The sequence below is a fragment of the Formosa agariphila KMM 3901 genome (assembly GCF_000723205.1).
Taxonomy (GTDB): domain Bacteria; phylum Bacteroidota; class Bacteroidia; order Flavobacteriales; family Flavobacteriaceae; genus Formosa; species Formosa agariphila.
This window is the reverse complement of the sequence record NZ_HG315671.1, coordinates 841,351-899,021: the sequence shown is the minus strand read 5'-3', so window position 1 is coordinate 899,021 and position 57,671 is coordinate 841,351. Positions and strand designations below refer to the sequence as shown.

The 57,671-nt window shown below is 32.5% G+C and carries 51 protein-coding genes and 1 rRNA gene (1 of these 52 running past the window's edge); 25 read left to right on the top strand and 27 right to left on the bottom strand.

What is annotated here, in order from left to right; genetic code table 11:
* The 5 genes from BN863_RS03905 to BN863_RS03885 all read left to right on the top strand — a co-directional run.
* On the top strand, positions 1-595 hold the 3' portion of the coding sequence (locus tag BN863_RS03905) for a DUF368 domain-containing protein (protein ID WP_038527744.1). The gene continues 413 nt to the left of window position 1, outside the view; the window shows 595 of its 1,008 coding nt (coding positions 414-1,008); the start codon falls outside the window, past its left edge; the stop codon is at positions 593-595.
* On the top strand, positions 595-1,611 hold the full coding sequence (locus BN863_RS03900) for a DUF368 domain-containing protein (RefSeq protein ID WP_038527742.1): 1,017 nt from the start codon (positions 595-597) through the stop codon (positions 1,609-1,611). The genes BN863_RS03905 and BN863_RS03900 overlap by 1 nt, the downstream gene beginning before the upstream one ends.
* Complete coding sequence (locus BN863_RS03895; RefSeq protein ID WP_038527740.1) at positions 1,608-2,345, top strand: shikimate dehydrogenase family protein; 738 nt, start codon at positions 1,608-1,610, stop codon at positions 2,343-2,345. The genes BN863_RS03900 and BN863_RS03895 overlap by 4 nt, the downstream gene beginning before the upstream one ends.
* A 101-nt stretch (positions 2,346-2,446) precedes the next feature.
* A complete protein-coding gene (locus tag BN863_RS03890; RefSeq protein ID WP_038527738.1) occupies positions 2,447-4,366 on the top strand; it encodes a DUF349 domain-containing protein in 1,920 nt (639 codons plus the stop codon).
* Positions 4,367-4,577: 211 nt separating this feature from the next.
* Complete coding sequence (locus BN863_RS03885; RefSeq protein ID WP_038527737.1) at positions 4,578-5,846, top strand: NAD(P)/FAD-dependent oxidoreductase; 1,269 nt, start codon at positions 4,578-4,580, stop codon at positions 5,844-5,846.
* Positions 5,847-6,090: 244 nt separating this feature from the next.
* On the opposite strand, the gene mazG is transcribed toward BN863_RS03885, so the two are convergent.
* The 5 genes from mazG to ruvX all read right to left on the bottom strand — a co-directional run bounded on the left by mazG (position 6,091) and on the right by ruvX (position 8,981).
* Entirely contained in the window at positions 6,091-6,864 is a 774-nt protein-coding gene (gene mazG, locus BN863_RS03880) for a nucleoside triphosphate pyrophosphohydrolase (RefSeq protein WP_038527735.1), read from the bottom strand.
* Positions 6,865-6,967: 103 nt separating this feature from the next.
* Positions 6,968-7,417 carry a DUF5606 family protein gene (locus tag BN863_RS03875; RefSeq protein WP_038527733.1) on the bottom strand — a complete coding sequence of 150 codons (450 nt, stop codon included), beginning with the start codon at positions 7,415-7,417 and terminating at the stop codon, positions 6,968-6,970.
* Between the two features lie 56 nt (positions 7,418-7,473).
* Positions 7,474-8,064 carry a peptide deformylase gene (gene def, locus BN863_RS03870; protein WP_038527731.1) on the bottom strand — a complete coding sequence of 197 codons (591 nt, stop codon included), beginning with the start codon at positions 8,062-8,064 and terminating at the stop codon, positions 7,474-7,476.
* Positions 8,065-8,175: 111 nt separating this feature from the next.
* Positions 8,176-8,448, bottom strand: a complete 273-nt coding sequence (locus BN863_RS03865; RefSeq protein ID WP_038527729.1) for a hypothetical protein — start codon at positions 8,446-8,448, stop codon at positions 8,176-8,178.
* Between the two features lie 122 nt (positions 8,449-8,570).
* A complete protein-coding gene (gene ruvX, locus BN863_RS03860) occupies positions 8,571-8,981 on the bottom strand; it encodes a Holliday junction resolvase RuvX (RefSeq protein ID WP_038527726.1) in 411 nt (136 codons plus the stop codon).
* 135 nt (positions 8,982-9,116) lie between these two features.
* On the opposite strand from ruvX, the gene BN863_RS03855 reads away from it, so the two are divergent.
* The 3 genes from BN863_RS03855 to BN863_RS03845 are packed head-to-tail and all read left to right on the top strand — an operon-like array spanning position 9,117 to position 11,762.
* Positions 9,117-9,932, top strand: a complete 816-nt coding sequence (locus BN863_RS03855) for a 2,3,4,5-tetrahydropyridine-2,6-dicarboxylate N-succinyltransferase (protein ID WP_038527724.1) — start codon at positions 9,117-9,119, stop codon at positions 9,930-9,932.
* Positions 9,933-10,997: a glycosyltransferase family 9 protein gene (locus BN863_RS03850; RefSeq protein WP_038527722.1), complete on the top strand. Its 1,065-nt coding sequence runs from the start codon at positions 9,933-9,935 to the stop codon at positions 10,995-10,997. It abuts the gene before it with no gap.
* A 9-nt stretch (positions 10,998-11,006) separates the two neighbouring features.
* Entirely contained in the window at positions 11,007-11,762 is a 756-nt protein-coding gene (locus tag BN863_RS03845) for a glycosyltransferase family 2 protein (protein WP_038527720.1), read from the top strand.
* A 4-nt stretch (positions 11,763-11,766) separates the two neighbouring features.
* Here BN863_RS03845 and BN863_RS03840 read toward each other — a convergent pair whose 3' ends face one another.
* Positions 11,767-12,531 (bottom strand): lipopolysaccharide kinase InaA family protein, encoded by a 765-nt coding sequence (locus BN863_RS03840; RefSeq protein ID WP_242404066.1) that lies wholly within the window; start codon positions 12,529-12,531, stop codon positions 11,767-11,769.
* 296 nt (positions 12,532-12,827) lie between these two features.
* Between BN863_RS03840 and BN863_RS03835 the strand changes: the two genes are divergently transcribed.
* The 6 genes from BN863_RS03835 (at position 12,828) to BN863_RS03810 (ending at position 18,703) form a co-directional block, all read left to right on the top strand.
* Positions 12,828-13,754, top strand: a complete 927-nt coding sequence (locus BN863_RS03835; RefSeq protein WP_038527718.1) for a glycosyltransferase family 2 protein — start codon at positions 12,828-12,830, stop codon at positions 13,752-13,754.
* The gene (locus BN863_RS03830; protein ID WP_038527717.1) at positions 13,755-14,867 is read left to right on the top strand and encodes a glycosyltransferase family 4 protein; all 1,113 of its coding nucleotides are present in this window, start codon (positions 13,755-13,757) and stop codon (positions 14,865-14,867) included.
* 9 nt (positions 14,868-14,876) lie between these two features.
* Positions 14,877-15,437: an L-threonylcarbamoyladenylate synthase gene (locus tag BN863_RS03825; RefSeq protein WP_038527715.1), complete on the top strand. Its 561-nt coding sequence runs from the start codon at positions 14,877-14,879 to the stop codon at positions 15,435-15,437.
* A gap of 74 nt (positions 15,438-15,511) precedes the next feature.
* Positions 15,512-16,930: a CCA tRNA nucleotidyltransferase gene (locus BN863_RS03820; protein ID WP_038527713.1), complete on the top strand. Its 1,419-nt coding sequence runs from the start codon at positions 15,512-15,514 to the stop codon at positions 16,928-16,930.
* A gap of 200 nt (positions 16,931-17,130) precedes the next feature.
* Positions 17,131-18,147, top strand: coding sequence for a COX15/CtaA family protein (locus BN863_RS03815; protein WP_038527711.1), 1,017 nt, complete (start codon positions 17,131-17,133; stop codon positions 18,145-18,147).
* A gap of 37 nt (positions 18,148-18,184) precedes the next feature.
* Positions 18,185-18,703: an IS1096 element passenger TnpR family protein gene (locus tag BN863_RS03810; protein ID WP_038527710.1), complete on the top strand. Its 519-nt coding sequence runs from the start codon at positions 18,185-18,187 to the stop codon at positions 18,701-18,703.
* Here BN863_RS03810 and BN863_RS03805 read toward each other — a convergent pair whose 3' ends face one another.
* Positions 18,704-19,765 (bottom strand): hypothetical protein, encoded by a 1,062-nt coding sequence (locus tag BN863_RS03805; RefSeq protein WP_038527708.1) that lies wholly within the window; start codon positions 19,763-19,765, stop codon positions 18,704-18,706.
* A gap of 96 nt (positions 19,766-19,861) precedes the next feature.
* Here BN863_RS03805 and BN863_RS03800 point away from each other — a divergent pair, with 96 nt between their 5' ends.
* The 4 genes from BN863_RS03800 (at position 19,862) to uvrB (ending at position 28,697) form a co-directional block, all read left to right on the top strand.
* Positions 19,862-20,758: an ABC transporter ATP-binding protein gene (locus tag BN863_RS03800; protein WP_038527706.1), complete on the top strand. Its 897-nt coding sequence runs from the start codon at positions 19,862-19,864 to the stop codon at positions 20,756-20,758.
* Positions 20,759-20,776: 18 nt separating this feature from the next.
* A complete protein-coding gene (locus BN863_RS03795) occupies positions 20,777-21,601 on the top strand; it encodes an ABC transporter permease (protein WP_038527704.1) in 825 nt (274 codons plus the stop codon).
* A gap of 559 nt (positions 21,602-22,160) precedes the next feature.
* Positions 22,161-26,639: a T9SS type B sorting domain-containing protein gene (locus BN863_RS03790; protein WP_084817457.1), complete on the top strand. Its 4,479-nt coding sequence runs from the start codon at positions 22,161-22,163 to the stop codon at positions 26,637-26,639.
* 54 nt (positions 26,640-26,693) lie between these two features.
* Positions 26,694-28,697 (top strand): excinuclease ABC subunit UvrB, encoded by a 2,004-nt coding sequence (gene uvrB, locus BN863_RS03785; protein WP_038527701.1) that lies wholly within the window; start codon positions 26,694-26,696, stop codon positions 28,695-28,697.
* Here uvrB and BN863_RS03780 read toward each other — a convergent pair whose 3' ends face one another.
* Positions 28,698-29,099, bottom strand: a complete 402-nt coding sequence (locus BN863_RS03780) for a hypothetical protein (protein ID WP_038527699.1) — start codon at positions 29,097-29,099, stop codon at positions 28,698-28,700.
* A 365-nt stretch (positions 29,100-29,464) separates the two neighbouring features.
* Here BN863_RS03780 and BN863_RS03775 point away from each other — a divergent pair, with 365 nt between their 5' ends.
* The gene (locus BN863_RS03775; RefSeq protein WP_038527697.1) at positions 29,465-29,812 is read left to right on the top strand and encodes a DUF1456 family protein; all 348 of its coding nucleotides are present in this window, start codon (positions 29,465-29,467) and stop codon (positions 29,810-29,812) included.
* A 38-nt stretch (positions 29,813-29,850) separates the two neighbouring features.
* Here BN863_RS03775 and sucC read toward each other — a convergent pair whose 3' ends face one another.
* Positions 29,851-31,041: an ADP-forming succinate--CoA ligase subunit beta gene (gene sucC, locus BN863_RS03770; protein ID WP_038527695.1), complete on the bottom strand. Its 1,191-nt coding sequence runs from the start codon at positions 31,039-31,041 to the stop codon at positions 29,851-29,853.
* 179 nt (positions 31,042-31,220) lie between these two features.
* On the opposite strand from sucC, the gene lysA reads away from it, so the two are divergent.
* Positions 31,221-32,426 (top strand): diaminopimelate decarboxylase, encoded by a 1,206-nt coding sequence (gene lysA, locus BN863_RS03765; RefSeq protein WP_038527693.1) that lies wholly within the window; start codon positions 31,221-31,223, stop codon positions 32,424-32,426.
* 128 nt (positions 32,427-32,554) lie between these two features.
* Here the strand turns inward: lysA and nadB are convergent, their stop codons facing one another.
* The 10 genes from nadB to BN863_RS03715 form a co-directional block, all read right to left on the bottom strand.
* The gene (gene nadB, locus BN863_RS03760; protein ID WP_038527691.1) at positions 32,555-34,135 is read right to left on the bottom strand and encodes an L-aspartate oxidase; all 1,581 of its coding nucleotides are present in this window, start codon (positions 34,133-34,135) and stop codon (positions 32,555-32,557) included.
* 2 nt (positions 34,136-34,137) lie between these two features.
* Positions 34,138-35,133, bottom strand: coding sequence for a quinolinate synthase NadA (nadA, locus tag BN863_RS03755; protein ID WP_084817584.1), 996 nt, complete (start codon positions 35,131-35,133; stop codon positions 34,138-34,140).
* A 501-nt stretch (positions 35,134-35,634) separates the two neighbouring features.
* Complete coding sequence (locus tag BN863_RS03750) at positions 35,635-36,180, bottom strand: hypothetical protein (RefSeq protein ID WP_038527689.1); 546 nt, start codon at positions 36,178-36,180, stop codon at positions 35,635-35,637.
* A 59-nt stretch (positions 36,181-36,239) separates the two neighbouring features.
* Complete coding sequence (locus BN863_RS03745) at positions 36,240-37,610, bottom strand: M28 family peptidase (protein ID WP_038527687.1); 1,371 nt, start codon at positions 37,608-37,610, stop codon at positions 36,240-36,242.
* A gap of 43 nt (positions 37,611-37,653) precedes the next feature.
* On the bottom strand, positions 37,654-38,532 hold the full coding sequence (locus tag BN863_RS03740; RefSeq protein WP_038527685.1) for a PPK2 family polyphosphate kinase: 879 nt from the start codon (positions 38,530-38,532) through the stop codon (positions 37,654-37,656).
* A gap of 237 nt (positions 38,533-38,769) precedes the next feature.
* Positions 38,770-39,933 (bottom strand): sigma-54-dependent transcriptional regulator, encoded by a 1,164-nt coding sequence (locus tag BN863_RS03735; RefSeq protein WP_038527683.1) that lies wholly within the window; start codon positions 39,931-39,933, stop codon positions 38,770-38,772.
* 132 nt (positions 39,934-40,065) lie between these two features.
* Complete coding sequence (locus tag BN863_RS03730) at positions 40,066-41,373, bottom strand: ABC transporter permease (protein WP_038527681.1); 1,308 nt, start codon at positions 41,371-41,373, stop codon at positions 40,066-40,068.
* A 2-nt stretch (positions 41,374-41,375) separates the two neighbouring features.
* A complete protein-coding gene (locus tag BN863_RS03725) occupies positions 41,376-42,305 on the bottom strand; it encodes an ABC transporter ATP-binding protein (RefSeq protein ID WP_038527679.1) in 930 nt (309 codons plus the stop codon).
* A gap of 300 nt (positions 42,306-42,605) precedes the next feature.
* A complete protein-coding gene (gene dnaJ / locus BN863_RS03720) occupies positions 42,606-43,733 on the bottom strand; it encodes a molecular chaperone DnaJ (RefSeq protein WP_038527677.1) in 1,128 nt (375 codons plus the stop codon).
* 59 nt (positions 43,734-43,792) lie between these two features.
* Complete coding sequence (locus BN863_RS03715; protein ID WP_038527675.1) at positions 43,793-44,341, bottom strand: nucleotide exchange factor GrpE; 549 nt, start codon at positions 44,339-44,341, stop codon at positions 43,793-43,795.
* Positions 44,342-44,492: 151 nt separating this feature from the next.
* Between BN863_RS03715 and BN863_RS03710 the strand changes: the two genes are divergently transcribed.
* Positions 44,493-45,164, top strand: a complete 672-nt coding sequence (locus tag BN863_RS03710) for a YceI family protein (protein ID WP_038527673.1) — start codon at positions 44,493-44,495, stop codon at positions 45,162-45,164.
* A 55-nt stretch (positions 45,165-45,219) separates the two neighbouring features.
* Here BN863_RS03710 and BN863_RS03705 read toward each other — a convergent pair whose 3' ends face one another.
* The 3 genes from BN863_RS03705 to mnmD all read right to left on the bottom strand — a co-directional run bounded on the left by BN863_RS03705 (position 45,220) and on the right by mnmD (position 47,494).
* Complete coding sequence (locus tag BN863_RS03705) at positions 45,220-46,128, bottom strand: TIGR01777 family oxidoreductase (protein WP_038527671.1); 909 nt, start codon at positions 46,126-46,128, stop codon at positions 45,220-45,222.
* 106 nt (positions 46,129-46,234) lie between these two features.
* Entirely contained in the window at positions 46,235-46,804 is a 570-nt protein-coding gene (locus tag BN863_RS03700; RefSeq protein WP_038527669.1) for a pentapeptide repeat-containing protein, read from the bottom strand.
* Positions 46,805-46,813: 9 nt separating this feature from the next.
* Positions 46,814-47,494 carry a tRNA (5-methylaminomethyl-2-thiouridine)(34)-methyltransferase MnmD gene (gene mnmD, locus BN863_RS03695; RefSeq protein ID WP_038527667.1) on the bottom strand — a complete coding sequence of 227 codons (681 nt, stop codon included), beginning with the start codon at positions 47,492-47,494 and terminating at the stop codon, positions 46,814-46,816.
* Positions 47,495-47,672: 178 nt separating this feature from the next.
* On the opposite strand from mnmD, the gene BN863_RS03690 reads away from it, so the two are divergent.
* The gene (locus BN863_RS03690) at positions 47,673-48,728 is read left to right on the top strand and encodes a branched-chain amino acid aminotransferase (protein WP_038527665.1); all 1,056 of its coding nucleotides are present in this window, start codon (positions 47,673-47,675) and stop codon (positions 48,726-48,728) included.
* 36 nt (positions 48,729-48,764) lie between these two features.
* Here BN863_RS03690 and BN863_RS03685 read toward each other — a convergent pair whose 3' ends face one another.
* The gene (locus BN863_RS03685) at positions 48,765-49,151 is read right to left on the bottom strand and encodes a pyrophosphohydrolase domain-containing protein (protein WP_038527663.1); all 387 of its coding nucleotides are present in this window, start codon (positions 49,149-49,151) and stop codon (positions 48,765-48,767) included.
* A 585-nt stretch (positions 49,152-49,736) separates the two neighbouring features.
* Here BN863_RS03685 and BN863_RS03675 point away from each other — a divergent pair.
* Positions 49,737-50,807: a GyrI-like domain-containing protein gene (locus tag BN863_RS03675; RefSeq protein ID WP_051774471.1), complete on the top strand. Its 1,071-nt coding sequence runs from the start codon at positions 49,737-49,739 to the stop codon at positions 50,805-50,807.
* Between the two features lie 85 nt (positions 50,808-50,892).
* Here the strand turns inward: BN863_RS03675 and BN863_RS03670 are convergent, their stop codons facing one another.
* Positions 50,893-51,504, bottom strand: a complete 612-nt coding sequence (locus tag BN863_RS03670) for a DUF1684 domain-containing protein (protein WP_038527659.1) — start codon at positions 51,502-51,504, stop codon at positions 50,893-50,895.
* Positions 51,505-51,723: 219 nt separating this feature from the next.
* Between BN863_RS03670 and BN863_RS03665 the strand changes: the two genes are divergently transcribed.
* The gene (locus tag BN863_RS03665; RefSeq protein ID WP_038527657.1) at positions 51,724-52,935 is read left to right on the top strand and encodes an MDR family MFS transporter; all 1,212 of its coding nucleotides are present in this window, start codon (positions 51,724-51,726) and stop codon (positions 52,933-52,935) included.
* Between the two features lie 8 nt (positions 52,936-52,943).
* Here the strand turns inward: BN863_RS03665 and BN863_RS03660 are convergent, their stop codons facing one another.
* Positions 52,944-53,963 carry a LacI family DNA-binding transcriptional regulator gene (locus tag BN863_RS03660; protein WP_038527655.1) on the bottom strand — a complete coding sequence of 340 codons (1,020 nt, stop codon included), beginning with the start codon at positions 53,961-53,963 and terminating at the stop codon, positions 52,944-52,946.
* Between the two features lie 405 nt (positions 53,964-54,368).
* Between BN863_RS03660 and BN863_RS03655 the strand changes: the two genes are divergently transcribed.
* Positions 54,369-54,776: a hypothetical protein gene (locus BN863_RS03655; protein WP_038527653.1), complete on the top strand. Its 408-nt coding sequence runs from the start codon at positions 54,369-54,371 to the stop codon at positions 54,774-54,776.
* A gap of 68 nt (positions 54,777-54,844) precedes the next feature.
* Here the strand turns inward: BN863_RS03655 and BN863_RS03650 are convergent, their stop codons facing one another.
* On the bottom strand, positions 54,845-57,295 hold the full coding sequence (locus BN863_RS03650) for a helix-turn-helix domain-containing protein (RefSeq protein ID WP_038527651.1): 2,451 nt from the start codon (positions 57,293-57,295) through the stop codon (positions 54,845-54,847).
* Between the two features lie 186 nt (positions 57,296-57,481).
* Positions 57,482-57,588: ribosomal RNA gene (gene rrf / locus BN863_RS03645) — 5S ribosomal RNA — on the bottom strand.
* Positions 57,589-57,671: the final 83 nt, after the last annotated feature.

Genomic DNA, 57,671 nt, shown 5'->3' with positions numbered 1-57,671 from the left:
ATTAGCTTTTTACATTACGACCCTACCCTCTTTAAACAGTAATAATAGTCCTTGGTTTTTATTTTTTGCAGGAGCAATTGCCATTTGTGCTATGATATTACCAGGAATATCCGGATCATTTATACTCGTTATTCTTGGAGCCTATAAAACATTAAGTGACGCTTTTCATGATTTCGATTTTAAGAAAATTGCCTTATTTGCTGTAGGTGCTTTAGTTGGATTATTAAGCTTTAGTCACTTATTAAAATGGTTATTTAAAAACTTCCACAATACAACACTTGCTGTATTAACTGGATTTATATTTGGATCTTTAAATAAAGTCTGGCCTTGGAAACTAACCGCAACTATTCTAGAAAAAGAAACTGGGCATATTATACCTTTCTCCGACGTGTCTAACTTAGGAACATTAGCGATTTACGAAAAGCAAACTCAAATTACCGAAGTTTATAAAACCGTTACAGAACTAAGTACAATGCCTGCTGTTTATGCTAAAATGAATCAGGTCGACTCTCATGTAATTTCGGCAATAGCTCTTATGATTTTTGGATTTTTTACTATCTTTATTTTAGAGAAATTAGGAACTAAAAAAAGTTAATGGAAAGCACCAGAACATTATCAGATAAATTTTTCTTAGTCCTAAAAGGGTTAGGTATGGGAGCTGCGAATAAGGTTCCTGGTATTTCTGGTGGTGTTGTAGCTTTTGTGTCTGGATTTTATGAAGAGTTTATTTATTCACTTCAGAAATTTAATGGCAAAGCGTTTAAACTTCTTATAAACGGAAGATTTAAAAGTCTGTATCAATATATAAATGGTAAATTCTTAAGTCTACTATTCTTAGGAATGATTATTAGTTACTTCAGTATTTCTAAAATTTTAGATTACTTAATTAGACATTACGAACTATTTGTATGGAGTGTCTTTTTCGGAATGATTGTAGGCTCAATTTATTACATTAGTAAAGATTTTGAAGATTGGAATTACAGAACTATAATCGCTCTAATTATTGGCACCGCAATTGGAGTTAGTATTAGCTTTTTAGATCCTGCAAAAGAAAACGATAATCTATGGTTTGTTTTTTTCTGCGGAATTATTAGTGTTTCCGGAATGACACTTCCCGGATTCTCAGGTTCATTTATCCTTATCTTATTAGGAAATTACGTCTTGCTACTTGTAGATTCTGTGAATGCATTGTACGACACGGTTGCCGATATTGTAAGCTGGAATTTCGAATTCATTAATAACTCGAATAGAATCCGACTACTAAAAGTATTAGCCGTATTCACTCTGGGTTCATTTACAGGCTTAGTTACATTTTCGCACTTATTAAGTTACATTTTAAAACATTATAAAAGTATTACAATGGCCTCTATTATTGGGTTTATTGTAGGTTCTTTGGGCGTAGTTTGGCCTTGGAAACATACCATTTATAAAACATTAGAATCTGGCGAACTGGCTTTAGATTCTACCGGATCTAAAGTTGTTACCAATTATATACGCTACATTCCCGAATTAAATACCGAAACTTACATCGCCACTTTTTTAATTGCTGTAGGTATTGGCATTGTATTATGGTTAGGCGTTTACGGCGAAAAAACACGAACAATTTCATGAATAAACTAGGCTTAGTAGGAAAGCAAATTTCATATTCGTTTTCCAATACATATTTCAAAGAAAAATTTGAAAAACTAAATATTACAGACACTACGTATCAGAATTTTGATTTAGACAATATTTCAGAATTCCCATCTATATTTAAAAATCATCCTGAAGTTAAAGGGCTAAATGTTACTATTCCTTATAAAGAACAAGTCATCCCTTTTTTAGACAGTTTAAATGAAGACGCAGCAAATATTGGCGCGGTTAACACTATAAAACTAACAAAAGAAGGCACATTAGTTGGGTACAATACAGATTACTACGGATTTCAGAAATCTATAGAAAATGATTTAAAACCACACCATACTCATGCTTTAATTTTAGGAACTGGTGGAGCCAGTAAAGCCATTGCTTTTGCGCTTAGCAGACTAAACATAGAATTTAAGTATGTGTCTAGATCACCTAAAAACGAAAAGACGATAAGTTATACCGCCTTGACTGTTGAAGTAATGGACAAGTATACCTTAATAATCAACTGCTCTCCTGTAGGTACATTTCCTAATGTAAATGATTGTCCAGATATACCTTACGAGGCCTTAACAGATAAACATTTACTTTTCGATTTAATTTACAATCCGAGTGAGACCACTTTTTTAAGAAAAGGTCGCGAGCAAAATACAACCATTTTAAACGGTTTAAAAATGCTAGAATACCAAGCAGAAAAAGCTTGGGATATCTGGAATTTATAATACAAAAACACGGTCCTATTAAAATTATACAACACTTTGTAATTATGTGAGTTGTTAGTATCTTTAGAGACTTATATTAATGAACAAAAACATTTTTTAAAATGTCAGAGCAAGATAACCTACAACCTGTAGACGGAAACGAAGAAAAAAAACCGATAGCAGTACAATCAGAAGAAACACCAATTACTGAGACAACCTCATCTACAGAGGATGCTGCAAAAAATGAAGATGTTGTATTTGAGGAAATAGAAGCTTCAAACGCCGAGGATGCCGAAGATGAAGGTAATAACGAGCGTCACACTATTCCGTTTAAAGAATACGACACCATGTCGTTAGAAGCATTGGTTATCGAACTTGAGAAATTGGTTTCTACAGAAAAAGTTCAAGCCATTAAAGAACATGTCGATGGTATTAAAAACGAATTCAATTCTAAATTTAATTCGTTAATAGACGAAAAGAAAGAAGATTTTTTAAATGAAGGCGGTAACGAGATAGATTTCTACTACTCTAGCCCAGTTCAGAAACGTTTTAAAACTGCATATAAAGATTACAAAGGCCAATTACATTCTCATTATAAAAAAATTGAAACAAATTTAAAAGGGAACCTTGAAAATAGACTTCGAATTATTGAAGACATAAAAGGGTTAATTGGCGTTGAAGAAAACATCAATACCACTTATAAGCATTTTAAAGACTTACAAGACCAATGGCGTAATGCAGGTCCTATACCAAGAGATAAATACAATAATGCTTGGAATAGTTACCATCATCATGTTGAAATGTTTTACGATTTTCTTCATTTAAATCGCGATTTAAGAGATTTAGATTTTAAACACAATCTCGATTTAAAATTAAAAATTATTGAACGCGCAGAAGAACTTGCTCAAGACGAAGACACCAATCGTTCTTTTAGAGAGTTGCAAGTGCTTCATAAAATGTGGAAAGAAGAATTAGGACCTGTTTCTAAAGAACACCGTGAGGAAATCTGGAATCGTTTTAAAGCTGCCACAAAAATTATACACAATAAGCGTCAAGCGTATTATGACGAGTTAGATAAAATTTACGAGGTAAATCTAGAAAAGAAAACCTTAATCATTCAAAAAATTGAAAGCTTAACTAACGAAGGTGCAAAATCTCATAATGGTTGGCAAGCAAAGATTAAGGAGATAGAACAACTAAGAGAAGCTTTTTTCGGAGCTGGAAAAGTGCCCCTTAAAGTAAACGAAGCAACTTGGTCTAAATTTAAAGAAGCTGTTAGAACCTTTAATAGAAAGAAAAATGTATTCTATAAGGATTTAAAAAAGGAACAGTTTGATAATCTTCAGAAAAAACTAGAGTTAATAAAGATTGCTGAAGCAAACAAAGACAGCGAAGATAGTGAGACCACTACGCCTTTAATGAAAAAAATACAGAACGATTGGAAAAAAATCGGTCACGTGCCACGTAAGGACAGTGATAAAATCTGGAAACAGTTTAAGGCTGCTTGTAATGCGTATTTCGACAACTTACATTCTAAAAAGAATGCTGAAAACGAAGTAGAAATAGCTGCATTTAAAGCAAAGACAGAATTATTAGATGATTTAAAAACCATAGAATTCTCTGATAACAAAGAAGAGGGTTTACAAGTTATTAAAGATAAAATCTCTGAATGGAAAGCTATTGGTCGTGTACCAAGTAATAAGCGTTTTATAGAAGGTAAATTTAATAAGGCTTTAGACGAACTTTTTAAACAAGTAAAAGTAAGTAAAAATGAAGCTGAGTTAATTAAATTTGAAAATAAATTAGACGAACTTAGCAATGCAGACGACTCAAGACACTTAGACAATGAGCGTTTATTTATTAGAAAAAAGATAGACGAAGTTAAAGCTGAAATTAACCAACTAGAAAATAATTTACAGTTTTTTACAAATGTAAAAGACGACAATCCATTGGTTAAGGAGGTACATGCAAGTATTGGCAGACACAAAGATTCTTTAAAACTTTGGAAAACAAAACTGAGCAAGATAAAAGCATTGTACTAAATACAATAACACACATTATTTAAGGCCATTCTAATTTATTTTGAATGGCTTTTTTTTATGCTTGGAACTTAAAAATGAAGTAAAAACCTACTTATAGAAATAAGTTTACATTCGAAAACGATTGCGAAAAATCTAATCCTTTAGTTACTGTTTTATTAGAAAAAACCACATTATCTTTGGTGTTAATACATCCAAATCAAACCTTATTACTATGGAAAATAAGAAAACAATTGTTGTTGTTGGTGGTGGTTTTGCAGGCTTAGAATTTATTAATCAAATGAATCATGCACACCAATTTAATGTAATACTAGTCGACTTAAATAATTACAATTTTTTCCCGCCTTTATTATATCAAGTTGCTGCAGGTTTTATGGAACCGTCTGCAATTAGTTATCCGTTCAGAAAAATTTTAAGAAAGCATGATAATGTAAAATTTAGAATGGGCGAATTACAAAGAGTTATTCCAGAAGAGAATAAAATTATTCTAAGTAATGGGGAATTACATTACGATATTTTAGTGATGGCTTCAGGAGCAGAAACTAATTTCTTTGGTAATAAAAACATTGAAGAGTTAAGTTTACCTATGAAAACCATTTCGGATTCATTAGCATTACGTAATCTTGTTTTTACACGTCTAGAACGCGCAACACGAATTGAAGACCCCAACACCCGTAAAAAATTACTATCCTTTGTAATTGCAGGTGCTGGTCCTACAGGTGTAGAACTTTCTGGTTTGTTCTCTGAAATGCGATTACATATTTTAGAAAAAGATTATCCAGAACTAAATCCAAAAGATTTAGGAAACATATACCTAATAGACGGTCAAGACGCTGTTCTTGCTGCAATGTCTAAACGAACTCAAGATTATACATACGAGAAATTAAAAGAATATGGTGTTATTATAAAATTAAACACTTTTGTTAAAGATTTTAAAGATGATGTAGTTTCACTTTCCGACGGTACAGAAATTGAATCTAGAAACTTAATTTGGGCAGCAGGAATTTCTGCTAGAACTTTTGATGGTTTTAAGGAAGAAAATTTTGGTAGAGGAAAACGATTAAAAACAAACAGTCATAATTTAGTTGAGGGGTATACTAATATTTATGCTTTAGGAGATACAGCCATTATAATTGGAGATAAGGATTACCCTAACGGACATCCGCAATTGGCTCAAGTAGCTATTCAGCAAGCCAAAAATTTAGGTAAAAACTTAAAATCTAATGCTTGGGAACCTTTTAATTATTCAGACAAAGGGTCTATGGCTATTATTGGAAGTAATAAAGCCGTAACAGATGGTCCAGACCAAAAATTCTTCCTAAAAGGTTTTATTGCATGGTGCGTATGGATTTTTGTACATATCATGTCTTTAGTAAGTTTTAGAAACAGAATGCGTGCCTTTTACGATTGGATGGGATACTACATTAATAAAGATCAATCATTTAGAATGATTATTAGACCTAAAGAGAAAAAATCTGAGTAAACATAAAACCATAAAAAAACTCAATCCTACCCGAAATAAATTATCGTGAGGATAATTTTCAAGTAGGATTGAGTTACTAACTAACTAAACCGCTATTCCCTAACCTATATAGAAATAACTTATTTTGAATGACATAGCTTAAATGTAAGGATTATGCTATTAATCTTAATCTATGAAGAATTATGTCATCCTTATTATTATATACGCAAGAATACTTGTCTTGGATTACATGATTTATAAAAAATTATATTTTTTTTGCTTCTTCCCAAAACACATCCATTTCTGCAAGTGTCATATCTTTTAAAGATTTCCCCAATAGCTTAGCTTTCGACTCTAAATATTCAAATCTCTTTTTAAATTTTTTATTAGTACGTTCTAATGCATTTTCTGGATTTATGTTTAAAAATCTAGCATAATTTACAAGAGAAAACAAAACGTCTCCAAATTCATCTTCCATAGCATCCTGATTTCCAGTCGCAATTTCAGCTTTAAATTCTTCAAGTTCTTCCTCTACTTTTTCCCAGACTTGATGTGGTTCTTCCCAATCGAATCCTACTCCTGCTACTTTTTCCTGAATTCGGCTAGCTTTTACTAATGCCGGTAAACTATTAGGAACGCCTTGTAAAACACTTTTATTACCTTCCTTTAATTTTAAATTTTCCCAATTGCGTTTAACATCTTCTTCATTCTCAACTTTTACATCGCCATAAATATGCGGGTGTCTACTTATCAATTTATCACAAATACTGTTACATACATCGGCAATATCAAAATCCTTGGTTTCGCTTCCTATCTTAGAATAAAACACGATATGAAGTAATACATCACCTAATTCCTTTTTAATTTCTTGTAAATCATTATCTAAAATGGCATCCCCAAGTTCGTAAGTTTCTTCAATAGTTAAATGACGTAAGGTTTCCATGGTTTGCTTTTTATCCCACGGACATTGCTCGCGCAATTCATCCATAATAGTTAATAATCTATCGAAAGCCTGAAGTTGTTCTGCACGTGTATTCATAAAATATGTTTAATAAAGGTGATATTTTTAATTAATTTAAAGGTAATAAAAACAAAAGTCCGACTCGAGGCCGGACTTTAATATGTTTGTTTGCTGTTTGAATTTATTCTTTTTCAGAAACAGTAGATTCGCTTGCTTCTTCAGACTCTAATGCTTCAGATTCACTTTCAAAATCTAATAAATCATTTTTTTGAAGTAAGTTATACCACTGAATTACTTTTTTAATATCACTTGGATACACACGATCCTCGTCGTATTCTGGTAAAATTTCGAAGAAATACTCTTCTAATTTATCTTTACTGTCTTTATGACTAATACTTGAAGGTTCGTTATTTTCTTTTGTTGCAATAGTTTGAAGAACCACTTTTAAAGGTACTTCTTCTGTTAGCGTATAAATAGCAATTTCGCTTAACACGCTTACGTTATGATTCATTGTTACAGAAAGTCTTTTATTATCTAATAAAGATTCTGCAATAAATCCGTTACGCGTTTGCATGATTAACTTGTATAATCCTGGTTTTCCTGAAATAGCTAATACTTTATCTAAGCTCATAAATTAATTTTTAAAAAGATGGCAAATATCTAGTGTTTGTATGTGTAATACAAATATTATCGTTTCTTTTTTTGTTTTGGAAATCTCATTTTGTAGTCCACGTTTACTTTCCCCTTAGAGATGTTCTCTAAACGACCTTTTATTAAACGCTTTTTTAGAGAAGATAATTTTTCTGTGAATAAAATTCCGTCTATATGGTCATATTCATGCTGAATAACACGTGCCACAAGACCTTCGTACGTATCGACATGCGACTCGAAGTTTTCGTCTAGATATTCAATTGTAATTTTAGATTTTCTAAACACGTCCTCACGAACATCAGGAATACTTAAGCAGCCTTCATTAAATGCCCATTCGTCACCTTCTTCAGAAGTGATTTTTGCATTTATAAATACTTTTTTAAATCCGATTAATTCTTTTTGTTCTTCTTCAGACAAATCTTCGTCTTCAGCAAATGGAGCGGCATCAATAACAAATAAACGAATTGGCAAACCTATTTGTGGAGCTGCAAGTCCTACACCATATGCATTATACATGGTTTCGAACATATTATCCAAAAGTTCATCTAATTTCGGATAATCTGGATCTATATCCTGTCCAACTTTTTTTAATACGGGATCGCCATACGCGACTATTGGTAATATCATTATCGTACGTTGTAAAAATTAAAGTGCAAAAGTACAATACTTACCGGTAATAGCCTATAATATTAAAACACCTTTAATAAAGAGTTTAAAATTTTAAGAATTTTTTAGCTTTTAACACGCTGCCCTATCGTTAGTAATGGTAAATAAATCTAGAGTACATCTAATTTTAGATTCCACTAAGGCGTTTATTAAATCGCGATGCCTATTTACGATTTTTAAATCATTTAATTTTACAGAAGGTAGTTCTACTAAAACAGGTTTAGCTTCAATTATTTCTGTGGCGAAAAAGGGTTGACTTTTTTCTGTATCTTCCTGCTGTGCTTTAAGCTGAATAGTACTTAAACCCAACACAAGGATAAAAAACATTAATTTATTATAGTTCATAGCATTAACTAATTTGCAACAAATATATGTGCTAAGTCTTATTATGAAATATAATTTAGCCGAAGACTATATAATTATCGTTAATTAGCTAAATGTTAGGAAAATTCCTTAAAAGCAGTCAATTACTTCGAGTATAAATAACTCTGTAGTATTAACGTAGCGCTAATCTCATCGATTAAAGCTTTATTTTTACGTTGATTTTTTTTCAATCCACCATCAATCATGGTCTGAAAAGCCATTTTAGAGGTAAAGCGTTCATCGACGCGAGTCACAGGAATTTGAGGAATAGCTTTAGTTAATTTTTCAAGAAACGGAATTATTAAAGCTTCACTCTCGGAAGCTGTAGCGTCCATCTGTTTAGGCTCTCCAACAACAAAAAGTTCTACGTTTTCTTTAGCAACATAATCTTTTAAAAACGGAATAAGTTCTTTAGTATTTACTGTAGTAAGTCCAGAGGCTATAATTTGAAGTTCATCGGTTATTGCTAATCCTGTTCTTACCTTTCCAAAATCGATTGCTAAAATTCGAGCCATTTTTATTTTTTCACAAAGTTACTATAACAACCCAAATTAGTATAGATTTTACTGATAAAGAATTAGATAAATTTATGATTTCAATTTTAAGGTGATGAATTATAAAAGTATATTTGGAAAAATTTAAAATTTACAATGAAAGAATTACAATCTATCATAGAACAAGCTTGGGAAAACAGAGCTTTGTTATCAGAAAAAAGCACAATTGATGCGATAAGAAAAGTAGTTGCTCTTCTAGATGCTGGAGAATTACGTGTTGCCGAACCAACCGAAAACGGATGGCAAGTAAACGAATGGGTAAAAAAAGGTGTTGTACTATATTTCCCTATCCAAAAAATGGAAACTATAGAATGTGGTCCGTTAGAATTTCATGATAAAATTCCATTAAAAACAGGTTATGCAGAAAAAGGTATCCGTGTAGTACCTCATGCTGTAGCGCGTCATGGTGCATACATTTCTTCTGGTGTAATTTTAATGCCGAGTTATGTAAACATAGGTGCTTATGTAGACGAAGGCACTATGGTAGATACTTGGGCAACTGTTGGTAGCTGTGCTCAAATTGGTAAAAATGTTCACCTTTCTGGTGGTGTTGGTATTGGTGGTGTTTTAGAACCTTTACAAGCTGCTCCGGTAATTATAGAAGACAATGTTTTTGTTGGATCGCGTTGTATTGTTGTAGAAGGTGTTCACGTAGAAACTGAAGCTGTTCTTGGTGCTAATGTTGTACTTACAATGAGTACTAAAATTATAGATGTAACTGGAGATACTCCTGTAGAAACTAAAGGACGTATTCCTGCACGTTCTGTAGTAATTCCTGGAAGTTATACTAAAAAATTCCCTGCTGGAGAGTTTCAAGTACCTTGTGCTTTAATTATTGGAAAACGTAAAGAAAGTACAGATAAGAAAACCTCTTTAAATGATGCGCTTCGTGATAACAACGTAGCTGTATAAATGAAGATATTAGTTGTACAACAGAAAATGATTGGGGATGTGCTTACAAGTAGTATTCTGTTTGAAGCATTAAAAAAAGAATACCCTAATGCGACCTTGCATTACCTTATTAATGGGAATACATTTTCTGTTGTAGAACATAATCCATATATAGATAATATTGTTTTATTCCCTAGTGAAGCGGAAAAAAACACCAAAGCGCTAATCACTTTTGCGAAAGCATTAAGTACTGAAAATTTTGATGTGATTATCGATGTCTACTCAAAACTTTCTAGTAACATTATAAGTTATTATTCTAAAGCAAAAACCAAAATATCGTATCATAAATGGTATTCTAATTGGATATACTCTAAGACCATAAAGCGTACAACTAAAGCCAACACTGAAGCTGGCTTAGCCATAGAAAACAGATTACAGCTTTTAAAACCTTTAATTAAGGATGTTCCTGAAGTTATTAAGCCAAAAATTTATTTAACAGCTTCAGAAATTGAACACAGCAAACAATTTCTTTTAACTAACGGATTGAATCTAGAGAAACCTATTTTTATGATAGGTGTTTTAGGAAGTGGCGAATCTAAATCCTACCCATTAACCTATATGTCTGCTGTTATCGATACGATTGTTCAGATCACCAACGCTCAAATTTTATTCAATTATATTCCTCCACAGTTAGACTTAGCACAACAAATTTTTGATGCTTGTAAACCTGAAACTCAAAAACATATTTTCTTTACTGTCTATGGCAAAAGTCTGCGAAGTTTTTTAGGTATTTTATCTCAATGTCAAGCTATTATTGGTAATGAAGGTGGCGCTATTAATATGGCAAAGGCTTTAAACATTAAAACGTTCACTATTTTTTCACCTTGGATAGATAAAGAAACTTGGAGCATTTTTGAGGATAAGACCACGAACGTCTCTGTTCATTTAAAAGATTACTTACCAGAAATTTACAAATCTAAACCCGAAAAATATCTTAAAAAAGACAGTCTAGAATTATATAAAAAATTCACTCCAGAGTACTTTAAAAATACTTTAATCGATTTTTTAAATCCATATAAATCCTAATAGACTCGCATGACTAAAATTACTGCTATTATTCCTACTGGGAATGAAATACATAATATTGAAGCTGTGATAGAGTCGGTTAAATTTGCTGATGAAATTTTAGTTGTGGACAGTTTTAGTACAGATGGTACTTACGAAAAAGCATTGCCTTTGGCCACTAAAGTCATTCGTAGAGAATTTGACTATTTTGCATCTCAAAAAAACTGGGCTATTCCGCAAGCCAAGCACGAATGGATTTTACTTGTAGATGCCGATGAACGTGTTACACCAGAGTTACAAACAGAAATTATTGAAATTCTAAAAAATCCAGACCCTAATATAGTAGCGTATTGGATTGGAAGATTAAATCATTTTATGGGAGAACGCGTACATTATAGTGGATGGAGAAATGATAAAGTTATTCGCTTATTTAAACGTGATTTTTGTGTTTATGAAGATAAATTCGTACACGAAGAAATTGAAGCCAATGGAAACGTTGGACATTTAAAAAATAAACTTTACCACAATACTTATACGACTTTCGATAAGTATTTAGAAAAGATGAATCGGTATGCGTGGTTGCAGGCTAAAGATTACGATAAGAAAACAGGAAAACTCACTCCTTATCATTTTGTTTTAAAACCTTTTTGGGGATTCTTTAAACACTATATCATTCAAAGTGGATTTAGAGATGGTGTAATTGGACTAACCATAGGTTACATTCAAGGGTATGTTATTTTTATGCGCTATGTAAAACTGTGGTTATTGCGTAAAGGCAGAAAATAAGAACCTATTTTTTCCAAAATTTTAATTTCTTTTTTAGTCGTTGTTTGCGTTGAAAACGCGCTTGAAAAGCTTCTGTATATTGCCACATTGCCTGAAACACTTTTTCAGAATCATCTCCGGAACATTTTGCATATTCGTCACTCATAATTTGTATCATAGATTTATGAGTTGTTAAACGTCCGAAATTCTTCATACGGGTTTCAAAATCCATAGGACCAAACTCCATTCTATTTAAATCTACTAAGTAATACTTATAATCTGAGCCTGCTTTTTTTATCAAAGTATTTCCAGGAGAGTGATCTAAAAAATTAATATGCTTCTCATGTAGTTCAAAAGTGAATCTAGTAAACCCACGTAAAATGACTTCATGATTTGGGTAATTTAAATCATGACACAATTCACGATAAGTTAATTCGCAATCTAATTGTTCACTTATATAATAACTGTTTTTAAATGCAAAAGGCGTACTAAATTCATAATAAGCAATTGGCTGCGGTGTACCTATCCCCTTTTCCTTCAATATATTTGCATATTCAAAAGAACGTTGCGCTTTACTTTTTCTGAAGAACTTATATGCTATCTGATTAACTAGATTAGGGACTTTAAAAGATTTTACATTAATGGTCTGCTCCTCTAATTTGAAAAGCTTTAGAGAGTTCCGATCTTGGTTACCAAAATCTTCTCCTAAATCATCAAAATTCAGAATAAATTTATCTAATAATTCTGCTTGCTTTTTTGATGTTCCCTCTATATATTGTTTTTTATTCAAGTTATTTAGATTATAAATTCAAAAGATAATCAATGATTGTTTTAGAGTCATTATTTTAATTACAGTCGTAAACAAAACTTTTTAATCGAATTTTCAATTGGAAAAGTCATTCAAAATTGGACAGTAGTACTAGTAAAAGAATCTTAGCTAAACTCTAAAACACACCTGATAGTCTACTATAAATGCGACTACGACAAATATAGGTAATCTGCATAAGAAAAACAGATGAAAACAAACTTCGGACACTCTTTTATACAGAAATCTTTCCTATTTTTGTTAGCTAAATATTCCAATATATGTATCAAGTAGCTGTAATTTTAATAAATTATAACTCATCGGGTTTTACTATAAATGCAGTTAAATCTCTAATAGAACACACTTCAAATACATTAAATTGGCAGCTTATCGTAATTGATAACGCATCTCATTACGACGATTATGAAGTTTTAAAGAAGGGGCTTCCTAAAATGGAGCATCTTACCCTTTTTAGAAGCAGGGTTAATACAGGCTTTGGAGGAGGAAACATGCTCGGCGTTCAATTTGCAAAATCAAAGTATTATGCCTTTGTAAACAACGATACTTTAGTAAAAAACGACTGTTTATCTAATTTATCTATGTTTTTAGAAAACCACTCGAATGTTGCTCTATGTGCTCCTCAAGGGTTCGATGAAAATAATAAGGTTTTAAAATCTTTCGATCACTTTTTAACTTTAAAACGAGAATTATTTGGACGAAAAATCCTTGAAAAACTAAGTCCAGAAAGATATCCAAAAAGAAATATACAATATAATACTCCTTTAAAGGTAGATGCTATTCCAGGTTCTTTTATGTTTATTGATGCTAAGGCATTCGATATGGTTGGTGGTTTCGATACAAATATTTTTCTGTATTATGAAGAAACAGACCTTGCTTATAGAATAAGTAAACTGAAAGATAGAAAGGATTGCTACTTGGTTCCTGATTCACAATACATTCACTTTAGAGGCAAAAGCACGTCGCTAAATATAAAAATTAAACAAGAGTTAAAGTTATCCTTACTATATGTTATAAAAAAGAATTCTGGATATCTTAGCTATATCATTCTTAAAACTTTAATGTCTGTTAAGTACATTTTCAAATCTTTAGTAAAACCAAAATACTTTAGTTTTGTAAACTTATTAGTGTTTCATGGTGCTTCACTAAGTAAATCTTTAAAACAGTCACAAAAAATATTAGAAAAATAAATGGTTATTTTACATGTTTCTGGAGTATCTAATTGGGGTGGTGGCGAAAATCACATTGAGAATTTATATTACGAATTAGAACAGGCTAACCTAGATGTTAAGCAATATATTTTTTGTGTACAAGATTCTGTTTTTCATAAAAGATTGATTCAGAAAAACTACGCATGTATTCCTGCACCTTTAGATTTTAAAATTGACCCAAGATATATTTTTAAACTTATAAGAACCTGTCGTTCTAAAAATATCGATTTAATCCATCTACACGACCCTACAGCCCTAACATTATCTGTTATAGCCGATAGAATAAGTAATTCATTACCGCCCTTTATTTTTAGTAAAAAAACCGTTTTCGAAATTAAACAAAGGAAATCTACGCTCTTTAAATACAACTATAAAAAAATTGAAAAATACATCTGTGTATCTAAAGCTGTTGCAGAAGTGACCGCTAAAAACATAGAAGACACATCAAAAATAATGACTATTTATAACGGTATCCGTTTTAGTAATAAAACCGATGTTACAGATTTTAAGTTAAGAGAGCAGTACCTGATTCCGGAAAACAAAATCATTGTAGGAAACATAGGGAATCATATTCGTGCAAAAAACTTACTTACATTCTTAAATGTAATTGACGATATCGTTAACACAAAAAAACTCCCCCATTTTCATTTTGTTCAAATAGGTAACTTCACCAAGAAAACAGATGAATACGTTGAGAAAGTTAAAGAGTTAAAATTAGAAGATTATATAACATTTACAGGTTTTATAGATAATGCATCTAACTATATTCCGCAGTTCGATGTGTTTATGTTAACCTCACAGTCTGAAGGATTACCACAAGTAATTAATGAAGCCTTTTATTTCAAAATACCTGTTATATCTACTAATCCAGGTGGAATTCCTGAAATTATAGAGCATGGTGTTAATGGTTTTTTGTCTCAAGTAAACGATTATAAAACTCTTTCAGATAATTTGGTCAATTTAACTACAGACGAGGAATTAAAACATCAGTTTATTGAAAAATCTCACGCCCAAATTATTAATGGTTTTTCTTCAGAAATTATGGCACAAAAAACATTTGATGTTTATAAAACAATTTTAGACAAAAAATAAAAGTTATTCATGCAAAAAGAAATCACAAATGCCTTAAAAGTTTTAAAAGAAGGCGGACTCATACTCTACCCTACAGACACGGTTTGGGGAATTGGTTGCGATGCCACTAACGAAGAGGCTGTAAAAAAAATATTTAAACTAAAACAACGCGAAGATAGTAAAGCTTTAATTTGCTTGGTGGCAGACGATAGGATGCTAAAGAAATATGTGAAGAAAATCCCGGAAGCAGCATTTAGTATTTTCGATATTTCTGAAGCACCAATTACAATTATTTACGACGAGCCTCAAAATTTAGCTACGAACTTAATTGCCGAAGACAATACAATTGCTATTCGTATTCCTGACGATGATTTTTGCTTTCAATTATTACGCCGTTTTAATGGTGCCATTGTCTCTACCTCTGCAAATATTAGTGGGCAACCAACTCCAAAATCCTACAAAGAAATCGCTCCCGATATTTTAAAAGGTGTAGACTATGTCGTAAATTTGCACCACGAAAAAAAGAACGCAAAACCATCATCTATAATTAAGTTAAGTAATAGTGGTGTTGTGAAAGTTATACGAGAGTAACCTCTTAAATTTCAAGCACTAAATTCCAAACTACAATTACTGGGATTTGGAATTTGAAAATTGGAATTTGACAAATGAATTACAAAGAAGCATTACAGAACCCTATTTTTAAAATTATTTCGCAATCGGCAAACGAACTACATTTAGACAGTTATGTAATTGGTGGCTTTGTTCGAGATTTTATTTTAAACCGTGGTTCTGCCAAAGATATCGATGTTGTTGCAATAGGTAGCGGAATTGCGCTTGCAAAACAAGTCGCAAAAAACTTACCTAACAAACCTAAAGTTCAAGTTTTTAAAACATATGGTACTGCCATGTTACGTTATAACGACATTGAAATTGAATTTGTTGGCGCTAGAAAAGAATCTTATAACGAAGACAGCAGAAATCCAGTTGTTGAAGATGGCACTTTAGAAGACGATCAAAACCGTCGTGATTTTACAATAAATGCCCTGGCTCTCGATTTAAACGAAAACCGTTTTGGAAATTTGTTAGATCCTTTTGGAGGGATTCAAGATTTAGAAAATAAAATTATTCGCACCCCTTTAAATCCAGATATTACTTATAGTGACGATCCTTTACGTATGATGCGCGCCATTCGATTCGCGACGCAATTAAATTTTGTTATTGAAGACGAATCTCTAAATGCCATTACTAGAAATAATAGTCGTTTAGAAATTATTACTAAGGAACGTATTATAGTCGAACTCAATAAAATTCTAGAAAGTAAAGTACCGTCTATCGGATTTCTTTTACTAGAAAAAACAGGGCTTCTAAACTATATTTTACCAGAATTAACCGCTTTAAAAGGAATAGACGAGGTTGAAGGCCAACGCCATAAAGACAATTTTTATCACACTTTAGAAGTTGTAGACAATATTGCCGAAAACACAGATAATCTCTGGTTACGTTGGGCAGCCTTACTCCACGATATAGGTAAAGCACCAACCAAAAGATTTAGTAAAAAAGTAGGTTGGACGTTTCACGGACACGAATTTGAGGGGTCTAAAATGACATATCACTTATTTAAACGCTTAAAATTACCATTGAATGATAAAATGAAATTTGTTCAGAAAATGGTGTTTATGAGCTCTCGCCCTATAGTATTGGCACAGGATATTGTTACAGATTCTGCCGTAAGACGATTGGTTTTTGACGCTGGAGATGCAGTAGAAGATTTAATGACTTTATGTGAGGCTGATATCACGACAAAAAATCCGAAGAAATTCAAAAAATACCATAACAATTTTAAGATCGTAAGAGATAAGATTGTAGAAGTTGAAGCTCGAGATCATGTGCGTAATTTTCAGCCACCTATTTCAGGAGAGGAAATTATGGAGACGTTTAGTTTAAAACCTTCAAAAGAAATTGGACAGATTAAAGATGTAATTAAAGAAGCAATTCTTGAAGGAGAAATTCCAAACGAACACGAAGCTGCTTTTCAGTTAATGTTAAAAGCTGGAAAAAAATTAGGGTTAACGGTAGCAAAATAGCAAAACATTGCAGAGTTGCAGAGTTGCTGACAAAAACTTGAAAACTCATATTAAAATTCAAACACAATTACAAATTACTTCAAATTTGGGCTTTTTTAATTTTTGAAGAACTGTATAACGATTCATGTGAAATTAAAACTATGCATCTCGTTTAATTATTAAAATTAAAAAACCACAGACACTCTGAAACACTGAAAGAAATGAAAACAAAAGACAATAAAAACGTAATTTACTGGTTATTTACCGGTTGTTTTTTAATTTTTATTATGGTTATTGTTGGCGGTATTACACGCCTTACAGATTCTGGACTTTCTATTTCTAATTACAAATTAATAACAGGAACTATTCCGCCAATTGGCGATGTAGAATGGCAAGAAGCATTCGATTTATATCAGCAACATCCAGAGTTTAAACACTACAATTCTCATTTTACTATAGACGATTTTAAAAGTATTTACTTTTGGGAATGGTTTCATCGCTTAATTGGTCGCGTAATTGGTTTGGTCTTCTTTTTTCCATTTGTATATTTTATTATCACAAAACAACTTACTAAATCTACTATTAAAAAGTGTATTGTTTTACTATGCCTTGGAGGATTTCAAGGATTCCTAGGTTGGTATATGGTAAAAAGTGGCTTGGTAGATATGCCAGATGTAAGTCATTTTAGGTTGGCTGCCCACCTCACGGCCGCCTTTTTAACGTTCGCGGCAACACTTTGGGTGGCATTAGATTTAATATATCCAAATAAGAACATTGTAAACACAAAATACAGAAACCTTATTATTGTTACTTATATTGTATTACTCATTCAAATTATCTATGGTGCATTTATCGCTGGCTTAAAGGCTGGTTTACTGCATAATCATTGGCCTTTAATGAACGAAGGCAAATTTATACACCACACCGTTTATGTACTTGAACCCTTTTATAAAAACCTGATTGAAAACCCAAGCGGGATTCAATTTGTACACCGCATGATTGCTTATATTGTAGTGGGTTTAATTGTCATGCTATGGTATAAATCAAAGAAAATACAATTAACAAACAGCCAAAGAATAGCTATAAACGCCTTATTAATACTCGTTTTTCTTCAGTTTTCTTTAGGTGTATTCACCCTACTTTTACACGTACCGGTTTGGCTAGGCGTATTGCATCAAGTTGGTGCATTTTTCTTATTATCTGGAATGACATTTATGTTACATCGTTTTAGCAAATAATCATAAAAATAGTATCTTTACCCCTTAATTTTTTAGTATGATTTATAGATTTAGAGTAATCTTAGACAACGACACCGACGAGGATGTATTTCGCGATTTAGAAATTCGTAAAACAGATACCTTAGAAGACTTGCACAACATTATCACTCAAGCTTTTGGTTTTGATGGTGCCGAAATGGCATCATTTTACAAGAGTGACGACGAGTGGAATCAAGGTGAAGAATATTCTCTATTCGATTTAAGCGACGGACAAGAATCTGTGAGTTTAATGAATGAAAATATACTAGAGAATATTCTAAATAGCGAGCAAACAAAATTAATTTACGTTTACGATTTCTTCAACATGTGGACGTTCTTTGTAGAACTAGGAGAAATATCTAATGAAGTTGACGGCGTAGATTATCCAAATTTAATGTTCGTACATGGTCAAATTCCTGCTGAAGTACCAGAGCGTAATTTTGAAGCCGATGATGATTTCGACGACTTTGATGAGTTTGAAGACGATATGGACTTCGACGATTATGATGGTTTAGATTTCGACGAAAACTGGAATTAATTACGACAATTTTTTCATATTAACATCTTCGTAATTACGTTTTACAAAAGCCAAGGCATGTTTTAAAATTGCGCCCATAGTTTCGCTATGTCTAAAGTTCATGTCTAAAGTGTAATCGTAAATTACAGATCTTAAGTGCTCGATATTTTCGTCTGTAGAAATTTTATCGTTTTCCATACAATGGATTAGCTTTGTTAAACGCTTTTTATAACTAATTACACGTTTTGCAATAATAGACCGCTCTTCAATTTTATATTGATCTATAGATGCATCGGTAATTTTTTCCTTAACAAGCTTAACCATTTCGTAGTTTTCTTTAAAAAACTGCGGACGATAAATATTTAATTTCCCTTCGTAACATTGCTGATCAAAATCTATTGCACGAACTTTATATACAATTTGATCAAAATCGTGAGTTGGAATTACCACATAGTTATAAGAACGCATGTCTCCTAATAAACGAATCATACAGCGCTCGTTAAACTTTACAAACTCTTTAGCAATCTGTGCTTTTTCTGGCGATGTACAACTTGGCAAAATATCTTTTATAAAGACATCACCAGGTATACCTGCAATATGTTCTTCAATTAACGTGTCTTTATACACCAAAAAGTTAAGACTATTTGGAGACAGCATATGCTCTAATTCTAAACCATAAACACGAGATGCATCGGCACGTTTTACGTAAAAATGCGTGTAGTTATCGTTTAAAATATTTCGGACTTTTATTCGGAACGGTTGAGAATTTCCAAAGGTGCAGAAGTCTATACAATCTACATTTAGAAAGTCGAAAATCTTCTCATTACCATCAGAAACCAAATTAGAATATACGCGTTTTAAAGCTAAATCAATTTCCTCCCGGTCGTATTCATTATAATATACACGAAGCCAAAGCGTATCTTCATCATCCTTATCAAAAACACTTATAGCGCCTTGATAACGTAACAAATCATCGTAAAAAATAGGAAGCTTAAAATTTCTATTATATTCAGAAAGATATTGATCTAATTTTTCACTAATTGGATATGAAGGCTTCTTTTTTGATATTTTTAAATCGTCCATAGTTACAAATTTACTCAATTTTAAGCTTTTATTTATTAGCTTGTAACAAATTTTATTGATATTCGTCTTACTAACATAACCACAAAACCATCCACTTTGGCAGGCATACTCACAATTAATAATCTTACAAAAAAATTCGGACCACTTACCGCAGTTAACAATTTGTCTTTCACTATTAACAAAGGCAATGTCTATGGTATTTTGGGACCAAACGGAAGCGGAAAATCGACAACCTTAGGAATTGTTTTAAATGTTGTTAATAAAACTTCTGGAAGTTTTAGTTGGTTCGGCGGCACCATTTCTACGCATGATGCTTTAAAAAAAGTAGGTGCAATTATAGAGCGTCCTAATTTTTATCCATACATGACGGCATACCAAAATTTAAAATTGGTTTGCAAAATTAAAGGAATCGATTTTAGTAAAATTGAAGAAAAGCTAGATGTTGTTGGTTTGTTAGATAGAAAACATGGAAAATTTCAAACCTTCTCTCTAGGTATGAAACAGCGCTTAGCCATTGCCTCTGCCCTATTAAACGATCCTGAAATTTTAATTTTAGATGAACCTACAAACGGATTAGACCCACAAGGTATACATCAAATTAGAGAAATTATAAAACAAATTGCACAAAACGGAACCACCATTTTATTGGCATCTCATTTATTAGATGAAGTAGAAAAAGTGTGTTCGCATGTGGTTGTGCTTAGAAAAGGTGTGAAATTATACTCTGGTCGTGTAGACGAAATGATTGCCAGTCACGGATACTTTGAATTAAAAGCCGAAGACAATAACGCTTTAAGAACGGTCTTAGAAAGCAATCCTGCTTTCGGAAAAATCTCTGAAGACAACCAAATTCTAAAGGTGTTTTTAAACGAACCTTTAGAAGCCTTAGAATTTAATAAACTAATGTTTGAAAGAGGAATTGTTTTATCGCATTTGGTAAAACGTAAACAAAGTTTAGAAGAGCAATTTTTACAATTAACAGACCACCAATAAGCCATAAAAATCACACCTATGTTACGACTTTTAAATTTAGAATTACAAAAACTTCTACTTAATCGCGCCAGTAAAGTATTGATTTTTATTTCATTTATTTTACCGTTTACCGTATTAATACTTTCATCTATTAAAATAAACTTCTTTGGATTATTCACCTTAGAATTAGGAGAATTAGGCATATTTAATTTCCCTGTAATTTGGCATATTACAACATTTTTCGCCTCTCAGTTTAAGTTTTTCTTCGCCATAGTTGTGGTGAGTATGATTGGTAACGAATACAGCAACAAAACCATTAAACAAAATCTTATTGATGGATTAAGTAAAAAAGAATTCATCTTATCTAAATTCTATACCATCGTATTTTTCTCTGCCATTGCAACCATTTTAATTGGGTTAGCTACATTTGCTATAGGGATGTACTACTCGAGCTATACCGAAGCCAGTATTATTTTTAGAGAAACTAACTTTCTACTCGCTTATTTTGTTAAGCTTGTTGGCTTTTTTAGTTTGTGTTTATTTTTAGCCATGTTGGTTAAACGCTCTGCATTTGCGCTAGGCGGTCTATTTGTATTATTTATTGTTGAATGGATTGGATTCGGCATTATAGCATGGCAAACCAGCAGTGAACTTGCTGAAAAAGTTCAGAGATTCTTTCCGCTTAAATCGATGTACAATTTAATTAAGCAACCGTTTCAGCGTGTAATCATGACAAAATTCCCAGAGAAATCAGAAATGTTTTACGATTATGCTGTACATCCTACAGATATATTTATTGTAATAATTTGGACAGCAATTTTTGTTTTCTTTTCTTACAAATTATTAGAACGAAGAGATTTATAATATATTCAAGCTTTATTAAGCTAGTTATTTTTAATTTATAGCATTGTAATAACTGTAATTGTGCGCTTTATACACACGAGCTATATGTACAATACAAGGCGCAAATTGATATTTAAGTGAACATTGTGGAATGAATATTAAACCTAACATCCATACTGTTACTCCGCTTTTAAATAGTAGACTAAACATAAAATAAGGTTCTTGTTCAATATCAGTTACTGACGGCAATTTGCTATTTTATACCGATGATATCACTGCATACAACAAGTATCATGATAATAGGGACAATGACTACTGTTTGGGTGGTAATCCTTGGGATAAAATATATAACAGCTTCCTGAAAGTGATTATTGGTTTACGGCAACATTCTCTGATGGAAGAACTTTTAACTTTCATTTTACTTTAAAACGTTAATCTTCAAAACCACACACAATGAAATGCGTATTTTACCGTTGAAATACGACACTAAACTTAAAATAATAGATATTTACTTATTCAAATTTCGAAACAAGTGATTCTTCTATTATCTTAACAGCATCAAACGGACTTTTAGCTACTTATGAGAATCTCCTCACTCTATACAACCATTATTCTATTATTGCTTTGCTGCAGCGTATTTGGACAGAAAATTTCAGTAACTCCTTCCAACAATGTTGACAACTTAATTAATACCCATTTAATTTCGGGAAATGCTATACAAATTTTTAACCCGCAATCTCCTAAAAATTCCAATGTCTCTGGAGAATCTTTTTCAAGTTTTGGTTCATTTCAAGGAAACACTAATAATTTCCCTTTCGAAAATGGTATTTTTTTAACTACAGGAAATGCTAATGAGGCTGGTAATACGGATGTAGCAGACCTAAACTCCGGATCCACATCTTGGGAAGGAGATTCAGACTTAGAAGCAGAACTGGGTATTTCAAATACATATAATGCTACCGTTTTAGAATTCGATTTTGTTGCGCTTACAGAAACTATTGCTTTCGATTATGTATTAGCCTCACACGAGTATGAAAAAAACACCATTTGCGACTACGCCGACGGTTTTGCTATTTTAATTCAAGAGCAAGGATCAACTACTTTTGATAATATTGCTGTTACTCCCGATTTAAATAATCTAGGAACGACGATTCCCGTTAATACTCAAGAAATTAATGGGAATGTTTGCGCAGGAAAAAATATAGAATATTATGAAAATGAAGTCTCTCAATTAAGCAGTACTAATTTTTTCGGGCGTACAAAAGCACTTACAGTAACTTATAACATAACACCTTATAAAAAATATAAAATCAAATTTATAGTTGCAGACCAAAACGATGTCAATTTCGATACCGCTGTATTTATAAAACAAAGTGAAGTTAATATTGATGTAAATTTAGGAAACGATATCAGTACATGTACAGACACCGAATTAATCCCTGAGCTTCAATCAGACTTTGGTGTAGATAAAAATAAAATCAATCCCATGGCTTACACATGGTATAAAGATGGTAATCCGGCACCTGTTTCTAATGCTGCAACATATACAGCTACAACTGCGGGGATTTATAGTGTAGAACTTCAAATTTATGAACCAGACTGTTTAGACAATACTAATAACCCATTTACTATTACTGATGATATAGAAATCGATATTATACCTAACGACCCGATACCACTAATCCCCGATGATATTGATGCAGCGCGTTGTAGTTCTACAACAGAAACATTTAAGTTAACAGATTACAACGACTATGTAAAAAATCAAATTCCCAATAATGGGAACTCATATACTGTATCCTATTCTAATGCTGCAGGGAATACTATTTCCGAAGTAAATATTGCTCCTGGAAATTCTGAAACCATAACTGCTACCGCAACACAACCAGGAACCGCTTGTGCCTATACATTCGAATTTCCTTTATCCGTTAACCAACAACCTGCCCCGACGCCTCAAGTTGTAGACCGTTGCGATAACGACTTAGAGTTTAGTCTTGATTTTTACAACGACTTATTTATTACAGGTGATCTAGCCAACTTTACGGTAACTTATCACTATACAGAATATCAAGCAATAGAAAATACGCACGACATACTATCTCCATATTTAGAAGATTTTACAGAATTACACGTTAGAGTTGAAAACAACGACACTGGCTGCTTTGGAACAACAACACTCAGTATAACTGATATTGAAAGTCCAAAGCTAAATGATTCAAGTTCAACAGTTTCAGGATGTTCTACTGGAACTTCTAACGACTTACAAATGGAATTGGACGATGCCCTAAATGCCTTATTGGTAGACACAAGCATCACGTATATCATTACCTATTTTAATGATGAAGATTATACTACTCAAATTTTAGACATTACTGCTTACCTAGATACTGATCCCTCTGTAATTTATGTTCGTGTAGAATCTGATATCAATAATGATAGTATTGGTGATGGCTGTCCGGCTTTTGCAGAAATAGACATTTACCCAAGCATCATTACAGATTTCCCTGTAATAGAAGATTATGCTATTTGCGGTGGAGATACATTTAACCTTGTTCAAATAGCTGAAGACATAAAAAATGGAGTATCCAGTCTTGTTGTTACGTTTTACGATAGTGATTCAAATGTAATACCGCAGGTAACAGATTATACAATTCCTGATTTAGATGGTGACGGCACACCCGATAATTCCCAAACCATTCATGTTAAAGTAGAAGATCCTGGTTGTGGGAATTATGAAACAGTTTTCGATATCTTTAAAGCTCCTGCTATAGACTACAAAGAGCGTCCTTTTATTCCAACCATATGTTCAAGTGACCGAATTATAGACCTAAACACCTATAAAGGTTTAATTGTTGAAAGCACAAGTAATGTTACGATACAATATTATTTATCCGCAGAAGACCGCGATTTAGATCAAAACAGACTCCCTCAGTATTTAGATTATACAACTATTATTGACAATACATTATATGCAAGAGTTATGCAAAGGGTTATTAATGGAACTTTAGAAGGATCTTGTTATGATGCTATAGAGTTTACCGTAGACATACTCGAAATGCCTCAAGTTAATTTAGAATACACATACTTTCAATACTGTGTCACGAATTCTGCTTTAGAAGTGACCTTCGATACAAGCGGGGCTCTAGACACCTTTAATCTAGATGCAGAGTTAATGACTATTATTGCAGATAATCCTAACAATTCGCATATTTCGGAGGATGATATTGATATAAAATTTTATGAAACCCTAGCCGATGCTGAAGCAGGAAATTCAAATTTTATCGACACCAATGGGTATACAACTACATCAAAGACCATTTATAGCCGGGTAACAAATAAACAGAACACCACAATATGTTCTGTTATAGACCCAATTAATATTGAAGTATTTCTTGAGCCAGAGTTTAATAAAACTGATTTTTTCGCCTGTGATGTAGAAGTTTTTCCTTTAAATTCGATAGCATTAGACGACTTATTAGTGAATTATGTTGACACTGAAATTGAAGTTAACTATTACGATGAAAAAGGGGCTTTATACCTTTCTAACGCCTCTATTGACGTGCCTTATGGTACAACCGTAACGATTTATGCGACTGCTATAAATATAAATAACTCGAAATGTAGTAACATAGATTCAGACGGTAATCCTATCCGTCAGCCCATAACTCTAGAAACAGCAGAGACTCCTGACCCTGTTCCTTTTGATTTACCTGTATGTGTTGTTTCTGGACAAGAAAATACAGAAATTGATTTATCAATGGTTGCCGATAACATCGAAAACGTTGCAGGTGTACCTTTAGAAATCTCATTTTATCAGAATAAAGCTGATGCAGAAGCATCTCAATATAACTTTATTGATACAAGTGTTCCGTATTCTATTTCAACGTCACAAACACTACAAAACTTATTTGTTCAGATTAAAAATCCGGGTACTGAGTGCTTTATAGTACAAACCATGTTAATCAAAATAAATGACATTCCAGATTTCACAAAAGCAACTATTGCACCCTCTTGTGCTACAGATTACATCGGGGATAATATACTATTTGATTTATCGGAATCTATATTAGATATTAATGTAAAAACGGGTTATAAATATCCTATCATTTATTATTTCGAAGATGAAAATGATGCGAACACATTAAATCTTTCAAATCAAATTACGAATTCATTAGAGACTGATCAAACTTACATAAAACCCATTACTATTAATACTATTTATGTAGTCGCCCAAGATCCAGATAACGATTGTTACGAAATACAACCCTTAGAACTTCTTGTAAATTATCCACCACCTACAAAAGACATCTCAGAATTTCAATTCTGCGAGGATGGTACAGGTATTCTAGACTTAAGTGTAATAGATAACCAATTGGTATACGATTTAAATGCCAGTACAATTACATATCATAAAACCTCTGCAGATGCTTATGCAGGAAGTAATCCATTAAAAAATATTTACGATTATGTCACTAATGGTTTAAACGTTTTTCCCAGAGTGCAAGATAATATCAACGGTTGTTTTATTGTAAAGCCCATAACATTAATTCCAAATCCTAATGCAGTTGCATTAAATGTTACGGCTACGGCTACATTTTTTCAAAATTCAAACACAATCACGGTTACAGCTAGCGGTGGAGCAGGTAATTATTGGTACAGTTTAGATAATGGTCAATTTCAAACCTCTAATATTTTCGAAAATGCAACTATTGGTGAGCGCGCAATTTCGGTTAAAGATGAAAGTGGTTGTGGCGAAGGTTATACAACTGTCGTGGTTATCGATATTCCTAAGTTCTTCACACCAAACCAAGATGGCTTCCACGACACCTGGCACATTATCGGGATTGAATCTTTAGATCAAGTAGAAATTAAAATTTTCGACCGGTATGGTAAATTACTTAAAATACTAAATAGAAATAACAACCCAACTTTTGAAACCGGCTGGGATGGCACTTATAACGGTGCGCCCATGCCAACCAACGACTATTGGTATACAGCCAGTATAAACCATAATGGAAGATATTTTAAACGCAAGGGACACTTCACTTTAAAACGATAACAAAACAGCGCGTTACTTTTATTTTTCTCCATTCAAAATGTTTAAATTTGTGATATGCGATTTAAAATAAAATCAGAATTCGAGCCTACCGGAGATCAGCCTACAGCGATTAAAAAATTAACGCAAGGGATTAACTCCGATGAAAAATTTCAAACATTATTAGGAGTTACTGGTTCAGGAAAAACCTTTACTGTTGCTAATGTTATTCAGGAAGTACAACGCCCTACCCTAGTTTTAGCTCATAATAAAACATTGGCTGCGCAACTGTATTCAGAATTTAAGCAATTTTTTCCAGATAATGCTGTAGAGTACTTTGTGTCTTACTACGATTATTATCAGCCGGAAGCTTACATTCCTGTTTCTGGAACCTATATAGAAAAGGATTTATCTATAAACGAAGAAATTGAAAAACTACGATTAAGCACCACCTCATCTTTACTTTCTGGTCGTCGCGATGTATTAGTGGTTGCTTCGGTATCTTGTTTATACGGAATTGGAAACCCTGTAGAATTCCAGAAAAATGTAATTACTTTAGAGCGTGATCAAGTTATTTCTAGAACTAAATTATTGCACAGCTTAGTACAGAGTTTATATTCGAGAACAGAAGCCGAATTTAATCATGGAAGTTTCAGAATTAAAGGAGATACTGTAGATATTTTTCCAAGTTATGCTGATGATGCTTATAGAATTCACTTTTTCGGAGATGAAATTGAAGAAATTGAAGTGTTCGATGTGCAAACCAACGAAGTCATAGAAAAGTACGACCGTCTAACCATCTATCCCGCAAACATGTTTGTAACGTCTCCAGATGTCCTACAAAATGCGATTAAAGATATTCAGGATGATTTGGTAAAACAACACGATTATTTTAAAGATATTGGAAAACATTTAGAAGCAAAACGATTAAAAGAACGTACCGAATTCGATTTAGAAATGATTCGAGAACTAGGTTACTGTTCTGGTATCGAAAATTATTCAAGATATTTAGACGGCCGCCAACCGGGTACGCGCCCCTTCTGTTTGTTAGACTATTTCCCAGATGATTTTTTAATGGTAGTTGACGAAAGTCACGTCACGATTTCACAAGTTCATGCCATGTATGGTGGCGATAGAAGCAGAAAAGAAAACTTAGTAGATTACGGTTTTAGATTGCCAGCAGCAATGGATAACAGACCGCTTAAATTTGAAGAGTTTGAAGCACTTCAAAACCAAGTTATTTATGTAAGTGCGACGCCTGCAGATTATGAATTAGAAAAAAGTGACGGAGTTTATGTGGAACAAGTTATTCGCCCTACTGGACTTTTAGATCCTATAATTGAAGTTCGACCAAGTTTAAATCAGATTGATGATTTAATAGAAGAAATTCAACTTCGTATAGAACAAGATGAGCGGACTTTAGTAACGACGCTTACAAAGCGTATGGCAGAAGAATTAACGAAATACTTAGATCGCATTCAAATCCGTTGCCGATATATACATAGTGATGTGGACACCTTAGAGCGTGTAGAAATCATGCAAGATTTACGTAAAGGATTGTTCGATGTATTAGTGGGTGTAAACTTACTTCGTGAAGGATTAGATTTACCAGAAGTATCTCTAGTTGCCATTTTAGATGCAGATAAAGAAGGCTTTTTACGTTCGGCACGATCTTTAACACAAACGGTAGGTCGAGCAGCACGGAACCTAAATGGTAAGGCTATAATGTATGCAGATAAGATTACCAAAAGTATGCAGAAAACTATAGACGAAACCGAATACAGACGTGAGAAACAAATTAATTATAACACAGCTAATAATATGGTACCAAGAGCACTAAACAAAAGTTTAGACAGTGCCTTAGCTAAAAATTCTGTGAGTACTTACAGTTACGAGTTGGAGGCATTAAAAGCAGCAGAACCTGAAAGTGAGTATTTAACGAAACCTCAATTAGAACAAAATATTAGAGACAGAAGAAAATTAATGGAAGTAGCAGCCAAAGATTTAGACTTTATGCAAGCGGCTAAATTTCGCGATGAAATTAAACATTATCAAGACAAGCTTGAAAAATTAAAACACTAATTAATTATACTGAACTTTAAAAATATCGATTAATACCTCTGGCGGTACACATTTATTAGGAAACCCATCCATTAAATAAAGTACTCTGTTAATAGACTCATGACTTAAGCCCATTGTTAATCCGAAGTTATAAAGTTTTACAAGTTCCTTTTTGGTACGCTCGTTTTCTAAGTTCATTAATAATACTAAGCGGTGAAACTGAATAATCCGTTCGCTATAAGACTCGACATTCTTATAAGCGATTGGATGCTTCATAAGATATTCGAAATCTGACCTACAAATGTCTAGTTGTTGAGACACCCCAAGCAGAAACTTATATTTCTTACATTTAACTTCCGTATCTGTTTTAGCAAAAGCTATCATTTCGGAAAGCAGACTCAGTTTTTCAACGCGATTTATCATGTTAAGACACCCTTAATATTTATAACATAAAGTTAATTATAATAGATATTTTATAATCGTAGATAAAATGTAACTTGTCGAAAATATAAAAAACTTTAATCGACTAAACCTTACAGAAAAACGGAAATAGTATATTTAAAAGTTACTTTTACAGTGGTTTTTAGATTAAAATCGAACGTTTATAAACGAAAAAACAAATTCGTAATCGCTTAATTGACAGTAATTTAAACCAATTAATAATTACTAAAAATTTTATTTTTTTTATCCGTTTAAAACAATTTTATAACAAACTTCTAGTAAAGCAGATGTTTTCGAAATTTTAAAATATTTTTACAAAAAAATCCAAACAAGAAAAAAACAGCAATATGACTAATAATGATGTTCTTAAAAAGTTACGTGTTGCTCTTAAATTAAGAGACGACGATATCGTAAAGATTCTAGAATTAGTAGATTTTAGAATTAGTAAAAGTGAATTAGGTGCATTTTTCAGAAAGGAAGATCATCCAAAATACATGGAGTGTGGTGACCAAATTTTAAGAAATTTCTTAAACGGATTAGTTATTCATATGCGTGGGCCATTACCAAAGAAAATTGCCTCTAAAACTAAAGTAGCAGATAAATCTTCAGAAAAAAAGGTCTCGACAAAGAAACCTGATTATAAAAAATCGGAATCAATTAAACCAAAGTCAAATAAAAAAGCGTCTAACAAATAAGTTAGACGCTTTTTTTATAATGTATTCAGTGTTTTAGACTATGCTAAAACTTCTTGTACTTTATCTGCAGCTTCTTGGAATTGAGTAGCACTCATTACATCTAATCCAGAATTATCAATTAATTCTTTAGCAACATCTGCATTGGTACCTTGTAAACGTACAATAATTGGCACGTTAATGTTACCCATGTTTTTGTATGCATCTATTACTCCTTGTGCAACTCTGTCACAACGTACAATACCACCAAAAATGTTGATAAGGATTGCTTTTACGTTAGGGTCTTTTAAAATAATTTTAAAAGCAGCCTCTACACGAGCAGCATCAGCAGTACCTCCAACATCTAAAAAGTTAGCTGGTTCTCCACCTGCTTGCTTAATTAAATCCATAGTCGCCATAGCTAAACCAGCTCCGTTAACCATACAACCCACGTTTCCGTCTAGGTCTACATAGTTTAAACCAAGTTTACCAGCTTCTACTTCAATTGCACTTTCTTCACGTATATCACGTAAATCAAGATAGTTTTTATGTCTGTATAATGCATTGTCATCTATAGTAACTTTAGCATCTACAGCAAGAATTTTATTATCGCTAGTTTTTAAAACTGGGTTAATTTCAAATAAAGAAGAATCAGATTGTACGTAAGCTGTATACAGATTAGTAACAAACTTTGTCATTTCTTTAAAAGCATTTCCAGATAACCCTAAGTTAAACGCAACGCGTCTTGCTTGGAAAGGTAAAATACCTACAGCAGGGTCTATTTCTTCAGTAAAAATTAAATGCGGAGTTTCTTCAGCAACAGTTTCAATATCCATTCCACCTTCAGTAGAATACATAATCATATTGCGACCAGTAGAACGATTTAATAAAACAGATACGTAAAATTCTTCTGTTTCAGATTCTCCAGGGTAGTATACATCTTCAGCAACTAATACTTGGTGTACTCTTTTACCTTCTGCAGAAGTTTGTGGTGTTACTAGGTCCATCCCTATAATCTCACCAGAAATTTTCTCTACCTCTTGTAAATTCTTGGCTAATTTTACTCCGCCTCCTTTACCACGTCCACCTGCGTGAACTTGGGCTTTAACAACGTACCAGCTTGTTCCTGTTTCCGAAGTTAATTGTTTTGCAGCTACAACAGCATCTTGAGCACTTTTTGCTACGATACCGCGTTGTATACGTACGCCAAAACTATTTAAAATTTCTTTTCCTTGATATTCGTGTAAGTTCATTGGTATTTTAATTTATTGCCTCACAAATGTAAACAACCCTTAGGTTTTAACCAATATTTTTTACCATCTAATATTAGATATTATTAATTCTCTATTCTTTTCTTTATTTTTTTGACAAATAATAGGTATTAAACTGACAAAAACTTTATAGATTTGCGGCGAATTTAATTTATCATAAAATGAATAATAACACTTTATTAAAAATTGCAAACGACTTTGGAAGTCCGGTGTATGTGTACGACTCTGAAAAAATAGTGTCTCAGTATAAACGTTTAACATCTGCATTTAATAAGGTGAAACAGCTAAAAGTGAACTATGCCGTAAAAGCGTTATCTAATATTTCGATTTTGAAATTAATGAAAAACCTTGGTGCCGGATTAGATACTGTGTCTATTCAAGAAGTTCAATTGGGATTAAAAGCTGGGTTTTCTGCCGAACAAATTATCTTTACTCCAAATGGTGTGTCTTTAGAAGAAATAGAAGAGGCTTCTAAATTAGGCGTACAAATTAATATAGACAACTTATCTATTTTAGAGCAATTCGGTACAAAACATCCTAAAGTTCCTGTTTGTATTCGTATTAATCCGCATGTTATGGCTGGAGGAAATGCTAATATCTCTGTAGGACACATCGATTCTAAATTTGGAATCTCTGTACATCAAATTCCACATATTTTAAGAATTGTAGAAAATACAGGCATGCATATTAACGGAATACACATGCATACAGGTAGTGATATTTTAGATATCGATGTCTTTTTATATGCTAGTGAAATTTTATTCGATACAGCTAAACATTTTAAAGACTTAGACTTTTTAGATTTCGGTTCTGGTTTTAAAGTACCTTATTCTAAAGGGGATATTGAAACAAACATTGAAGAATTCGGAACTAAACTAACAAAGCGTTTTAACGAATTTTGTAAAGAATACGGAAAAGAATTAACCTTAGGTTTCGAGCCAGGAAAATTTTTAGTAAGTGAATCTGGAGTATTTTTAGCAAAAGTAAATGCTGTAAAGCAAACTACTTCTACTGTATTTGCGCAAATAGACTCTGGTTTTAACCATTTAATCCGTCCGATGCTTTACGGATCACAACACGTTATTACTAACATTTCTAACCCAAAAGGTCGCGAACGTTTTTACTCTGTTGTAGGTTATATTTGTGAAACAGACACTTTTGCAAACAACCGTAGAATTAATGAAATTACAGAAGGAGATATCCTTGGATTCCAAAATGCTGGTGCCTATTGTTATTCTATGGCTTCTAACTATAATTCACGTTTTCGTCCTGCCGAAGTACTTTGGCATAAAGACAAAGCCTTATTAATTAGAGAAAGAGAAACTTTCGAGGACATTATAAAAAATCAAATCGAAGTCACTTTATAAATTAGAAAGCGTTAACTTGTATAGTTAACGCTTTTTTTATAACCTGATTTAAATAGAATATCCTGCTAAAACAACTAAGTAAAACCTAGTACATTTTAGCAGGATATTTTTTTGAAAATTTTTATTGTTTATTCCGCTTCAATTAAATCGGAATTGTAAAAACCTCCCATATTTGTTTTTCGTTTTGCAGATTGCTCTACAATTAAATTTGCAATTGAATTTAAATTACGCAGTTCGCAAATCTGAACAGATAATTTAGACCCCACATACAAATCTTGTGTAGAATCTTCTACATAACGTAAATGTTTAGAAGCTTCTTTTAGCTTACTGTTTGTTCTGACTATGGCCACTAAATCGGACATAATATGCTGAATCGTATTTCTGTAATGCGTAATTAGAATTAGTTCTTTTGGTGTAGATGTTCCATCATCGTTCCAATCTGGAGCATTAACATTAACAGGCTTAACAAGATCAACATGTTCTATAATATGGTCGGCAATGTGGTTGGCATACACCAACGCTTCTAACAAAGAGTTCGAAGCCAAACGATTTGCACCATGTAAACCGGTACTCGTACATTCACCTGCGGCATATAAATCCTCTATAGTAGTTTCACCTTTAGTGTTTACCTCAACTCCTCCACATGCGTAATGGCAAGCAGGGACAACAGGAATCATATGTTTTCTAATATCTATTCCTATACCTAAGCATTTCTCGTTAATATTAGGAAAATGTTTAATAAAGGCATCATAATCCAGGTGCGTACAATCTAAATACACATGACGCTCACCTGTGGTATGAATTTCGTTATCTATGGCTCTTGCAACAATATCGCGCGGTGCTAATTCGGCACGCTCATCAATATCAAGCATAAAGCGTTCTCCTTTTTTATTTTTCAAATAAGCTCCAAATCCACGAACAGCTTCCGAAATTAAAAACGAAGGACTTTGTTCTGGCTCGAATAAAGCAGTAGGATGAAATTGTACAAACTCCATATCTTTTATTCTTGCTAAAGCACGGTATGCCATAGCAATTCCATCGCCTGTAGCGATTAACGGATTGGTTGTAGAAGCATACACCTGACCAATTCCTCCTGCACATAAAATAGTTTTATTCGCAATATAAGGTTCAATAGCATTGGTTTTTTGGTTCATTATATATGCACCATAACACCTAATATTATGTCCTTCTTCAAACTCTGAATCTTTTAACTGGTGATCTGTAATTAAATCGATGGCGAAATGATACGGTAAAACTTTTATATTTTCTAAACTAGCCACCTGATCTAAAAGTGTGCGCTCAATTTCTAAACCCGTAATGTCTTTATGATGAATAATACGATTTGCCGAATGTCCGCCTTCTTTTCCTAAGTCGAATTCTCCACCTACACCATAATCGAAATCGGCTCCCCAAGACATTAATTGCCTCATACAATCTGGTGCTTCTTCAATAACCATTTTTACAACTTCAGGATCGTTATGATACTCTCCTGCAATCATGGTATCTTTTATATGGTCTTCAAAAGAATCCAATTTATCCCAAACTACAGCAATACCACCTTGAGCATATTTGGTATTCGATTCACTTTTATTGGCTTTAGTAACAACTAAAATTTCTTTATTAGGCAAAGATTTAGCCAAACGAATGGCTGTTGTAAGACCAGCTACTCCCGATCCTAATATTAAGTAATCTGTATTATGTTGACTCATTCTTATTTTGAAGAAATTTCTAGCATACGCTGTATAGGAATTAATGCTTGTTTTTGAATAGCTTCGTCTACATGAATTTCTGGTAATTCATGCTTTATACACATGTATAATTTTTGAAGTGTATTCATTTTCATATAAGCACATTCGCTACACGCACACGTATTATTTTCCTTTGCTGGTGCCGGAATTAAAATTTTATTAGGGACTTCTTTTTGCATTTCATGTAAAATACCTGCTTCCGTAGCCACAATAAACTCGTTTGCTGGACTGGTTTTCACATAATTAATAAGTCCTGCTGTAGACCCTACATATTCGGCAATTTTTAATAAATGTGCTTCAGATTCTGGGTGAGCAATAATTTTTGCTTTCGGATTTTCTTTATGAACAGCTAATAGTTTATCCATAGAAAATGCCTCGTGAACAATACACGCACCATCCCATAACACCATATCACGACCTGTTTCTTTTTGAATCCAAGCTCCTAAATTTCTATCTGGCGCAAATATTATTGGTTGATTTAAAGGTACAGAGTCAACAATCTTTTTAGCGTTAGACGATGTACAAGTTAAATCGCTAATAGCTTTAACTTCTGCCGATGTATTGACATAAGTAATAACAATATGACCTGGATATTTTTTCTTGAATGTTGCTAAATCTTCAGCACTACAAGAATCTGCTAACGAACATCCTGCATATAAATCTGGTAAAACTACCTTTTTCTTCGGATTTAAAATCTTTGCTGTTTCGGCCATAAAATGAACCCCAGCAAACACAATTAAATCAGCATCGGTTTCTGCTGCTTTATAAGACAGTCCTAAACTGTCTCCCACATAATCTGCCAAATCTTGAATTGCTGGCTCTTGATAATAATGCGCTAAAATGACGGCATTCTTCTCCTTTTTTAGCTTTTTAATTTCTGCCACATAATCTATATTCTTTGCATCTTCCGATACTGGAATATATCCCAACTCCTTAATACTTTCTTTTACAGAATCCATAATCATTATTAAAATTGAATGGTAAAATTAATGAATTTTATAATGTTTATTTAATGTTTTAATATACTATTTCGTTTTTTGTAGTAGAAATACTTCAATATAAAGTTATTGTTAGGTGGTTTGTATTTTGAAAAAATAGAAAATTTGTAATCCACTATTTTAATACTAAGCACAATTAACACCAAAAACATGACGAAACAACAGAGGACAAACGCATAACAATCAGTTGTTTATTCTATAAAAACGAAGACAAATATGTTGAAATTAAATTCATAAAAATCTGAATTACATCAGCGTTAACCATGTATGGTTTACATCTATATTACCTATAAAAATGCACTTACAGACTACTTTTTAAAAACTCTGTTAACGATTTCGAGAATTGATTTAAAATAAACTTACATTCTTAAATTTTAAAACATAAAGCGCCCTTGAAAATAGTTTCAAGGGCGCTTTATGTATACGCGTGTTTAACGTTGTATTCTTTATACTAAAAATAGATTATTCTCTCACTGTTCCCATAAAATGATTTACATTAGAATTTAAAGGATTTCCTGTCACTCTTCTAAATGATGCTATCTGTCCACAGTGCCATACAGAATCTTCAATAGGACCGTTAATAGCATTCCAGAAAGGAACAGTTCTTACACCAGTTGGACTTTGAAAAATTAAACTATACTGTTCTAAATCTTTAGCTTCTTTAAACAAATCGGCAGCCGTTTTTAAATTCATTAAGGTTTGTGTTCTTAATTCTAAATAAGTTAATGGCTTTTTTAAAGTTTCTTTAATGTGAGGCACTTGTAAAGCGGCATCTCTAAGAATAGTTGAAAGGTCATGAATGTGAGTAATTGTTTCTAAAGTAGAACGTCCATCTTCATTCAATTTATATTCTAAATCTGTTGTAGTTAATCCTTCTGTAGCCCAATAGAATCGAAATCCTAGGGCATCTATAGAACGCCCCACCACAGTACCAGCGGTATAGGTTTCTGGATATTCCGGAATTTCGTAATATAGTAACTCTTGAGTTTGTTGTGCAGTAAGGGTCATGGTAAAAAATAACAAGCTAAGTGAAAAAAATATTTTCAATTTTTAAATGTATTTAGAGATTAGATTCCGTGTTTGTCGAACAAATAAACAAGTGAAGCCATAGATGCCGCACCTAATTCTAACTCTCTTTTATTTACGGCATCGAAAGTATCGCTAGCCGAATGATGATGATCAAAATAACGTTGAGAATCTGGTCGTAAACCTGCCGTTACATTGGTATCGTTTTTTAAAGGTCCTACATCTGCTCCAGACCCACCTTTTTCGAAATAATGAATTAAATATGGTTTAAATAAAGGCTTCCAACTTAATACCTTATTAAAAGTTGCATCACTACAATCGAAAGAAAATCCTCTTGGAGTAAATCCGCCAGAATCACTTTCTAAAGACATGATGTGATTTTCGCCATTCGTTGTTGCTACTTTTGCATATTCGGTTGCACCTCTTAAACCATTTTCTTCATTCATAAACATGACTACGCGAATACTGTGTTTTGGTTTAATTTTTAATGTTTTAAACAATCGGAGCACTTCCATAGATTGTACAATTCCTGCACCATCGTCGTGAGAACCATCTCCTAAATCCCAAGAATCTAAATGTCCACCTACAATAATGTAATCATTAGGAAATTGAGACCCCGTAATCTCACCTATAACATTGTAAGATTTAACATCTTTTAATTGTTTACAATTTTGCTTAAAATAAAACTCTAAGTTTTTATCTAAATGCAACATACTACTTAATAGATTGGCATCTTTGGTACTAATTGCTGCAGAAGGAATACGATCCGACACTTGTAAATCTCCATAAGTCATACTTCCTGCATGAGGCATATCGTCTAAACTTAACGTCATAGATCTTACAATAACACCTGCTGCTCCATATTTAGCTGCTTCTACAGCTCCCATATAACGTTGGTCAACACAACCACCATATGCCTCGAACGTATTTATTAAATCGGGTTGCATCGGACGGTTATAAAATACTATTTTACCTTTTACTTCGGCTTCCCCTAAACGCTTTAATTCTTCAAAATCTTTAACCTCTATAACTTTAGCAGTAAGTCCTAATGGATTAGTAGATACAGAACCTCCTAATGCACATATATTCACATTTGTAGTTTCTCCACTACTGGCTTTTATATACGCAAATTCTTTAGCACCTCTCACCCATTTTGGCACCATAACAGGTTGTAACCAAACCTTATCTAATCCTAAAGAATCTAATTCAGCTTTTCCCCATTCTACCGCACGTTCTGCATTTAATGATCCCGACAAGCGGCCGCCAATATCTATAGATAATGTTTCTAACCAAGAATAGCTTTTACCCTCTACTAAAGCCGATTTGTAAATTTGTTTTAATATATCTTCATCAGATTGAGCGAAGATGTGACTACCTAAACATAAGGCAATTAAGATAATTATGTTTTTCATAAATAATTTAAGGGGTATAATATTAATTAGCTCATAGAAAATACTACTCGCTTAGTAATTGTTTTTTATATGTTTCTATATGCGATTCTGTTTCTGCATCGAGTTCTGGTTCTTGAATATCATGATATTCTTTAAGCGTATTATAAAGAATAGTGGCTACAATTAAACGCGCTGCAGGTTTATTATCGGCAGGAATATTATACCAAGGTGCATTTGTGGTCGACGTTCTATTTATGGCATCTTCGTAGCAGGATTGATAACTATCCCATAAGGCACGTTCTTTTAAATCGTCTGATGAAAACTTCCAGTTTTTGCTTTTCTTGTCTAATCGACGAATTAATCTGTCGCGTTGTTCGTCTTTAGACAGGTTAAGAAAGAATTTAAAAATAATTGTCCCACTGTTAGAAATTGTACGCTCGAAATTATTAATTTCATTAAAACGGGTATCCCAAAACGTATCGTCTACATCTGAAATGTCATTCACTGTAGGGATGTTTTCGCTCAATATATAATTTGGATGGACTCGAGTAACTAACACATTCTCATAATGTGTTCTGTTGAAGATTCCAAATTTACCACGTGCTGGTAATCGTAAATAATGACGCCACAAATAATCATGTTTCAACTCTAAATCTGTTGGCGATTTAAAACTATGACAATCGATACCTCTAACATTAAAATCTTTAAACACTTCACGTATTAAGCTGTCTTTTCCGGCTGTATCCATACCTTGAAAACATGCCAAAACTGCATATTTACCATGTGCATACATGGTATTCTGAAGGTCGCCTAATTTCACTCTAATTTTTTCTAATTCCTTTTCTATCTTCTTTTCGGAAGCATCCAAATCAACCTTAGTATTTAGGTCTTTAATATTTATTTTAGAATCAATTTTAAAATCTTTAATGTGAATGTCTTTCATAATAAGAGTCTGCTTTAGAAATTTAATACTACTAAAAAACAAAAATGATTTTTATTAATGGCACATTTGATTTGTTTTGTTGATTTTTTAACGATTTTTTGAGCAATATCAATAGCTTTAAAGGGCAACCTAGGGTATCATCTATATATTTAAACCGTATTCTTAATTTTTAGGAACAAAAAAAAAGAGGCTCCAAGCATATTGCTAAGAGCCTCTTTCGATAAGCTACTAATGTCCTTATTTAGTAGCGTATAATTTTACATCGTTTTCTTCAACTGTAGCGCCACTTAAAATAATTAAACGTTCCACCACATTACGAAGTTCACGGATATTTCCAGACCAATCGTAAGACTTTAATAATGCTAAAGCATCTTCAGAAAAAGCCTTATTTGCCGTGCCTTGTTCGTTTGCAATTTTGTTTGAAAAATATTCGACTAATAACGGAATATCGTCACGTCTATCGTTTAAGGCCGGTACCTGAATTAAAATCACTGCTAACCTGTGGTATAAATCTTCTCTAAAACGCCCCTCTTCTATTTCCTTTTTAAGATCCTTATTTGTTGCAGCAATTACACGCACATCTACTTTTATATCTTTATCGCTACCTACACGTTGCACACGATTTTCTTGAAGCGCACGCAATACCTTTGCTTGAGCAGATAAACTCATGTCTCCTATTTCATCTAGAAAAATGGTTCCTCCATTAGCGGCTTCAAACTTTCCTGCACGGTCTTTATTCGCACTAGTAAAAGCCCCTTTAACATGACCAAACAATTCACTTTCTATTAATTCGCTTGGTATCGCAGCACAGTTAACTTCTATCATTGGACCGCCAGCACGTTCGCTTTTTTGATGTAACCAATGTGCTACAAGTTCTTTACCTGTACCATTAGCACCTGTAATTAATACACGAGCTTCTGTAGGTGCTACTTTTTCAATAATATCTTTAATATCTGCTATGGCTGGACTTTCACCAATCATTTGATAATTCTTGCTGATTTTAGTTTTAAGAATTTTATTTTGAACCACAAGTTCCTTTCGGTCTAAGGCATTTCTAACCGTATTTAATAATCGGTTTAAATCTGGTGGTTTCGATATATAATCAAAGGCACCTAAACGCATGGTTTGCACAGCTGTGTCTAAATCGCCATGACCAGAAATCATGACCATAGGTATTTCTGGTTTTAAAAGTTTTGTTGCTTCTAAAACTTCTACCCCATCCATTTTTGGCATTTTAATGTCACACAACACTAAATCATAATCCTCTTTTTTAATTTTTTCTATACCTACTAATCCATCTTCAGCTTCTTCCAACTCGTAGGTATCATTTTCTTCTGATAAAATTTTAACCAACACTCTACGGATGGCTGCTTCATCTTCAATAATTAAAATCTTTGGCATACATATTTTTTTTAACAGTGTCTATTAAAATGAATTCACACTACTATTATTCTAATTCTATAACTGTTGAACGTTATATTATTTACACGTTTATTTACGTTAAAAATTCTGAAATTATTTCACTCTAAACAATTAATATTTAATCCATTTAATCAACTCCTTATATGTTGGTTTCTTTCCGTACATTAAAATTCCAACACGATAAATTTTTGCGGCAAACCAAACAGTCAGTAAAAAAGATCCAATTAAAAGTAACAACGATAATAATTGTTGCCAGATTGGAACGCCAAATGGAATACGCATAAGCATAACCACTGGAGACGTTAATGGTATAAACGAAAAAATAGTTGAAATGGTTCCATGAGGATCTTCGATTACCGTAAAGAAACCAATATAAACCGATAACACTAATGGCATTAATATAGGAAATACAAATTGTTGGGTATCGGTTTCATTATCTACAGCGGCTCCAATAGCAGCATACATTGAACTATATAATAAGTAACCTGCAATGAAAAATAATAAGAAAGCAATAATTAAATTGGTTAACGGTAGATGATAAAATCCTGAAAGAATGGTTTCTATTTGTCCGTTTAATTGCTGATTTACTATAGATTGTTCGATGACTTGATTTTGTGGCGTCTGACTCATATCTATTCCAAAAATTATTCCAACCAATCCTGTTAACAAACCTCCTAAAATAATCCAAATAATAATTTGAGTGATTCCCGCTAGTGAAGTTCCAATAATTTTTCCCAACATGAGTTGCATAGGCTTTACCGACGAAATAATTACTTCGATAACACGACTGGTTTTTTCTTCGATAACACTACGCATAATCATATTACCATATATAATGATAAACATAAATAGCAAATAGCCGGCTGCACCACCAAACGCTAATTTGATAATACTTTCTACTTTAGATGTTTTCTCTCCTGAAAAATTTTCCTGAATGATACTAACATCTATTTTAGCCGATTCTATTTTATCTAAATCGACACCAACTTGCACTAATTTTACATCGGTTAACGATTTTTCTACTTTACTTTCTAAACTCGACACTATAGATAGAGACGGTGAATCTTCTGAATAAAATTTCACATGATTTTCTAAATAATTAATGTCGTCACTTTTTTCAATATGCAATAAACCGTAATCTTCTTGTGCATTAACCAGCACTTTAGCAGCTTCTAAATCTATATTTTTTAAAAACTTATACTTGGTAGTTTCTGTATCTTTAAATGCATTAGCAACCAAACCTGACTCGTCTAGAATAGCAATGGTTCGCACTTTATTATTACTAATTTGCGATAAATACGTCACTGTTGCAATTAGTGCAATTAACACTACAGGACTTAAAATAGTCATCACAATAAATGCTTTATTTTTAACTTTCGTTAAATACTCTCTTTTAATTATGAGTGGTAAATGATTCATGTTTAGCTATTATTCTGAATGGCTTTTATAAAAATATCGTTGGTACTTGGTAACAATTCAACAAAATGAGATACTTCTCCTTTTGTAGTTAAATACTTTAAAAATTCGTTAGGATTTCCGCTATCTCCTAATTTTACATTCACTTTTAATTGTTCGTCTATGGTTTTAAATTGTGCAGGCGACACATCAAATTTTTCGGTTAACTCTTTATGTAAAGCATCAATATTTGAAGTCTTCACTCCAATTTCGTACGAGTTATCTTTATTAGCTCTTTTAATTTCTGTTAACTTTCCGTCAAGAATTTTATTCGATTTATGTATTAATGCAATGTGGTCGCATAATTCTTCTACAGATTCCATACGGTGGGTGGAAAAAATTACGGTAGCTCCATTGTCTCTAAGGCGAAGAATTTCATCCTTAATAAGGTTAGCATTTATAGGGTCGAATCCAGAAAAAGGTTCATCGAAAATTAATAATTTAGGTTCGTGTAAAACAGTAACCACAAATTGAATTTTTTGAGCCATCCCTTTAGACAACTCTTGAATTTTTTTATTCCACCAATCTCCAATATCTAAACGGTCAAACCAATAATGTAGTCGCTTTTTAGCTTCTGCTTTACTTAACCCTTTTAACTGTGCCAAGTATAAAGCTTGCTCGCCAACTTTCATAGATTTATACAAACCACGCTCTTCTGGTAAATACCCGATATCTTGTATATGATGATTTTTTAAAGCTTCTCCGTCTAAAATTACATGTCCAGAATCTGGCATGGTAATTTGATTTATTATACGGATTAATGTGGTTTTTCCTGCACCATTTGGACCTAATAAGCCAAAAATACTGCCCTGAGGTACGTTTATGGAAACTTGATTAAGCGCTGTAAAATCTCCAAATTTTTTAGAAATATTATGCGCCTCTAAAATATTATGCATTCGTGCGTTTAGTTAATTGAGTGTGTAAATATATTAAATGTAAGACAACATGTTTAATAATAGTTACTAAAAACCCGTTATCTCTATAAACACAAAACCCACCCTTAAATAAACCTAAGGATGGGAAAAAAATTGCTATGAAAAAGAAAAATTTTACTAAACTAAATTAGTAATTACTCAAATATAATACTTTATATTACAAATCACATAATTTTTTAATATATATTTTACGAAATACACAAAACAAAAACATCCACCCTATAGAGGTGGATGTTTTAACATGTATAAAGCCTTATATATTTAAGAAAACATATCTTTTACTTTCTCAAAAAATGACTTATCTGAACTTTCTGGTTTTGGTGAAAAATGATCATCTTCACGCATGGTTTCAAAAAATTCTTTTTGTTGTTTATTTAATGTTTTAGGAGTCCATACATTAACATGCACTAATAAATCTCCTTTAGCGTAACCATTAATGTTAGGAATACCTTTTCCGCGTAAACGTAAAATTTTACCAGATTGTGTACCGGCTTCAATTTTAATACGGACTTTTCCTGTTACAGTTTCTATTTCTTTAGATGTTCCTAAAACAGCATCTGGAACACTTACATATAAATCAAAATGAAGATTATCGCCTTCACGTTGTAAATTTTCATGTACTTCTTCTTCGATAGCAACTAAAAGATCACCAGAAATACCCGTAGCACCAGGAGCTTCGTTACCTTTTCCTGTAACTTTAAGTTGCATACCATCTACAACTCCTGCTGGAATTTTAATAGAAACAGTTTCTTCTTTTACTATTAACCCTTGAGCATCTGCATCTTTAGGTTTTTTATCGATAGTTTGCCCTGATCCTCCACATGCTGTACAAGGTGCTGCAGTTTGCATACGACCTAAAATAGTATTAGCAATACGAGTAACTTGACCAGAACCTTGACACGTAGAACATGTGTTATAAGTAGTCCCTTCAGCTTGTACTTTACGTCTAACTTTAACTTTCTTTTCTACACCGTTAGCAATTTCTTCTAGCGTTAATTTTACACGAATTCTAAGGTTACTCCCTTTAACTCGGCGTTGACCACCGCCACCACCAAAGCCTGAAAATCCGCCGCCGCCGAAGCCACCGCCACCAAAAATATCACCGAACTGGCTAAAGATGTCGTCCATATTCATATGGCCGCTACCACCATAGCCTCCGCCACCACCTTCGAATGCCTGGTGACCGAATTGATCGTATCTTGCTTTTTTGTCTTGGTTACTTAAAATTTCGTAAGCTTCTGCTGCTTCCTTAAACTTGGTTTCAGCTTCTTTGTTATCTGGATTTTTATCTGGGTGGAACTCAATCGCTTTTTTTCTGTAAGCTTTTTTTATTTCAGCCCCAGTTGCACTTTTGCTAACTCCTAGAATTTCGTAATAATCTCTCTTCATTGTGTGTGTCACTTTCGACCGTTAATATTTTTTACACTATAATTTATAATGTGAATGTGTTATTGTCCTATTACCACTTTAGGAAACCGGATTACCTTTTCTCCCAATTTGTAACCTTTTTCAATAACATCTATAATTTTTCCTTTTAAGTCTGGTGTTGGAGAAGGAATTTGAGTAATTGCTTCATGGTGATCTGCATTAAAAGTATCTCCAGCAGCGACTTCTACAACTTCTAAACCTTTAGATTGAAGTACATTTCTAAACTTATTGTTTATTAACTCCACCCCTTTTAAAAGATCTTTTTCTTTTGTTTTTGAAATTTCGCTATAAGCACGGTCAAAATCATCTAAAACAGGTAATAACGCAACCATGACATCTTGGTTGGCAGTTTTAAATAATTCAATACGTTCTTTAGACGTTCGTTTTTTATAATTTTCGAACTCAGCAAATAATCTTAGAAATTTGTCTTTCTCTTCCTTCAATTTTATCTGTAATTCCTCTTCTACAGATACTTCTTGATTTTCAACGACTTGATCTTCTACCTGACCTTCTACTTGTTCTTCTATATTGTCGACTTCTACGTCTTTTTGATTCTCTTCTTTACTCATGTCTTTCTAATTTAAAATAAACACTATCCATTAAAGGCAAAAGTACTGCCATCTTTCAATATTTGCCAAAATGTCACAAATAAATTTTATGTTTTTTTCACTAGTCATTCCTTTTTAGTTATTTTTGAATTTAATCGTAAAAAGAAGTATTATGAAAAATAGATTATTAACACTACTATGTGTATTATCAATTGGAGTTTCTGTTACATCTTGTAAAGATAAAGCTAAAGAAGCCGGTACTACAGCAGCAGAACCTGTTGCTACAAGCGCAAATGCTTCTACCGAATACAAGATTAACACAGAAAAATCTACTATTGAGTGGAAAGGTTTTAAACCTACAGGCACACACAACGGAACCATTAACATTGAATCGGGTACTTTATCTGCCACAGATAACAGTATACAAAGCGGTACTGTTGTAATAGACATGAATAGTATAGTCGCTTTAGATGTTGACGGAGATAAAAAAGACAACCTTGAAGCGCACTTAAAAGGAACTGTTGAAGGTAAAGAAGGTGACTTTTTTAATGTAAACAAATATCCTACAGCAAGTTTTGTAGTTACAGGAGTTTCTAAAAATGACGCTGGTAAAACAATGCTTTCTGGTAACTTAAAGATGAAAGATATTGAGAAAAATGTATCTTTTCCAGTAACCGTTACTGTAGACGGAGAATCTTTAAGTTTGGTTAGCGAAACCTTTACAATTGATAGAACACTTTGGGGTGTAAACTTCGGGTCTAAATCTGTTTTCGATAATTTAGGTGATAAATTTATTAACGACGGAGTAGAATTAACTATTGAAATTAATGCTTCGAAATCTTAGCATTAAATTAATATTATGAAAACACGAAAAGACTATCTAAAAGGATAGTCTTTTTTTATGATAACAATTCTAAAAGTGCAGGTTGTAAGTTTGGATACTTAAAAACAAACCCTTCTTCTTCTATCTTTTTACTACTAACACGCTGACTAGAAAAAAGCAAATCGTGCATTTCGCCTAAAACCAACTTCATGACCACTCGAGGTATGTTTGGTAAAAACATAGGTTTATCCATAGTTTTGGCTATAGATTTTATTAATTCCGATTGAGTCACTGGGTTTGGAGCCACAGCGTTAAACGTGCCTTCTCCACAATATTTTAATAAATACATAAACACACGAACCACATCGTCTATATGAATCCAAGATTGCCATTGCTCCCCTTTACCAAAAACAGCTCCTAAGCCTAGCTCTGTAGGTTTTTTAAATTCTGGAAATGCACCACCATCATTAGACAGTACAAGTCCTATTCGTACTTTAGCAACTTTTATATTTAATCCGAAAAACGTATCGACTTCGGCTTCCCAAGCTTTTACAACATCACCTAAGAAGGAATCGTCTGTTTCAGTTTCACTTTCATTATAATATTTGGTTAGCGAATCTGGATAAATATTTATTCCGCTAGCCGAAATAATTTGTAACACATTATGATTAGGTAACGAGCGTATTCCGCGATGCAATACTCGTGTAGATATAACCCGACTATCTAAAATTTCTTTTTTGTTTGAAGGTGTCCAGCGTTTAGAAACTGTTCCTCCTGCTAAATGTATAATGACTTTTACATCTTTAAAGCAGTCTGTATCTATTTCGTTAGTTTCAGGATTCCAATAGTAACCTTTGTAATTCTTTTTACTAACAATTTTTTCTTTACTGGTGGTTAAATATTTTACACGCACATCCTTTTGAAGACAAAGCTCCACGATTCTAGTTCCTAAAAGTCCGGTTGCGCCAGTAATTAAAACACCCATATTCTATTTTTTATCAAAAATACCAAATACAATAGTCCTTAGCATAGTGATTAAGTAAGGTTTAACAGTAATCTGAGTAAATTTTAGTAAAATATTATAAACTCAATTAATCAATTTTAAGTTTATATTTCTGTAAGAGTCCTTCTAAATCTGAATTTGAAAACCTAGCTCCTTGCATTTTATTACGTTCTGGATCGATATTAAAATTATAAGCGGTTTGAAAATGAGCTCCTTCTAAATTAGCATCATCAAACAAGGTGTCTTGTAAATTACTTTCGTCGAAAACAGCTTGAGATAAATCGGTTCCATTAAAAGTTGCCTGTTGTAATTCGCAATTCACAAATAAGGTTTGTTTCAGTTTTAAAAAATCGAATTGAGTCATTTGTAAATTACAATTACTAAAACTAAATCGCATTAAAAATGTATTTATATGCTTAAATTCTAAGCCTAATAATTTACATCCAGAAAATGTAACATCGTTAAATGTGGTGTTTTTAATTGTGGTATTACTTAAATTACAATCTATAAACTCGCATTCGTTAAATACAATTCCTGATAGATTTCCGTTAGAAAAATCGCACTGTTCGAATGAACAATTGTCGTAGTCGGATATAGTTAACGGAGTTCTTCTATAATCTTCATTTTTAAACAACTCGTCTTCTATAATTGGCTTCATCTTTAAAATTTAAAAAGGTTTTCGGGCTCGTAACATTTCTCGTTTTCCTGGAGGTCCTGGAATGCGTTCTACTAAAAACCCTACAGCTTGCATAGCACGTCTGGCATTACCTTGTGCAGAATATGTAACTAATATACCACCTGGCTTTAAAGCCTTAATCATGATATTAAACACAGATTCTCCCCATAATTCTGGTTGCACTCGTGGTCCGAATGCATCAAAATAGATTAGATCATGTATAGCTTCATCTGTAATATCGGCAAAGGTTTTTTCTTGTTTTAATATTTTAAATCGACTGGTAATATCTTGCAGGATTTCCCAATCTACAGCATGAAGTTTCTTAAAAACAGATTCTTGAGTACCAGACGAAATTTCGTTGGCATAATTTATATGTTCTAAATCTGCTTGAGATACAGGGTAAGCCTCGACACCAGTATATGCTATATTACACTGTAACTCTTCGGCTTGCAAACAGGTTAAAAAGGCATTTAGTCCCGTTCCAAATCCAATTTCTAAAATATTAAGATGGTGTGATTCTGGATTTTTACTCAGCCAAAATTCTAATCCCGATTTAATAAACACATGTATAGCCTCTTGAATAGCACCGTGCCTAGAATGATAGGTTTCATCTAAATCTGGCAAATAAATGGTTGAAGAACCATCGGCTGTAGTAATAATTTTACGTTCCAATACACTATAAATTACGAAATATTCATTAAAATTTCAAATCTAATTGAAAGTAATACGAACTCGATTAGCAGTTAAAATAAGACGTAAATATACACGATTTTTAAAACACTTTTAAAATTTTTGTACTACTTTTATACTATAATTTAGAATACTGTTTAATTAAGTAAATTGTAATATTTTGACTAATTCAATTGAAATTACAAAAGCAAATACGAGCAAGATACAAGATGTTGATTTTGAAAATTTGTCTTTTGGAAAAGTGTTTACAGATCATATGTTTACATGTGATTTTAAAGATGGTGTATGGCAGAAGCCAGAAATTACACCTTATGCCCCATTAACTTTAGATCCTTCGGCACGTGTTTTTCATTACGGTCAAGCCGTTTTTGAAGGTATGAAAGCGTATAAAGATGATAATGACGACGTCTGGTTATTTAGACCGAAAGATAATTTGGCACGTATAAACAAATCTGCAGAACGTCTGGCTATGCCTGCATTCCCAGAAGATGTGTTTATGGATGGATTAAAAGCACTTATTAATTTAGATAAGGATTGGGTAAAGCCAGGTTTTGGAAATTCACTTTACATTAGACCATTTGTTATTGCTACAGAACCTGCTATTGCAGCATCACCTGCAGTAGAATACAAATTCTTAATTATTTGTTCTCCTGCACAGTCCTATTATTCTGGAGATGTTCGCGTTTTAGTAGCCGAACAGTTTAGTAGATCGGCTAACGGCGGTGTTGGTTATGCTAAAGCAGCAGGTAATTATGCGGCACAGTTTTATCCTACTAATCTTGCAAATCAAGAAGGTTTCCAGCAAATTATTTGGACAGATGCCGATAAACATGAGTACCTAGAAGAAGCGGGTACAATGAATGTGTTTTTTAGAATTAATGACACTCTAGTTACTGCTCCAACGAGCGAGCGTATTTTAGACGGAATTACTCGTAAAAGTATTATTCAAATTGCTCAGGATTCTGGTATTACTGTAGACGTTAGACCTGTAAAGGTTACCGAAATTGTTGAAGCGAGTAAAAATGGTTCTCTTAAAGAGATTTTTGGTTCTGGAACTGCTGCGGTTGTAAGTCCTATTTCTGCATTCTCTCATAAGGGAGAATTGTTCGAGATACCAAAACAAGACAAACGCTATTCCGATACTTTTAAAGAAAAATTAAACGGCATACAATATAATAAAACTGAAGACCCTTACGGTTGGAGAGAAAGTATATAATACCAAAAAGAGCGACTAAATTTAGTCGCTCTTTTTTTATTCCTCTAGAATAGAAGCTAAATCTGGCTCGAAAAAATTAGGCCCTTTTAATACTTTTCCGTCTGCTCTATAAATAGGTTCACCATTATCGTCTAACTTACTCATATTACTACGTTGTATTTCGTTAAATACAGCTTCAATTTTATGCTGTAAACCGTGCTCTATAATTGTTCCGCATAATATATATAGCATATCGCCTAGGGCATCTGCTACTTCTACAAGATCTTTATTATTTACAGCCTCTAGGTATTCTTCATTTTCTTCCTTCATTAAATTATAACGCAACTTGTTTTTGCTTTCCCCTAAATCGGCACGTTGAGTTTCGCTATATCCTAATTTAAAAGCAGTATGAAAAGCCTTTACTGATTCTATTTTATCCTTCATGTTATTAAAATATTGTTTTTTTGTTTACATTTACAAAGTTGAAAACTTTACAATGAAATCTTTGTTTTAGAGTGTAATTTCAACTTTTTACAATTTACGCGCCCAATTTATAATTAATTCGCACATTACCCCATGTTTACAAAAGGTCAAATGATTTTTGGAATCATATTTTTCATTGTTTTTGCTATCTCTATTTTTTATACCTACAAAAAAGATTTCGCACTACACAAGAAACATTATAGTGGTAGTATTTGGGTGTTAATTGGGTTTATTGCCTTCTTATTATTTATTATCTGTATAAAATTAATCTTTAAAGGTTAAAAATCAACGGAATTATAATTTATTTACCTGGCGCACACTACACAATCTTTTCTTTTTTCAACAACAAAATTAAGGTTACTATTTTACGTTATTCGATAAAGACAACTGTTTATTCTCTATCGTATCTTTTAAACAGCTTACACGGCTAAAGGCTATAACTTTATGCACGAAATATTTAAGGGGTATCTGCATTAAAGAACGAATACACTTTTAAAAAAAATGGAATAAAATTGATTATCTTTGATTCTATTCAACGTTACACAAATGAAATCCACCAAATATATTTTATTCATACTATTAATTGCGTTTATAGGTTCGGCAATTTATGTTGCTGTGCAACCAAACGATATTAGCTTTTCAAAAACAAAAACTTTTGATGCGCCGCAAGAAGTAGTCTATAATTACATTAACAACTTAAATAATTGGGGCACTTGGGTACCTTGGAAAAAAACAAGTACATCTGACTCCATTTTAAATACTAAAGACTACACCTGGTTACACGATAATGCTATTGGAAGAATAACAACTACCGAAGTATCGAAACCATCTCAAATTCATCAAAAAATTGTATTTCCTGAATATCCAGTATCTCAATTAAACTGGGAAATAGATTCAGTTTCTGCTAAAACATCTACAGTAACATTTGGAATGGCAAGCAAAAACATACCTTTTAAAAAGAAAGCCTATTATGCATTCTTTGGAACTCTTGAAGATGAACTTGCTCCAAAATTCGAAACCAGTTTAAATCAATTAGACTCTTTAATTTCTGCTAGCATGAAAGTGTATAGCATTACCATAAATGGAATTACAAACCATAGCGGAAGTTATTATTTATACAAAACCACTTCGTGTAAACTTGCTAACTTACAAGATAAAATACAAGCCATTAAACCAGAACTTACTGAGTATGTTATCGAAAACAACATTCCTATGGCTGGATTCCCTTTTGTACTTTACAATAAATTAGATACGGAAAATGATGCCGTAATATTTTCGTATTGTATACCTACAACAACGCAAGTAATAACAACCGAACCTGATATACTAACTGGATTATTACCTTCTTTTAGAACACTAAAAACGACTTTAAAAGGAGATTATGACCATTTAGATAAGGCATGGAAAAAAACTTTCGAGCATTTAGAAACGAATGGTATTGAAAAATCTAATGAAAATTTAATGTTAGAAACCTACGTTACTAATCCGAAATATAAAATTAATCCAGCAGATTGGATTACCGAAATCTATGTCGCAATAGGTAATGAAACCGACTCAATTCCTTTAGACTTACGAAACCTAAAATTGCCTTTGGAAGATGATAACGATACCTTGTAAATACATAAATACCGTTATGTAATTTTTCAATTTCAAGACCATAGCAACTAATGTGATAAAATGATGTTGCTAAATCTTAGAATTTCTATTCTTTAATAAAAGCCTTTACTCCTGCTTTAATTTCAGTATCAATAAAATTATCACGAGGTACAATTGGACAGGAATACTTTTCGTTATAAGCACAATATGGGTTAAACGCCGTGTTAAAATCTATAGTTATTATACTATCACGCACTTTATCATTTACTCGTAATTCAATATAACGTCCGCCACCATATGTAGAATCGCCATTTGTTAAGTCTAGAAAAGGCAGAAACAAATAATCTTCATAACCTTCTTTATCTAGTAAATCTTGACTTTCGTAAATTTTAAGCTCAAAATCTTCTCCTTTAATATTGAAACTTACAATTCCGAAAACACGTTCTTGAGCCATACGATTTGTTGTTGTTGGCATCGCAAAAAATGTAGTATTTGGTGTATGTTTTAATTTAGCTTTTACAATATAAGCTGAGTCTACTTTAAAAAAATCTAAACCTTTAAAGGTTTTTCTATCTTTCTTTTTTAATGGAGATGTGCTCGCATCTTTAAAACTGCTATTTAATGATTTCTGAAACGGTGTATCGCCAAGTAATGGTTCTTTGTTTTGAAAACAAGACGACAAACTAATAAACAAGCATATATAGAGTAGAAATTTCATTTAAATAAATTTTAAATTCAAAAATACAACTTATCATATTTTTATCTAGATTTGAACTTGAAAATATCTATTATGTTAATCAGAAAAATGCTTTATAAACTTACACGTGTATCTAAACCAAGATACTGGACTTTCTGTATATAACATTTTCGATATTATATAAAAAACGTCCAACCTTTTAAGTTGGACGTTTTTTTGTACTTAATCACACCAAAACCAATGAAAACTATTTTTTCTAATTACATAAACACTTTTAAAGGTCTTTCTACCGAAGTTTGGTGGTTAGCTTTAATTACACTTATAAACAGAGCAGGAACTATGGTAATTCCTTTTTTGTCGCTTTACCTTACTAAAAACTTGCATTTTACACTTACAGATGTTGGTTGGATTATGAGTGCATTTGGAGGAGGGTCTGTTGTTGGATCTTGGTTAGGCGGAAAACTAACCGATAAAATAGGCTATTATAAAGTAATGGTTTTTAGTCTTGTTCTCTCTGGATTTCTATTTATTGCTTTACAATTTTTAAAAACGTTTTTAGAAATTTCTATCGGTGTTTTTATACTTATGATTGTTGCAGATATGTTTAGACCTGCCATGTTTGTAGCATTGAGTGCATATAGTAAACCCGAAAACAAAGTAAGATCTGTAACCTTAATTAGACTAGCTATTAACTTAGGCTTCTCTGCAGGACCAGCTATTGGTGGATTAATAATAGTAACATTAAGTTACGGTGGATTATTCTGGGTAGATGGTATCACGTGCTTTTTAGCTGGTATATTATTATTGAATGTGCTACATCCTAAAAAAGCAAGAATTGCAGACGAAATCACTATAGAGAATCCAAAATCGGCTTATAAAGATAGTAACTATATCATCTTTCTGTTTGCCATGCTATTATTCGGAATTGCATTTTTACAATACTTTTCTACGATTCCATTATATTATAAAGAAGTGCATCATTTATCCGAATTTCAGATTGGTTTATTAATGGGTATGAACGGATTCTTAATTTTTGCACTTGAAATGCCAATAGTTAAGTATTTAGAAAAGTCTCTATATACCAAAACAGGATTAGTGGTTTTTGGCTCTATACTTACCGCTATAAGTTTTATGTTTTTAAACTTAAGTAATTGGGTAGGTGTATTAGTTATTGGTATGTTATTTATGACTATAGGAGAAATGATTGCATTCCCCTTTTCTAATGCATTTGCTTTACAACGTGCAAAAAAAGGAAATCAAGGTGAATATATGGCCTTATACAGTATAGCCTTTTCTATAGCACATATTATAGCTCATAACTCTGGTATGCAACTTATCTCTGCATATGGATATAGCATAACTTGGCACACAACTACAGTGGTTATGTTAATTTGTATTGGTTTGTTGTACTATTTAAAATGGAGAATGAATAGCCAAAAAGATAAACAGTAAATTATAATTTAACGCGTAGAATCACGAACAACAATATCTGTTTCTACTAGTTCTGTTGTAAAGGGCTTGTTTTCTTCTTTCTTCTGTTCTAATTTTTCAATTAATTTCTTAACAGCAGCAGCTCCCATTATTTCTCCATGTTGACTAACACAAGTTAGTTTAGGATTAGAATGACGAGCTAGTAAACCATTAGAAAATGAAATAACAGCTAAATCCGAAGGAATACTATAACCATTTTCGTTAGCTAATTTCATTGCTGAAACTGCCGAAGATTCGTTTGTAGATAATATGCCATCAATTTTATGATCGAATAACGGGCGAATCATATTGGCATATTTTTTATAATCGGCTTCAGATTCGTTTATAATTAAATCTGGATTAAACGGTAAATTATTTTGTTCCAATCCTTTTTTATAGCCTTCAAATCGTATACGTCCTTTACTTAATTTTTTTAATGGTGATACAAATGCAATACGTTTACAACCTTGATTTACTAAATAACTTACCGCATCTGCAGTAGCATTTAAATCATCATTTATAATTTTGTCACATTCAACTTGATCAGAAACACGATCAAACATCACTATTGGAAATCCAAATTTAACAGTATCTGTAAAATGACTGATTTCTCCATTCGCTTCAGTTTCCTTAGAAATAGCTAATAAAAAACCATCGATACTTCCTGTTGAAAGCATGTCGATAATTTCGACTTCCTTTTGATAGGACTCATTAGAGATACAGGTCATTATTCTGTAGCCATTTTTTGCAGCTTCTTTCTCTATACCTTGTAACACTTGCATATAGAAATAATTAAGCATATTAGGAATAATTACACCAATACTTTTAGTTCGTTTATTTTTTAAACTTAAAGCATTATAATTAGGTCTGTAGTTTTTTTCCTTAGCATAATTCTGAATTAAAATTCGAGTTTCCTCACTAATTTCTGGAATATCATGAAGGGCTTTAGATACTGTTGAAACGGATACATTTAGTGCTTTAGCAATATCTTTTAAAGTTGTTTTTTTCATGAGTTAGGCTATTAATGTAAATTAGTGATTTATACGTTTTACCGAAAAATATAAGTAGATAAAATTATAATAATTTTTTGAAACTAAAAAGTCTTAAATTTTATTAATTATTAAATAAATGATGGCTTTCAGTCAATTTAACAAACATTTCCACAATCAAATCCATGTTTTCCAAAACTTTATACAAATAATTAGTCTGCGCCTAACCTAAGGTATCACAATTATTAAAATAAGTATTAAATCTCAAATAAATATTTATAAACCGCTGTATTTATAGGTTATATTCATAGGAAGTATTGCCAGGGTATTATTAAAACAAGTTTTAATCGAAAAGAGATGTTAAACTTATAATTATAAAGCGAACTTAAATTTTTACTGAGTAATTTTGCACTAATTAGTAATATCATGTCACACGCAAGTAATTCTAAAATAAACGATTTAATTATCTATCAGAAATCTTTATATGTCTTCAAACTATCAAGACATATTGCTTCGTATATCACAAACGATAAGGATATGATGTCTATGCATAGGTCAGGTAATTATATCGATAAATTTGCTGATAAGTTAGTTATAGATGCGTTGGGTTTAGTTCCTAAAATTGTAGAGACTGAAAATGAAACAAATCAAATTCTAAAAATAAGATACGCGAAATCTCTACGCTTTTTTATAGATCGCCTATATTACAACAGTAAGCATCTAGAAATGAGTAAAACGAATAGCACTGATTTTATTAAACTATTACGTATTGAACTTAAAAAATTAAGAATAATACATAAGCAGTATGTGCGCTCGTTAATACAGTTGAATTGATTTTTATCATCACAGTTTTGTAAACTTTAATTAAAATTAATTCACAGAAATTATAATTCGACTATTAATTAGTCATCTTTAGAATTTAAGAGATTTAAAACAAGTCGAATTTCGGCATAACTATAAGTATCTGCTAACTGATTTTTTAAATCGGAAAGATTCTCAAATGTTTTTTCAGGAATACGTTTTAAGAGATCATCGTATGTCTCCTTAGACATTAAATCTGTAACTTTTATTTCGCCAGTAGGTATAAAACTAGCTAAATGGCCAAAAATAGTATTTTCATTAAGTTCCCGATCTAAAGCTATTGCCTCAATATTTTTACCCGCTTTAAATAATTCTAATGATTTAACTTTTGTATTAACTTTATCTCGCACTTTAGTTGGCTCCTCATCGAAAATAGTGTCTTCGCTATGAGTTTGTATATCATTTTCATCGCAATAATCACGAATCACATTTAATATAGCAGTTCCATATTTTTCAACTCGTGTAGCACCCATACCATTAATTTGTAAAAGTTCGTCTTTAGTTAAAGGTAGAACTTCGCACATTTCGTATAACGATTTTTGTGAAAAAACCTGAAAATGAACCAAATCATGCTCTGATGCAATTTCATTTCTAAGTACACGCAATAACTCAAATAAGTCTACATTAATTGTACCGTCTACAACAGATTTACGAGACTTTCGAGGTTTTTCTTTAGCTAAAAACACAGCTTTAGCCCGAGTTTTTAATAGTTTTTGAGTTGTAAAATCCTCAGATAATTCACTAAAATAAAACAACTTGGACTCATACAATTCCGCAATTGCATCCATATTTTTAGTAATATCTCCACCTACAGCCTGATTATCTGTAGTAAAACTAAAAGCTTTTATCGAATCACCTATATACTTTTCAATTTCAGATTTAAAATAAGTTATGGCTTTATTAAAACGAGACTGTATAACTTCACTCTCCTCTAATGACCCACTTTCCTCTAAAGAAAGCTGACTAAGTTGCGTATTAAATCCATTACTAACTTTTAATAAATTAGTAATTGCTGTTTTAACAACAAGCATAGGGGCTTCAAGATTCCCTTCTAGACTTGATCTGTTCTTATAGAAAATATCTAAAATTCGATTTATAGGATATAAAAAATCATAAAACCCGAAAACTTCAGCAATTAAATCTAATTGAAATCGTTTTTGAGAATGTTCCAAGACGTATTCATCAGGTTCATTTTCTTCAGATTTCTTATTGAAGCTAAGCACATTACTATCAGTAATTATTTGATTTGATGTTATTTTACTTTTCAAAACCAAACCTTCTAAGGATTTACAGCGACTTAATGCAACATAGGTTTGCCCATGTGCAAAAGCGCTTCCAGAGTCGATAATAGCTTTTTCAAAAGTTAATCCTTGACTTTTATGAATCGTTATAGACCATGCTAAACGTAAAGGAATTTGAGTAAATGCACCTATTTTATCTTCGGTTATGGCTTTAGTTTCCTTGTCTACTGTATAATTAATATTTTCCCAAACTTCTGCCTTAGTAACAATATTAAAATCGTCTCCGGGACAGCGTACAGTAACTTCATCATGATCTAAATCTACTATTTTACCAATCTTACCATTAAAATAACGTTTATCTTGGCCTGGATCATTCTTTATAAACATAACCTGAGCACCAGCTTTAAGTTCTAATATTTCACTATTAGGATATGAAAACTCAGGAAATTTACCTTCAACAATGGCTGTATATGTATACACTTTTGTATTCAGTTTTTCTAACTCTAACTTATTAGTTGCTTCTGCTTTATTATTATGTGTAGTAAGAGATATATAGCCCGAGTCAGGTTCTGGGGTAAAGTCAGATATAAATCTTTTATTCAACTCGGCTGCGCTAGATTCAGTAAGTCGATTATTCCTTATTTCATTAAGAATTTGAATAAAAGTGGGATTTTCTTGTCTATAAATGTGTTTAAGTTCAATACTGATTGGGTCGCACTGCTGATAAGCATGACTACTAAAAAAGAAACCATTATTATAAAATCGTTTTAGCAGATGCCATTCGTTCTCTTTAATAACAGGAGATAACTGCTGTAAGTCTCCAATCATTAATACCTGTACACCTCCAAAAACTTTATTTCTATTTTTAAAACGGCGTAATGTTTTATCTATTCCATCTAGTAAATCGGCACGCACCATACTAACTTCATCAATAACTAATAAATCCATGGATTTAATGATATTGATTTTAGTCTTATTAAACTTTCTATTAAAACCTGAAGGATTATTTAAATCTGAATCTGGTAAAATAGGACCAAACGGCAATTGAAAAAAGGAATGTATCGTTACACCTTTAGCATTTATAGCAGCAACACCTGTTGGGGCAACTACAACCATACGTTTTAGACTATTTACTTTTAACCGATGTAAAAAGGTGGTTTTTCCTGTCCCTGCTTTACCTGTTAAAAAAATAGAACGATTTGTATTGTTTACAAATTCCCAAGCTAATTCAAGTTCCTTATTAATCGTCATTAAACATTTAGTTTATTAAAGTTTGAAGATAATAAATAGAATAATTTTAGAGTGTGTTTTTATGAAAATAAACAGTAAGTCTGTTATATATGAAGAAAAGCAGAAACCCAGTATTTAAATGTGAGTTTCAAGTTGGATTTAAAGCAAAAAAATCCTCAACAAATAAATGTTGAGGATTTAGTATAAAAAAGGCGACGACCTACTCTCCCACAATGCAGTACCATCGGCGCTAATGGGCTTAACTTCTCTGTTCGGAATGGTAAGAGGTGAGCCCCATTGCAATAATCACCTTAAATTGTTGATTGTTAATTTCCACTTAGAAAACTAATCAACCGCGCTTTAGCGCAAATATCTTAACATATTGAAAAATACCCGA

What these genes read in the sequence shown, in the direction of transcription:
- BN863_RS03875 (WP_038527733.1), bottom strand. Translation starts at nt 7,417, where the DNA reads ATGAGCTTAGATAAAGTATTAGCTATTTCAGGAAAACCAGGATTATAC.
- BN863_RS03700 (WP_038527669.1), bottom strand. Translation starts at nt 46,804, where the DNA reads ATGAAGCCAATTATAGAAGACGAGTTGTTTAAAAATGAAGATTATAGA.
- BN863_RS03780 (WP_038527699.1), bottom strand. Translation starts at nt 29,099, where the DNA reads ATGATAAATCGCGTTGAAAAACTGAGTCTGCTTTCCGAAATGATAGCT.
- BN863_RS03845 (WP_038527720.1), top strand. Translation starts at nt 11,007, where the DNA reads ATGACTAAAATTACTGCTATTATTCCTACTGGGAATGAAATACATAAT.
- mazG (WP_038527735.1), bottom strand. Translation starts at nt 6,864, where the DNA reads ATGAATACACGTGCAGAACAACTTCAGGCTTTCGATAGATTATTAACT.
- BN863_RS03735 (WP_038527683.1), bottom strand. Translation starts at nt 39,933, where the DNA reads ATGCCAAAGATTTTAATTATTGAAGATGAAGCAGCCATCCGTAGAGTG.
- BN863_RS03665 (WP_038527657.1), top strand. Translation starts at nt 51,724, where the DNA reads ATGAAAACTATTTTTTCTAATTACATAAACACTTTTAAAGGTCTTTCT.
- BN863_RS03900 (WP_038527742.1), top strand. Translation starts at nt 595, where the DNA reads ATGGAAAGCACCAGAACATTATCAGATAAATTTTTCTTAGTCCTAAAA.
- nadA (WP_084817584.1), bottom strand. Translation starts at nt 35,133, where the DNA reads ATGGATTCTGTAAAAGAAAGTATTAAGGAGTTGGGATATATTCCAGTA.
- BN863_RS03750 (WP_038527689.1), bottom strand. Translation starts at nt 36,180, where the DNA reads ATGACCCTTACTGCACAACAAACTCAAGAGTTACTATATTACGAAATT.
- lysA (WP_038527693.1), top strand. Translation starts at nt 31,221, where the DNA reads ATGAATAATAACACTTTATTAAAAATTGCAAACGACTTTGGAAGTCCG.
- BN863_RS03865 (WP_038527729.1), bottom strand. Translation starts at nt 8,448, where the DNA reads ATGAACTATAATAAATTAATGTTTTTTATCCTTGTGTTGGGTTTAAGT.
- BN863_RS03835 (WP_038527718.1), top strand. Translation starts at nt 12,828, where the DNA reads ATGTATCAAGTAGCTGTAATTTTAATAAATTATAACTCATCGGGTTTT.
- uvrB (WP_038527701.1), top strand. Translation starts at nt 26,694, where the DNA reads ATGCGATTTAAAATAAAATCAGAATTCGAGCCTACCGGAGATCAGCCT.
- nadB (WP_038527691.1), bottom strand. Translation starts at nt 34,135, where the DNA reads ATGAGTCAACATAATACAGATTACTTAATATTAGGATCGGGAGTAGCT.
- BN863_RS03815 (WP_038527711.1), top strand. Translation starts at nt 17,131, where the DNA reads ATGAAAACAAAAGACAATAAAAACGTAATTTACTGGTTATTTACCGGT.
- BN863_RS03850 (WP_038527722.1), top strand. Translation starts at nt 9,933, where the DNA reads ATGAAGATATTAGTTGTACAACAGAAAATGATTGGGGATGTGCTTACA.
- BN863_RS03725 (WP_038527679.1), bottom strand. Translation starts at nt 42,305, where the DNA reads ATGCATAATATTTTAGAGGCGCATAATATTTCTAAAAAATTTGGAGAT.
- BN863_RS03745 (WP_038527687.1), bottom strand. Translation starts at nt 37,610, where the DNA reads ATGAAAAACATAATTATCTTAATTGCCTTATGTTTAGGTAGTCACATC.
- BN863_RS03730 (WP_038527681.1), bottom strand. Translation starts at nt 41,373, where the DNA reads ATGAATCATTTACCACTCATAATTAAAAGAGAGTATTTAACGAAAGTT.
- BN863_RS03670 (WP_038527659.1), bottom strand. Translation starts at nt 51,504, where the DNA reads ATGAAATTTCTACTCTATATATGCTTGTTTATTAGTTTGTCGTCTTGT.
- BN863_RS03895 (WP_038527740.1), top strand. Translation starts at nt 1,608, where the DNA reads ATGAATAAACTAGGCTTAGTAGGAAAGCAAATTTCATATTCGTTTTCC.
- BN863_RS03810 (WP_038527710.1), top strand. Translation starts at nt 18,185, where the DNA reads ATGATTTATAGATTTAGAGTAATCTTAGACAACGACACCGACGAGGAT.
- BN863_RS03685 (WP_038527663.1), bottom strand. Translation starts at nt 49,151, where the DNA reads ATGAAGGATAAAATAGAATCAGTAAAGGCTTTTCATACTGCTTTTAAA.
- def (WP_038527731.1), bottom strand. Translation starts at nt 8,064, where the DNA reads ATGATATTACCAATAGTCGCGTATGGCGATCCCGTATTAAAAAAAGTT.
- BN863_RS03660 (WP_038527655.1), bottom strand. Translation starts at nt 53,963, where the DNA reads ATGAAAAAAACAACTTTAAAAGATATTGCTAAAGCACTAAATGTATCC.
- BN863_RS03705 (WP_038527671.1), bottom strand. Translation starts at nt 46,128, where the DNA reads ATGGGTGTTTTAATTACTGGCGCAACCGGACTTTTAGGAACTAGAATC.
- BN863_RS03790 (WP_084817457.1), top strand. Translation starts at nt 22,161, where the DNA reads ATGAGAATCTCCTCACTCTATACAACCATTATTCTATTATTGCTTTGC.
- BN863_RS03795 (WP_038527704.1), top strand. Translation starts at nt 20,777, where the DNA reads ATGTTACGACTTTTAAATTTAGAATTACAAAAACTTCTACTTAATCGC.
- BN863_RS03715 (WP_038527675.1), bottom strand. Translation starts at nt 44,341, where the DNA reads ATGAGTAAAGAAGAGAATCAAAAAGACGTAGAAGTCGACAATATAGAA.
- BN863_RS03775 (WP_038527697.1), top strand. Translation starts at nt 29,465, where the DNA reads ATGACTAATAATGATGTTCTTAAAAAGTTACGTGTTGCTCTTAAATTA.
- BN863_RS03650 (WP_038527651.1), bottom strand. Translation starts at nt 57,295, where the DNA reads ATGACGATTAATAAGGAACTTGAATTAGCTTGGGAATTTGTAAACAAT.
- BN863_RS03655 (WP_038527653.1), top strand. Translation starts at nt 54,369, where the DNA reads ATGTCACACGCAAGTAATTCTAAAATAAACGATTTAATTATCTATCAG.
- dnaJ (WP_038527677.1), bottom strand. Translation starts at nt 43,733, where the DNA reads ATGAAGAGAGATTATTACGAAATTCTAGGAGTTAGCAAAAGTGCAACT.
- BN863_RS03820 (WP_038527713.1), top strand. Translation starts at nt 15,512, where the DNA reads ATGAATTACAAAGAAGCATTACAGAACCCTATTTTTAAAATTATTTCG.
- BN863_RS03675 (WP_051774471.1), top strand. Translation starts at nt 49,737, where the DNA reads ATGAAATCCACCAAATATATTTTATTCATACTATTAATTGCGTTTATA.
- BN863_RS03805 (WP_038527708.1), bottom strand. Translation starts at nt 19,765, where the DNA reads ATGGACGATTTAAAAATATCAAAAAAGAAGCCTTCATATCCAATTAGT.
- BN863_RS03885 (WP_038527737.1), top strand. Translation starts at nt 4,578, where the DNA reads ATGGAAAATAAGAAAACAATTGTTGTTGTTGGTGGTGGTTTTGCAGGC.
- BN863_RS03825 (WP_038527715.1), top strand. Translation starts at nt 14,877, where the DNA reads ATGCAAAAAGAAATCACAAATGCCTTAAAAGTTTTAAAAGAAGGCGGA.
- BN863_RS03740 (WP_038527685.1), bottom strand. Translation starts at nt 38,532, where the DNA reads ATGAAAGACATTCACATTAAAGATTTTAAAATTGATTCTAAAATAAAT.
- BN863_RS03830 (WP_038527717.1), top strand. Translation starts at nt 13,755, where the DNA reads ATGGTTATTTTACATGTTTCTGGAGTATCTAATTGGGGTGGTGGCGAA.
- BN863_RS03710 (WP_038527673.1), top strand. Translation starts at nt 44,493, where the DNA reads ATGAAAAATAGATTATTAACACTACTATGTGTATTATCAATTGGAGTT.
- sucC (WP_038527695.1), bottom strand. Translation starts at nt 31,041, where the DNA reads ATGAACTTACACGAATATCAAGGAAAAGAAATTTTAAATAGTTTTGGC.
- BN863_RS03855 (WP_038527724.1), top strand. Translation starts at nt 9,117, where the DNA reads ATGAAAGAATTACAATCTATCATAGAACAAGCTTGGGAAAACAGAGCT.
- ruvX (WP_038527726.1), bottom strand. Translation starts at nt 8,981, where the DNA reads ATGGCTCGAATTTTAGCAATCGATTTTGGAAAGGTAAGAACAGGATTA.
- BN863_RS03890 (WP_038527738.1), top strand. Translation starts at nt 2,447, where the DNA reads ATGTCAGAGCAAGATAACCTACAACCTGTAGACGGAAACGAAGAAAAA.